This window comes from Micromonospora qiuiae (assembly GCF_016863555.1).
GTDB classification, from domain to species: domain Bacteria; phylum Actinomycetota; class Actinomycetes; order Mycobacteriales; family Micromonosporaceae; genus Micromonospora; species Micromonospora qiuiae.
Window position 1 is genome coordinate 1 of record NZ_BOPC01000052.1, and the last position, 55,866, is coordinate 55,866.

A 55,866-nucleotide genomic window follows, 5' to 3' on the forward strand; every position below is an offset into this window, starting at 1 on the left:
GTAACACCTACTGCCGGTCGCTCTTAAGATCGCCGCAGAGACGCTAACCCCGTCGCGGCGGTACACCCGCCACCGTCACAGGATGCCGTAACTCGCGGTCTGCGCGCGAGATGCCGCAACTCGCGGCCTCAGCAGGCCCGGACACCCCGACATACCGCAAGCCGTGCCGCTCACCAAGCGGGATACCCCGGCATGCCGCAACTCGCGCCCACCCGATCGGCCGGAACACCCCAATATGCTGCATCCCGTGCCACCCACCACCCGGGGCGCAGCGTCACCATGCCTGGACCCCGACCTCGCCTATTGCGGGTCTCTACTTACCAGGGCAATCAGTTCATGATCAACGGGGTAGGCGGATGGTGGTGGGGTCAAAGAGTGCAGTTGATGAGAACGGGTTCCGGGTGGAGGGTGACACCGAAGCGGGCATGGACGCCGTCACGGATCTCGCGGGCCAGTGCGATGAGAGCGGCTGTGCTGGCGGCGCCGGTGGGGTTGGTCAGGGCGAGGGTGTGCTTGCTGGAGATGGCGACCCCCTCGGGGCCAGGGTGACCCTTGCCGAAGCCGGCCTTGTCAATCAACCAGGCCGCGCTGACCTTCACCACATCTCCGGCACCCGGCCAGGCCGGCGGCTCCCCGAGGTCGGTGGCGCGCTGGCGCAGCAGGTCGTAGCCGGTGCGGTCCAGCACCGGATTGGTGAAGAAGGAGCCGGCCGAGCGGGTGTCCGGGTCGGTCGGGTCGAGCACCATGCCCTTGCCGGCACGCAACCGCAGCACCGTGGCGCGCGCCTGGGCCAGCGGCACCCGGTCGCCGACGTCGACGCCGAGCGCCCGAGCCAGCTCCGCGTAGCGCACCGGACCGGACAGCGGCGAGCGCTCCAGCCGGAAGTCGACCGAGAGCACCACCCAGCGCTCGCTGTACTTGAAGATGCTGGTCCGATAGGCGAAGCCGCAGTCCGCGGCGGCGACCCGATCGACCGTCCCGGTGATCCGGTCGTACACCTGCACGCCGGTGATGGTCTCGGCGACCTCCTGCCCGTACGCCCCGACGTTCTGGATCGGGGTGGCACCGGTCGAGCCGGGGATGCCGGAGAGGCACTCCACTCCGGACCAGCCGTTCGTCACCGTTGCCGCGACCAACTCGTCCCACGGCTCGCCGGCCTCGACCCGTACCGTGACGGTCTGCTCGTCCTCGGCCAACACCCGCAGCCCGCGGGAGCGGACGAGCAGCACGGCGCCCGGGAAACCGATGTCGCCGATCACCACATTGCTACCGCCGGCGATCAGGAGCAGGTCCTCGCCCGCCTCGCGTACCCGGGCGACGATTTCCTCGGCGCTGCCGGCAGGGATGATCCGCCCCGCCGGCCCACCGAGGCACAATGTGGTGTATTGCGACAGATGACCCGGGGTGACAGGTTCAGCGGCCGCTGCCGGCTGGGCGTAGACGTCAGACACATCTTTCACCCTAGGCTGAGGGGTAGCCGTGGCACCCACAGGTGGCCCGGTCACCCCCGGGAGGATGGCGATGAGCAGAATGCACGGCACCAAGGACTTCTGGATCGGTGCGCTCCGGGCGGAGGGCCCGGCGTTCGCCGCCGCGGTGGCCGAGGCCCCGCCCGAGACACCGGTGCTGTCCTGCCCCGGCTGGACGGTGAGCGACCTGACCCTGCATCTCGCCGGCATCTACCAGTGGGTGCGCTCCATCGCCGGCTCGGGCAAGAGCACCGCGCCGGAGCAGCGCCGGTCGCAACGACCCGAGCCCGCACCGGGGGTCACCGCCGCGCAGCAGTGGCAGCAGGCGTACGACGAGCTGATGGCGCTCTTCGAGACTCTCGACCCGGAGGCACCGGCGTGGAACTGGGCGCCACAGCCGAAAAAGGCCAGCTTCTGGCCGCGCCGGATGGCGCACGAGACGGCGGTGCACCGGTGGGACGCTCAGCTGGCCATCGCCGCCGGTGAACCGATCGAGGCGAAGCTCGCGGCCGACGGCGTGAGCGAGGTGCTGGACACCTGGCTGCCGGCGGGCCGGCGGAAGGCGACCGGGCAATGGCGCGGGGTGGTCCGGCTGAGTTCGACCGACGCCGCTCAGGAATGGTTCCTGCGGCTGCGCGGCGAGGGCGTGGCCCTGCTGGACACCGGCACCATCCTCGATCACGACGAGCACCCCGCCCGAGTGCATGTCAGCGGCACGGCGAGCGACCTGCTGCTGGCGCTCTGGGGGCGGGTCAGCTTCGACACGCTGACCGTCGTCGGCGACCGTGCCCTGCTCGAGGGGGTACGCATCGGCTGATCCCAGGCCGGCCCGGCACCCGCGTCGCCGCTCACCGACCTGTTGCGCCGGCGCCTCGCTGATCAACACCGTTCCGGCGGAATGGCGGTTACCAGGCAAGTCGGTAACCGCCATTCCGCTGTAACGCCGGCCCCGCCCGACCGCTCCCCGCCGTAACGCCGGCCCCGCTTCACCGCTCCCCGCCGCGACGGGCGGCCTCGCCCCGGCGGTCGTCGACGGGCTCGTGGCCATTCTGTGACCCCTCCGAGAGAGCGCTCTCTTGACACCGGCCCGGCAGAGCCGCAGGCTACGCGAGAGCGCTCTCAGAGCTATCCCGCCACCACCCGACCTGAGAGGGGTCACCAGGACAATGGGCACATTTCCGCGCCACCGCCTCGCTGCGGTCGCCCTGGCCGCCGCCGGCGCGTTGCTCGTCACCAGCGGCTGCAGCAGCGACGATGCCGGGGACGGCAAGATAACGCTCACCGTCGACGTCTTCGGACAGTTCGGCTACGAGCAGCTCTACCAGGAGTACATGGACGCCAACCCCGACGTGAAGATCGTCGAACGGGGCACCGGCGGCAACCTCGACGAGTACTCGCCGAAGTTGACCCAGTGGCTCGCCGCAGGCAAGGGTGCCGGCGACGTGGTCGCCATCGAAGAGGGCCTGATGGTCGAGTACAAGGCCAACCCGGACAACTTCGTCAACCTGCTCGACCACGGCGCCGCCGAGCTCAAGGGCAACTTCCTGGAGTGGAAGTGGAACCAGGGGCTCACCGCCGACGGCCAGAAGCTGATCGGGCTCGGCACCGACGTCGGCGGCATGGCCATGTGCTACCGCACGGACCTGTTCGCCAAGGCCGGGCTCCCCACCGACCGCGAGGAGGTGTCCAAGCTCTGGCCGACCTGGGAGGACTACATCGCCGTCGGCGAGAAGTTCAAGGCGGCGAACACCGGCGCCTCGTTCCTGGACGCGGCCACCAACACGTTCAACACCATCGTGCTCCAGACCGCCGGCAACGCGCAGGGCTACCACTACTACGACACCAGCGACAACCTCGTGGTGGACAGCAACCCGGCCGTCAAGCAGGCCTGGGACATCACCATGAACATCATCGACGCCGGCCTGTCCGGCAAGTACGGCTCCTGGTCCGAGGAGTGGGTCTCCGCCTTCAAGCAGTCCAAGTTCGCCACCATCGCCTGCCCCGCCTGGATGACCGGGGTCATCGAGGGCAACGCCGGCCCGGAGGCCAAGGGCAAGTGGGACATCGCCCGGGTGCCGGGCGACGGCGGCAACTGGGGCGGCTCGCACCTGGCCGTACCGCGCCAGAGCAAGCACCAGGATGAGGCCATCAAGCTGGTCAAATTCCTGACCAGCCCGCAGGGGCACATCGGCGCCTTCAAGGCCAAGGGCCCGCTGCCGTCCTCGCCGCAGGCGCTGGACGACGCCGCCATCACCGACGCCACCAACGCGTACTTCTCCGACGCCCCGGTCGGCAAGATCTTCGGGGCCGGCGCCAAGACCCTGAAGCCGGTCTACATGGGCCCGAAGAACCAGGCCGTACGCACCGAGGTGGAGAACGCGGTCCGCACCGTCGAGTTGGGCCAGCGCAGCCCCGACCAGGGCTGGCAGGACGCTGTCGCCAACGCCAAAAAGGCCGCCGCCAAGTAACCGGCCCGACAGCCTCCACCCCCGCCGATCCCGACTTCGCCACGCCCGGTCGACGCGTGGTGGCCGCCGCTGGATCGGCGCGGGTGGGGGCGTGGAAAGGAGTCAACGGGTCATGGCGTTGCAGCTCGACGCGCGACCGCCGGCCGCGCCGGCATCGGGCCGGTCCCGTCCGACGCGGACCGGCCGGCTCAGCCGGATCGACACGAAGTACTCGCCCTACCTCTACATCGCCCCGTTCTTCGTGGTCTTCGCGATCTTCGGGGCCTGGCCGTTGGCGTACACCCTCTGGGTCTCGCTGCACGACTGGGACCTGCTCGGCAGCAACCCCACTTTCGTCGGTGCGGACAACTACACCCGGCTGCTCGCCGACGGCGACTTCTGGCACTCGGTGGTCAACACCCTCGGCATCTTCGTCATCAGCACGGTGCCGCAGTTGCTCCTGGCACTTTGGCTGGCCAACCTGCTCAACCGGCAGCTGCGGTTCCGCACCGGCTGGCGGATGGCGGTGCTGATCCCCAACGTCACCTCGACCGCGGCGGTGGCGATCGTGTTCGGGGTGCTGTTCGGCCGCGAGTTCGGCATGATCAACTGGGCGCTGGACCTGGTCGGCGTCGACCCGATCGGCTGGAAGTCGGACCGGTTCGCCTCCTGGGTGGCCATCTCGGCCATGGTCGACTGGCGGTGGACCGGCTACAACGCGCTGATCTTCCTCGCCGCCATGCAGGCCATCCCCCGCGACATGTACGAGGCAGCCGCGATCGACGGTGCGAACCGCGCCCGGCAGTTCTGGTCCGTCACCGTGCCGCTGCTCAAGCCGACGATCATCTTCTGCGTCATCATCTCCACCATCGGCGGGCTTCAGCTGTTCACCGAGCCCCGGCTGTTCCACTCCGGCACCAACGCGATCCGGGGCGGACCGCTGCGCGAATCACAGACATTGACCATGTACATGTTCGAGAACGCCTTCGCGCCCTACTACAACTTCGGCTACGGCTCGGCGGTGGCCTGGTTGCTCTTCGCCCTGATCGCCATCGTGGCGGCGATCAACGTGCTGATCATCCGCCGCCTCGGCGCCGGTGCCCGGCCACAGGTCGGCCAGCGGAAGGGAGGATCTCGATGAGCGAGCGCAGCGAGCGAATCATTCGGCTCAGTGCGGTGGTGCCTCGTCGCGGCGCCGAGCGAAGCGAGGTGGCGCGATGAGCAAGTTGTGGCGTGCCAGCCCCCTCACCTACGGCGCGCTGATCGCCGCCGCGGTCCTGTCCATCTTCCCGATCTACTGGATGTTCGTGGTGGCCAGCCGCTCCAGCGACGCGATGGGGCAGCTGCCACCGCCGGTGGCCCCGGGCGGCAACCTGGGCGCCAACATCGCCCGGCTGTTCGGCAACACCGACGCGTACTTCCTCACCGGGCTGATCAACTCGGCGATCGTGGCGATCACGGTCACCGTCTCCGTGGTCCTCTTCTCCAGCCTGGCCGGCTTCGCTTTCGCAAAGCTACGATTCCGGGGCAGCAACGCACTGCTGATGGTCATCATCGCGACCATGATGGTGCCCACCCAGCTCGGCATCATCCCGCTGTACATGCTGATGACGAAGTTCAACCTCAACGACCGGTTGCCCGCGGTGATCCTGCCCGCGCTGGTCACCGGATTCGGGGTGTTCATGATGCGGCAGTACGCTGGCCAGGCGGTCAGCACCGAGTTGATCGAGGCGGCCCGGGTGGACGGCTGCGGCACCGCCCGGATCTACTGGAACGTGGTCGTCCCAGCGCTGCGTCCGGCCGCCGCCGTACTCGGCCTGCTCACCTTCATGACCACGTGGAACGACTTCCTGTGGCCGTACGCGGTGCTCAACGACCCGGAGAATCCTACTGTGCAGCTGTCGTTGCGGGCGCTGTCCGACGGCTACTACCAGGACATGTCCCAGGTGTTCACCGGTACGGCCATCGCCACGCTGCCGCTGCTGCTGGTGTTCGTCCTGTTCGGCCGCCAGATCATCGGCGGCATCATGGAAGGTGCGGTCAAGGCGTGAGCCAAATCAGATTTCCCGACAACTTTCTCTGGGGTGCGGCCACCGCGGCGTACCAGATCGAGGGCGCGGCCCGCGACGACGGGCGCGGCGAGTCGATCTGGGACACTTTCAGCCGTACGCCCGGCAAGGTCCACGCCGGGCACACCGGTGACGTCGCCTGCGACCACTACCACCGGTACGCCGACGACGTGGCGCTGATGGCCGAGCTGGGGTTGCAGGCGTACCGCTTCTCGGTGTCCTGGCCCCGGATCCAGCCGGACGGCAGCGGCCCGGTCAACCCGCGCGGCCTGGATTTCTACGACCGGCTCACCGACTCGCTGCTGGGCCGGGGCATCGACCCGATCGTCACCCTCTACCACTGGGACCTGCCGCAGGCGTTGGAGGATCGCGGCGGTTGGACCGCCCGGGACACCGCCGAGCACTTCGCCACCTACGCCAGCGCCGTGTACGCCCGGCTCGGCGACCGGATCGGCACCTGGACGACGCTCAACGAGCCGTGGTGCTCGGCGTACCTCGGGTACGGCAACGGGGTGCACGCTCCCGGGGTGCAGGATCCGGGTTCGGCTTTCACCGCCGTACACCATCTGCTGCTCGCGCACGGCCTGGCGACTCAGGCGCTGCGCGCGGCCGGCGCCGGCCGGCTCGGCATCACTCTCAACCCCGCCGATGTGCGCCCCGCCGATCCGAACAGCGCAGCCGACGCGGCCGCGGTGCGCCTGGTCGACGGCCTGCACAACCGGATCTTCCTCGACCCGCTGCTGGTCGGCGGGTATCCGGACGATGTCCGCGAGCACGTCGCCCGGATCGTCGAGCCGGCATTCGTGCGGGACGGCGACGAGAAGATCATCGCAGCCCCGATCGACCTGCTGGGGATCAACTACTACGCGCCGACCTACGTGGCCGGGCGCCCGGACGGCGCCGGTGGCGGCGGGGCGTACCCGGGCACCGAGGGAGCGGTGCAGTTCCTGCCGCCGGTCGGTCCGCTGACCGACATGGGCTGGATGATCGAGCCGGCGGGGCTGACCCGGCTGCTGGAGCGGATCTCCACCGACTACCCCGCGGTGCCGCTGCTGATCACCGAGAACGGGGCGGCCTTCCCCGACAAGTCCGGCGCGGATGTGACCAGCCCCTTGCAGGACTCCGATCGGATCGCCTACCTCGACGGCCACCTGCGCGCGGCGCACGAGGCCATCTCCCGCGGCGTCGATCTGCGCGGCTATCTCGTATGGTCGTTGCTGGACAACTTCGAGTGGGCCGAGGGGTACCGAAAGCGATTCGGCATCGTGCACGTCGACTACCTCACCCAGCGGCGTACCCCGAAGTCCAGTGCCCGGTGGTACCAGGAGGTGATCTCCCGGAACGGGCTGTGACGACGAGGTGGTACTTCCTATGACGGGGGCACAACGGCCCACTCTGGAAGCGGTGGCACGGCGGGCCGGGGTTTCCCGGGCCACCGTCTCCCGAGTGGTGAACGGCTCGACCACGGTCGCCGAGCCGATCCAGGAGGCGGTCCGCCGGGCGGTGGCCGAGCTGGGGTACGTGCCGAACCTGGCCGCGCGCACCCTGGTCACCCAGCGGACCGACTCGATAGCGCTGGTCATGCCGGAGGAAGCGACCCGGGTCTTCTCCGACGACCAGGTGTTTCCCGGCATCATCCGGGGCGCGGCGCAGGAGCTGGAGGCCGCCGACAAGCAGCTCGTGCTGATGCTGGCCGGCTCGCCGGCCGGGCACGAACGGGTCGAGCGGTACACCACCGGCCGACACGTCGACGGCGTGCTGTTCGCCTCGCTGCACGGCGCCGACCCGCTGCCCGCCAAGCTCGCCGCGCTGGGCATCCCGGTGGTGTGCAGCGGCCGGCCGCTCGACGGGGCCGATGTGCCGTACATCGACGTCGACCAGGTCGGCGGGGTGACCCGGGCGGTACGGCACCTGATCGACAGCGGCCGGCGACGGATCGCCACCATCGCCGGCCCACAGGACATGGTCGCCGGGATCGAACGGCTGGCCGGCTACCGGGACACGGTGGCCGCCGCCGGGCTGCCGGAGATGGTGGCGGTCGGCGACTTCACCCGCGAGTCAGGGACGGCGGCGATGCGTGAACTGCTCGCCGCCCACCCCGACCTGGACGCCGTCTTCGCCGCCTCGGACCTGATGGCGCACGCCGCCCTGCGTACGCTGCGCGAGGCGGGACGACGGGTGCCGGACGACGTCGCGGTGATCGGCTTCGACGACATCGAGACCGCCGCCTACACCGATCCGCCACTGACCACCGTCCGGCAACCGATCGTGGAACTCGGCCGGCAGGGCACCCGGCTCCTGCTCCGCCTGGCCGCCGGCGAGGCGGTCGAGCCCGCCCTCATCCTCCCCACCGAATTGATCATCCGCGACTCCGCCTGAGGTGTAAGGAAGGGCCCCTTATTAACGCCTGCGGTAGAGGAAGGGCCCCCTATTAACAAATCGCCGAGGGCCATCCGAGGCGGCTAGCCTGCCGCGCATGTCCCATCCGGTACGACTGCCGCTCTCCGACGTCGCCGAGTACGCCTACCTGGCGACCGTCGATCCGTCCGCCCGCCTGGTCTTCACCGCTGGTGCCTGCCCGCTGGCCCCCGACGGGCGGACCGTCGCCCCGGGCGATCACGCCGCCCAGGCCCAGCAGGTGATGGCCAACCTGGAGAGCGCCCTCGCCGCTGGCGGCGCGACTCTCAGCGACGTGGTCAAAACCACGGTGTACGTGGCCTCGTCCCGGCGGGACGACCTGGTCACGGTCTGGAAAGTGGTCCGGGACGCGTTCGGTGACCACGATCCGCCGAGCACCCTGCTCGGGGTGGCCGTGCTGGGCTACACCGACCAACTCGTCGAGGTCGAGGCGATCGCCGCCGTGCCGGCCTCCTGACCCGCCGCCGGGCCGGGTGCGCTGCTCGCCAGTGCCGCAGAGGCGGCTGCACGTGGAGGTCGACGGCGCGCCCCACATGGATGCCCGGCACTGGGGCGGCGGACCTCCGCCGGCAGAAGACGACAAGAAATGCACCCACCGCATGTGCGGAGAGGGAGGAAAGGCGTGGCGGGGCTTGCGGCGGGTCGGATAGCGTGCGGCGCATGTCGAGTCCGGCCAGGTTGCCATCGGTGCTCGTCCGCGCCGCACACCCCAATGACGCACCGGCGGTGGTGGCGCTGCGTACCCTCGTGTTTCCGTTCCTGGTGCGCGGCGTCGCCTCCACCCGGCAGCTGATCGAGACACCGCCGGCGGGCCAGCACTGGGCCGGCTTCGTGGCGGAGGTCGACGGGAACATCGTCGGTTGGGTGTCGGTGTCGCGCAACAACCAGACGACCGAGGCTGTTGGCGAAGTCTCGCTGCTGCACGTGCATCCCGATTGCCGGCACCGCGGAATCGGTGCCGCGCTGCTGGCCAGGGCGCTGGCGCAGCTCGCCCCGCTCGCCCCTGCCTGGGTGCGCGGGCGGGCGCTGCCGGAAGCGCTGCCGTTCGCCCGGCGGCACGGCTTCGCGCCCAGTCGTGAGGAGCGCTTCTCGGCCCTGGAACTGCATGTGCTGCCGCCGCTCGCGGAGGCGCCCGAAGGGGTCCGGCTGCTCTCGCTGGCCGAGGTCGACCCGCGCCGCGTGCACCGGGTGGAACTGCTGGCCAGCGCCGACGAGCCGGGCGACGTGACCGGCGGCGCGATCGGGTACGAAGAATGGCGCGCCGACACCTGGGACAACGTTGGGCTGGATCGGGCGGCCAGCACGGGTGCCGAGGTCGACGGCGAGCTGGTGGCGATCAGCCTGGTGAAGCGGGACGGTACGCGGATGTGGTCGGACTACACCGCCACAGTGCCGGCGTTCCGGGGGCGCGGGCTGGCCGGGCTGGTGAAGCTGGCCGCGCTGCACCGGGCGGCGGCGCGCGGGGTGACCGTCGCGTACACCGGGAACGACGCGGCGAACGCGCCGATGCTGGCGATCAACAACCGGCTCGGCTACCGGCAGGTGGCCAGCCAGTGGTCCTGCGTACGCACACTGCGGCAGGCCAACTGAGCCCGAGCATGCGCCGGCTACAGTGCGCGGCATGGGTGCACTCCGGCCGTGGCACGTCACGACGCTGCTCTGTGTCATCGCGTCCGTCGCGCTTGTCGCCGGCCTGGTCCGGTTCTTCGTGACCAGGTCCAATCGCGACCGGTAGCCGCGGCCCGCAGGCATCCGCGCGACGGTCGGAGTGGGCCGGCCGCCTGCACCCGTTCGTCGGTGTCGACGCCGAAAGCAGCGGCCGAGCCTCGGAGGTCAGTCCTTCGTGATCGGTTGGCCGAGCGAGCGGCGGGCCAGCAGGGCGGCGCCGGCCACCGCGGCCGGCATGAGCAGTACGGCCCCGAGCGGGATCAGGAAGCAGACGAAGACCGCCACCCCGAAGCCGAGCGCGGTGGGGCGGTCGGCTTTCAGTGCGGCCCGACGGTCCGGCAGCCGCTTGCCCCGCCGGTAGAAGGGTGCGCCCACCAGCTCCACGGCGAGCAGCCAGCCGCCCACCGCCGCGCCGATCACCGGGACCACGGTCTGCCCGACCAGCGGGATGAAGCCGGCGGCGAAGAGCGGGATGCCGACCAGCACCGCCAGCGCCATCAGACGGAGCGAGTCGACGATGCTGTGCCGCAGCGAGGGCCAGAACGGCACCTCGACGGGGTCGGGTGTGCCGCCGTACCGCTCCTCCACCCGCTCGGAGATCTTCTCGTAGAACGGGTCACCGATGACCAGGGTGACGGCGGTGAAGGTGAGCACCGTGAGCAGCCCGCCGAGGCCGAGGAAGGCCAGCGCCGCGATCACCCGGACCACGCTTCGGGCGGCCGCCGACCAGTCGTCGGCGAAGGGGGTCACCGCGGCCGCCAGGTCACCGACGAAGAACACCAGGGTGGCGTACGCGGTGAGGAAGATCGCCCCGGAGATCAGCGCCGGCACCACGCCGAGCAGCATCAGGCCGGGACTGCGTGCGTACAGACCGATGCCTCGCAGCAGCAGCGCGGCGCCGCCGGCGAACCGACGTGCCGCGCCCACGGCGGTGCCGGAGATCGCATTCACGCCGAGAAGCCTAAGGCCTGACCGCCGCATCAACCGGTTGACGGATCCAGGGGATCAACCGGAGCCGACCAAGATCGCCTACAGCTGGTCGATTCGCCGCCGGCGGCGTCTCGCGATCCTTGGGAGGTACGCGGAACGCAACGGCGAAAGGCGGGGCCATGCCGGTGATCGAGGTGACCAACCTGCACAAGCGGTACGGCGGGACCGTGGCGGTCCAGGACGTGTCGTTCGACGTCGCGGCCGGCGAGATCTTCGGCGTGCTCGGCCCGAACGGCGCGGGCAAGACCACCACGGTGGAGTGCGTCGCCGGGCTGCGCGTCCCTGACGGGGGCGAGGTGTCGGTCCTCGGGCTCGACCCTCGCCGGGACGCCGCCCGGCTACGCCAGTTGGTGGGGGTGCAACTCCAGGAGAGCCAGTTGCCCGACCGGCTCCGGGTCGCCGAGGCGCTGGAGATGTACGCCTCGTTCTACCGCGACCCGGCCGATCCGGCCCGGCTGATCGACGAGCTGGGCCTCGGCGAGAAGCGGAACACCCCGTACCAGAAGCTCTCCGGCGGCCAGAAGCAGCGGCTCTCCATCGCGCTGGCGCTGGTCGGCAACCCGAAGATCGCCATCCTGGACGAATTGACCACCGGGCTGGACCCGCAGGCCCGCCGGGACACCTGGGGCCTGATCGAGCGGGTCCGCGAGCGCAGGGTGACCATCCTGCTGGTCACCCACTTCATGGAGGAGGCCGAGCGGCTCTGCGACCGCCTCGCCGTGATCGACAAGGGGCGGGTGGTGGCCCTGGACAGCCCCTCCGGGCTGGTCTCGGCCGTGGCACCGGAGCAGCGGATCCGGTTCCGGCCGTCCGCACCGGTGGACGACCGGCTCCTCACCGACCTGCCGCAGGTGACCGCGGTGACCCGCAGCGGCAGCCAGGTGGTGGTGACCGGCACCGGTGACGTGCTGCACGCGGTCACCTCGGTCCTCGCCCGTAACCAGATCATCGCCGCCGACCTACGACTGGAGCAGGCCACGCTCGACGACGCGTTCGTCGAGCTGACCGGGCACCGGCCCGCCGAGTGAGAGGGAGCGACATGCGCGCCTTCGGGCAGATCCTCAAGATCGAGACGAGACTGTACCTGCGGGACCTCGCCGCCCCGCTGATCACCATCGCGTTGCCGCTCCTGCTGCTCGCGGTGTTCGGGCTGATCCCGGCGATGCGGGCGTCCAATCCGGACTTCGGCGACCGATCCTTCATCCAGTACTTCACACCGTCGCTGCTGGTCATCACGCTCGCCATGACGGCGGTGAACGTCCTGCCCACGGTGCTGGCCACCTACCGGGAACGCGGCGTGCTGCGTCGCCTGGCCACCACGCCCGCGAGTCCCGCCGCGCTGCTCGCCGCCCAGCTGATCATCTCGCTCGCCACCATCCTGATCAGTGCCGTCCTGCTCATCGTGGTCGGCCGGCTGGCCTTCGACGTGCCGCTGCCCCGGCACCCGCTCGGCTTCGCGCTGGCCCTCGCCCTCGGTACGGCAGCGCTGCTCGCGCTGGGACTGCTGGTGGCGGCGGTGGCCCCCACGAACAAGGCGGCGCAGGCGATCGCGGTCCCGCTGTTCATGCTGGTCCTGTTCTTCGGCGGGGTCTACGTGCCCCGGTTCCTCCTGCCGGACTTCCTGGTCCGGATCGGCAGCTACACACCACCAGGTGTGCAGGCGCTGCTCGACGCCTGGACCGCGGATGCGCCGCAGCCGCTGCACCTGGCGATAATGGCGGTCATCGCCGTGCTCGCTGGCACCGTCGCGGCGAAGCTGTTTCGCTGGGAGTGAGCGGGGGTCCGATGACCAGCACCGCCGAGCAGGTCGACCGGCTGGCCGCCTGGGAAAACCGGGAGTCACTCCTGTACCGGCTGCTGCCGTACGCCGGACTGGCCGTCGGAATGCTGGTCACCGCCGTCGCTCCGGCCCCCGCCGGCTACTCGCTGGTGCCCGATCCGGTGCTGGCCGTGCTCGCCGCGGCCTGGATCGCCTGGTTCGTGAACCTGCACCCCGCCTGGGTGAAGCGGCGCAAGCTGATGGCGATCTACTACATCGGGCTGATCGGGTTGGCCGCTTTGCTGGTGTTGGACAGCCCCTGGTACGCCTTCTTCGCCTGGGTCGGGTTCGTGCACGCGTTCGTCGCGCTGCACGGGCGGTGGCGATTCGTCGGGGTGGCGGCCACCGGCGTCCTGGTCGGCACCGCGCAGAGTGGCGGGCTGCCGTCGTCGCTGGGGCACTGGCTCCTCTGGTCGGTGCTCGCCCTCTTCAACGCGGGCCTGGCCGGCGTGATCAGTTGGTTCAGCACGGTCACCGAGCGGCAGAACGCCAACCGAAAGCTGCTGGTCGAGGAGCTGGCCGAGACGAACCGCCGGCTCGCCGAGACGATGCGGGAGAACGAAGGGCTGCACGCCCAGTTGCTCACCCAGGCTCGGGAGGCCGGGGTGACCGACGAGCGGCAGCGGATGGCGCGGGAGATCCACGACACCCTCGCCCAGGGCCTCATCGGCATCATCACCCAGTTGGAGGCCGCCGAGCAGGCCCGGGACCGGCACGCCGACTGGCAACGCCACGTCGACACGGCGGTCGCACTGGCCCGGGAGAGCCTCACCGAGGCCCGCCGCTCGGTGCGGGCGGTCCGGCCCGAGGCGCTGGAGACGGCCCGGCTGCCCGAGGCGCTCGCCGAGCTGGCGCGACGCTGGTCGACGATCAACGAGGTACGCGCCGACGTCAACGTGACCGGCGACGCCCACCCGCTGCACCCGGAGGTCGAGGTGACCCTGCTGCGCGCCGCCCAGGAGGCGCTGGCCAACGTGGCCCGGCACGCCGAGGCGTCCCGGGTCGGCCTGACCCTGTCGTACATGGGGGACGTGGTGACCCTGGACGTCCGGGACGACGGCGTGGGTTTCTCCGTCACCGACGTGCCCGCCATCCGCCGTGCCGACGGCGGGTACGGGCTGACCGCGATGCGGCAGCGGGTGGCCCGGGTCGGCGGCGAGCTGGCCGTGGAGAGTGAGCCGGGCAGCGGCACCGCCGTGTCGGCGTCCGTGCCGGCGCTCGCCGGAGGTGCCCGTTGACCAGCCCGATCCGGTTGCTGATCGTGGACGACCACCCGGTGGTACGCGACGGCCTGCGCGGCATGTTCACCGGCGACCCCGGGTTCGAGGTGGTCGGCGAGGCCGGGGACGGAGCCGAGGCGCTGGCGGTGGCCGCCCACCACAGCCCCGACGTGGTGCTGATGGACCTGCGGATGCCGGGGATGGACGGGGTGACCGCGATCGGCCGGCTGGTCCGCTCGGGCAGTTCGGCGAAGGTGCTGGTGCTGACCACGTACGACACGGACGCGGACGTCCTGCCGGCGATCGAGGCCGGTGCCACCGGCTACCTGCTCAAGGACGCGCCCCGCGACGAACTGGTCCGGGCGGTGCGGGCCGCCGCCCGGGGCGACTCGGTGCTCTCGCCCAGGGTGGCGGGCCGGCTGATGGGACGGCTGCGATCACCCGGCCCGGCCGAGGAGCCGCTGAGCCAGCGCGAGTTGGAGGTGCTCACGCTGGTCGCGAAAGGCGCCTCGAACCGGGAGGCCGCCGCCCGGCTGTTCATCAGCGAGGCCACCGTGAAGACCCACCTGCTGCACGTGTACGCCAAGCTCGGCGTCAACGACCGGGCCGCCGCCGTCGCGGTGGCGTACGACCGTGGCCTGCTCACGCCCGGCGGATCCCCCTTCTGTTAATAGGGGGCCCTTCCTATACCGAAGGCGTTAACAGGGGGCCCTTCCTTGCACAATGGTGGGGTGCGGGCGTCGCGGTTGATCTCGTTGCTGCTGCTGTTGCAGGCGCGGGAGGTGATGACCGCCGCCGAACTGGCGCGCGAGCTGGAGGTCTCCGAGCGTACGGTCTACCGGGACGTCGTGGCGCTCTCCGCCGCCGGGGTGCCGGTCTACGCCGACCGGGGACGGGCCGGCGGCTACCGACTGCTCGGGGGTTACCGGACCCGGCTGACCGGAATGACCCGGGACGAGGCGGAGGCGCTCTTCCTCGCCGGGCTGCCCGGCCCGGCCGGCGACATGGGGCTGGCCGACGCAGTCGCGGCGGCGGAACTGAAGCTCCTCGCGGCGTTGCCGCCGAGCCTGCGCGACGCCCCCGTCCGCACCGGCCAACGATTTCATTTGGACGTGCCAGGCTGGTATCACCAGAGCGCACCGCCGCCGTGGCTGGCCGAGCTGGCCGGCGCGGTCTGGCAGGACCGGACGGTGACGCTGCGGTACCGGCGCGGCGACCGGGAGGTGACCCGGCGGGTCGACCCGTACGGCCTGGTCCTCAAAAGCGGAATCTGGTATCTCGTCGGCCGAATCGGCGAGGATCTGCGGACCTACCGGGTGGACCGGGTCACCACGGTCGAGCAGCACGAGGAGACCTTCGACCGGGAGTCCGGCTTCGACCTCGCCGGGTACTGGCAGGAGCAGGCCGAGGCGTTCCTGCGGGGCATGCTGCAGGCCAAGGTGACACTCCGGCTGAGCCCCGTCGGCCTGCGCCGACTGAAGCACCTGACCGACATCCCCTTCGGGTACGCCGAAGCAGTCGCCGCCGCCGGCGAACCCGACGGGCAGGGCTGGGTGACCACCCAGCTGCCCGTCGAATCCGTCGACGTGGCGTACACCCAACTGCTCGGGCTGGGCCCCGACGTGGAGGTGCTCGACCCACCCGAGCTGCGGACCCGCATGACCGAGGCGGCAGCCCGGATCGCCGCGCTCTATCTGGACGATCAGCGGTAGCCGGTGACGTCGGCGGGCTTGCCGACGTCCACCACCTCCGTGAGGTAGCGGTACGCGTCCGGCTGGCTGCCGTCGACGTCGGTGAAGCCGTACACCTTGGCCAGTTCGCCGGCGGAGACCGACCGCCCGCTCCACCGGGCCCGGTCGGCGTCGGCCGCCAGGGCGGCGACCGCCGGGGTCTCCGAGATGAGAAAGTGTGGATCCTTCGCCGCGCCGTCGCGCCAGTTGGCCTCGGTCACCCCGAAGTGTTCCAGCATCGCCTCGGAGCGCAGCCAGCCGGGCGTGAGCGCGACAGCCGTGCAGTCGTACGGCTTCAGCTCGTGCGCCCAGCCGAAGGCGAGCCGGTTGACCGACGTCTTGGCCAGGTCGTAGAAGACCGAGAGCCGGTAGTTCTCCTCGTTGTACGCCTTCGTGCCGTCACCGACCTCCACCACCAGGCCGCCGGGCCGACGGATCAGCAGTGGAAGCGCGAAGTGGCTGGTGATCACATGGGTGTCGACCGCCAGCTCGGACCTCGTCCGGGATCAGGTGGTCCACCCGGACCGCGATGCCGGTGCCGCCAGCCTCGGTCACCAGCTCGGCGGTCTCCTCGATGGTCTCCGGCCGGTCCAGCTCCGAGCGGCCGGCCCGGCTGCTACGCCCGGTGGCGTAGACGGTGGCGCCTGCGGCGCCGAGTTGCACGGCGATCTGCCGGCCGGCGCCCCGGGTCGCCCCGGCGACCAGCGCCACCTTTCCGATGGGCGGTTTTGTCGTGGGAGGCAGGTTGCCAGGGATACCTGACAACTGAAGTCAGCTTTTATCGGCGGAAGTGCGCGCCGCTGTTCCGACGGCTCAGCGGGTGGGTGGGACGAACTCTGGCTGGTCGAGCAGGCGGAGCCAACTCCCGTCGGGCTGACGCCGCACGACCTGCGCCCGGGCGCCGGATCCGTCGCGCGGCGGGGTCGAGGTGAGGGCGATGTCGCCGCTGATCAGTGTCGGCAACGGCTGCTCCGGCTCGAAATGCGGACGGTTGGTCAGCACCTTCTCCCAGAGCGCGCGAATCGCTTCCCGGCCCACCGTCTGGCTGCCCGGCGGGTACGCCAGTACGGCGTCCACCTCGTACAGCGCGGCGACCCCGGCGGCATCGCCGGCATTGGAGCGCGCCACGAAGAGGCGGGTGATGTCCTCGGGCCGCATCGCCTTCTCGTACTCCGGCATGGCTTCCTCCTCGAAGTCGTTCGGATGTCCCAGCTTCTCCCGGCACCATCCACAAGTCCAACAGATGGTTCTGCTAGTAACTAGAATCTGTGGTCATGGAACTGCGGCAGCTGGAATACTTCGTCGCGGTCGCCGAGGAGCAGAACTTCACCCGGGCGGCCGAACGCGTACGCATCAGCCAGTCCGGCGTCAGCGCGCAGATCCGGCAACTGGAACGTGAACTCGGTGCCGAGTTGTTCGACCGCTCCGCCCGCACCACCACCCTCACCGTGGCGGGCAAGGCGGCGCTCGAACCCGCGCGTGCCGCGCTCGCCGCCGCCCGGGCGGTCAGGCAGGCGGTGGGCGAGGTGACCGACCTCATCCGTGGTCGGCTCACCGTCGGCATGGTGATCGGCTGCACGATCACCCCGCTGTTCGACGCCCTCGCCGCCTTCCACCGGGCACATCCGGGCGTCGAGATCTCGCTGCTGGAGGAGAACTCGGACCGGCTCATCGAGGCGGTACGGGCCGGCACCCTGGACCTGGCCCTCGTCGGGACCGCCACGGCCGAGCTCGACGGGCTGCACGCGCTCACGATCATCAGCGAACCACTGGTGGTGGCGGTGCCGGCCGGGCACGCCTTGGCCGCTCGCCACCAGGTCAAGCTGCGCGACCTGGCCGAGCACCCGATCGCCTGCCTGCCGTCCGGCACCGGCCTGCGGACGGTCTTCGACCGGGCCTGCGCTGCGCGGGGTCTCCGGCCGGCGATCACATTGCAGGCCAGCGCCGCCGACGCCATCGCCGACCTGGCCGCCCGGGGCCTCGCCGTCGCCGTACTCAGCGAGTCGATGGCCGCCGCCTACCGCGACCGGCTCACCCCACTCGTCATCGAGGACCTCGATGCGCCCGCTCTGCTCGCCCTGGTCTGGAAGAGCACGTCCAGCCCTGCGGTGCGGGAACTGCTCGTACACAGTCGACGCGCGTTCATCGAGCCCGTCGGCGTGGGCGGGGCAGCGCCGGCTACCGGTTGAAGAACTCGGAGATCCGCTCGCGCAGGTCGGCGCGTTCCGTCCAGAGCACGCCGGGGCGGTCGTACCGGTGCAGGGTCGCCCGGGGCAGCACGGCGGCGAGTTGCTCGGCGACCTCCACCGGGTGCAGTTCGTCGCCCTCGCACGCGATGACCAGAGCCGGCGCGGTGACCGCCGCGAGCGCCCCGGCGTCGGGCAGTGGTATCTGTCCGGGCAGGTCGGCCAGCCCGGGGGCGAGCCCGTCGCGCAGCAGGTAGTCCAGGCGCTGCCGCAGGTATGCCCACCCCGCCGGAGTGTTGCGTACGGCCGGCGGCAGCTCGGCCGCGACGACCTCGGCCACCGCCGAGGCGTCTCCGCTCTCCACCGCCGACAGCAACTCGATCAGCCGCGTCCGGGCGATCGGGCACCGGGGCTGATCGAGGGCGGCGGGCAGGAAGAAGACGAGCCGCTCGAAGCGCTCCGGGCTCTCGACGAGCAGGCGGCACAGTGCGCCGGCGCCAAGGCTGGCCCCGAAGGCGCGGGTGGCGCCGCTGAGGTCAGCGACCGCCCGCAGGTCCCGCGCGAGGTCGAGATAGCTCCACAGGCCCTCGGGCGCCTCGGACCGGCCATGCCCCCGGAACTGGAAAAAGACCTTCCGGCCGGTGACGCCGCTGCCGAAGGGTCGGGTGGTGGCTATCCCGTTGCCCAACCCGTGGGCGAACACGGTGACCGGCTCGCCGGTGCCGGTGACCAGCCGCTCCAGCCGTACGCCGTGCGGCGTGGCGACCAGCTCAGTCTCCGGCTCGGGTAGCGCGGGCCGCCCGTTGCGCGGACCGCCCGGCCCGGGACCCCAGGTCCGCGGGCCGCCGTCAGGTGGTGGGGGCCAGCGGAAGGACCTCACCAGGTTCCTCTGCCGTCACCGAGTTCGCGCAGCCCGACCCGGACGTCGAGCAGGTAGATGAGGGCCGCGGCAATGCCGATCAGACCGAAGATGCTGAGCGTGGTCTGGGTGAGCAGAGTCAACAGGAGGGTGACCGCGAGGATCGCGATCCACCCGCCCTTCGGCAGGGTGCCGATGGCGGGGAAGGCGTCGGAGCGCTGCGTGATGGCGTGCACGAGGGCGACCCCCTGCACGACCAGCGCGAAGACGAACAGAATCAGGTCGATCACGTAGCGGACGTCGAAAGCGAAGATCGGCGCGGCGTTGGCCATGGGGGCAAGCTTATGCCGGCGACCCCGGATCCGTCCGACAGGACGGTCACCGGGGGTCGCCGGCAGCTCAGCGAGATCGTCCGGCCACGTCACTCGGCGGCCGGGCGGCTCCGCTTGGTGGCCGGGGGCAGCTTCGCCGACGGCGTGGCGGTCCGCTCGGCAGCCTGCTGCCGAGTGCTCGCCTTGGCCCTGGCGGCCTTCTTGGCGGCTGCCGGCTTGGCCTCGGCGATCTCGGCCACCTCGGCCGGGCTCGGTACCTCAGCCGGGCTCGGTACCTCAGCCGGGCTCGCCGCCTCAGCCACCGGCTTGGCCGCCCCCTCGGTGGTCGACTCGGCGGTCGGCTCAGCGGTCGCAGCCGGCTTGGCGGTCGGCTCAGCGGTCGCAGCCGGCTTGGCGGTCTGCTCAGCGGTCGCAGCCGGCTTGGCGGTCGGCTCAGCGGTCGCAGCCGGCTTGGCGGTCGACTCAGCGGTCGCAGCCGGCTTGGCGGCTTCGATATCGGCATTCACCGTCTCGGCGGCCTCGAGCACGCCCGTGCCGACCACCCGCTCGCCCCGCGCGACCAGCGCGCTGTACGCGGCCAGCGCTCGCTCCTGGGCGGCGTGGGCGCCAGCGGCCACCACGGCCGCGTTGCGGGTAGCCAGCCCCCGCAACCGGTCCAGGTCAGCCGCCTCACGCAGCTTCGACAGATCAGCAGCCTCACGCAGCTTCGACAGGTCGGCAGCCTCACGCAGCCGGTTGAGATCGGCCGCCGGGGCAGCCTTCTGGCGCAGCGACTCGGTGGTCAGATTGGCGTTGCGCAGCGCCTCGTTGGCCTTCTGGCGCAGCTCAAAGCCAGTGACCACGGCCTTGCCGCCGAGGTCGCTGACGACCCGGCCGCCGTCGGCGACGACCCGGTCACGTAGCTCGCTGACCACGGCGGGTAGCTTGCGCAGCTGCTCGAATGCCAGCTCACCGGCACCGGCGGCAGCGTAGAGAGGGGCGGGAATACGGTTGGTCTTCGGCTGAGTCATCACTTCTCCTCCTGGGCCGGCGCAGCGGCCTTGCGGACCACCTTGCGGGCGGCCTTCCGAACAGGGGTGGGGGCCGGCGCTGGGGCCGCACCCGCCTCGGTCACGGCAACCGACTCCAGCACAGCTTCGGTCGGGGTGCCGTCCACGTTGATGGGCCCGGTCGCAGCCAGGTTGGCCACGTCGGGTGCGGTGTGGTCGGGGCTGGTGAGGTCATTCCCGCCGGTCGGGGTGCCCTCGGGGTCGGCGGCACCGCCGGTGGCGACGCCGCCCTCGCGGCCAGCGGCACCCTCGCGGCCAGCGGCACCCTCGCGGCCAGCGGCACCCTCGCGGGCGGCGGCACCCTCGGGGGCGGCGGCACCCTCGCGGGCGGCGTCAGCAGCGGCGGCGGTCGCCTCGGCGAGCCGGGCATTCTCCCGGCGGAACGTCTCGTAGATCTGGGTGAGGGACTGCTTCTGGGCCATGGTCAGGTCCTGGTCGACCGCGATGGCCGCCAGCACGCCCTGGCCCTCCTTGTCGTCGAGCAACCCGGCCCGCAGGTACATCGCCGGGGTCGAGACCCGCAGGGCGCTGGCTAGCTGCTGGAGGACCTCCGCGCTGGGCCGGCGCAGGCCACGCTCGATCTGGCTGAGATAGGGGTTGCTGACCCCCGCCTGCTCGGCGAGCTGCCGCAGCGAAATCTTCGCGTTCCGCCGCAGGTCACGGATGAACCCGCCGACGTCGGGAAGGTCCTTGGGAGTAGCCATGACTCAACGCTAACTCGCCCCGCTAACAGCTGCAAGCGAAACGCTTGCCGGAGTTAGCAGGGTCTCATTGTCCAGTTGCGCGCCACTCGTCCCCGATCGTATGGTCCTCCGATGCCCAAGATCGAAGTGAATGGCGCAATGCTGGCGTACGACGACACCGGCAGCGGATCCCCCGTCGTACTGCTGCATGCCGGCATCGCCGACCGGCGGATGTGGCGGAAGCAGATCGACGCGCTGGCCACCCGGCACCGCGTGATCGCCCTGGATCTGCGCGGCTACGGCGAGTCCGAGCTGCCGCCCGCGTCGTTCGCCCACCACGACGACGTGGCCGGTCTGCTCGACGCGCTCGGCCTGGCTCACGCCGCCCTGGTCGGCTGCTCCTTCGGCGGGGCGGTGGCGATCGACACCGCCCTGGCTCATCCCGACCGGGTGAGCGCACTCGCCCTGCTCGGCACCGCAGTGTCCGGACACGAATGGTCGGAGGAGACCAACGACCTGTGGGAGGCCCTGATCGGCGACGTCGACCCGGAGGACTTCGCCGCCGCCGCCGCAGGCGAGGTGCGGTTCTGGGTGGTCGGCCCAGAGCGCGCCCCGGAGCAGGTCGACCCGGAGCTGATCGACTTCGCGGCCGCAATGGACGAACGTGCGCTCGCCGCCGAACTGGCGCTCGGCGCGGTGGACGTCGCCGAACTGGACCCGCCCGCCATCGGACGGCTCGGGGAACTGCGCGTACCGGTGCTGGTCGGCGCGGGCGCGGCGGACGTTCCCGAAATCCGGCAGCTGGCCGACCGCATCGCGGCCGAATCCCCGCAGGCGGTCCGCCTGCCCGACGTCCCCGACGCCGCCCACCTACTCCCCCTGGAACGCCCCGCCCCCGTCAACGCCGCCCTGCTCGACTTCCTCCCCTGACCCCCACCCCCACCCCCACCCCGCCGATCATGGACTTTCCGTCGGGACAAATGACAGCGGAAGGGATATCTCGGCGACCGAAAGTGCAAGATCGGCGAGGCGGGGCTTGCTACCGAGGCGGGGCTTGCTACCGAGGCGGGCCTTGCTACCGAGGCGGGCCTTGCTACCGAGGCGGGGCTTGCTACCAGAGCGGACGTACGGCACCGACCGGGAGGCCGCCGCCGAAGATCGGCACCTCCGCGAACTCCTCCAGCACCGGCGCGTCAACGCCGAGCCGACGCAGCGCGGAGACCAGCACCGGCATCCGGGCCCGGCCGCCGCCGTCGTCGATCTTGAGAGCCACGGCACCGACGCCCGGCAGCGCGGTGGCGATGACACCCTCCGCGCCCACCTTCGCCAGCAGTCCCGGTACGCCACGCATCAGCCGGGTGTCCTCAGCCCAGGTCCCACCGACGATCTCCGGGTAGGCCCGCATCGCATCGGCCACCCTCCCGGGTGCCGTGCCGGACTCGGCCCCGACGAGCCGGAGATACGCCCCGGCCAGCCCGGTCAGCGACACGGCCAGCACCGGAGCCCCGCACCCGTCGACCCCGATCGCCGCCGCCTCCTCGCCGGTGAACTCCTCGATCACGCCCCGCAGCCGCTGCTGGAGGGGATGCCCTGGCCGCCAGTACCCGTCCACCGGCCAACCGGCGGCTCGGCAAGTCAGCAGCATCCCGGCATGCTTGCCGGAACAGTTCATCTGGATCCGGGTGGGTCCGCCCCCGGCCCGCAACACCGCCGCGCGGGCCTGCTCCCCGACCGGCAGCTCCGGCGGGCAGTGCAGAGCCGCCTCGTCCAACCCGGCGTCGGCGAGCAGCCCGGCGACCCGGGCCAGGTGGAACTCCTCCCCCGCGTGGCTGGCCGCCACCAGGGCCAGGTCGGCGGGTTCGGTCAACGGCAACCCGGCGTCGAGCATCCCGACCGCCTGCATCGGCTTGTTCGACGAGCGGGGAAAGATCGGCGACACCACGTCACCCACGCCGGCCAGCACCGTACCCGCGGCGTCGAGGACCACCACCGAGCCACGGTGCACACCCTCCACGAAGCCGGACCGGACCACCTCGGCGAGCGGCACGCCACCCCGGTACGTCATTCCCACAAGGTGGACGGTACCGGGGGGAGTGGCCGGGCGGACGCCGGGGTGAGCAGGGAGTCCACCTCCGGACGTAACCGGCTGCCGACCAGACCGGGCTTACATACCGAGCAGCTGACGGGCCGCGGTGGGGTGCAACGGCGGACGCTGGGCGAGCTGGGCGAAGCCGACGGCCCGGGCGACCAGTTGCATGTTCGATTCCACCGGGCGGCCCTTGGCGTACGTCACCGTGTCCTCCATGCCGACCCGCAGGTGGCCACCGGCGGAGAGCGCGGCCAGCATCACCGGAATGGTGGTACGCCCGATGCCGGTCGCCGAGAAAGTGGTGCCCTCCGGCAGGTCGCGGAGCATCTGCTGGGCCGCGACGAGGGTCGCCGTGCTGCCCGGCATGCCACCGGGCACGCCCATCACGAAGTCGACGTGCACGTGGCCGCCGTGCGGCAGGCCGTACCGGCCGAGCAGGCGCTGCAACGCGGTCAGGTGGCCGAGGTCGAAGATTTCGTACTCCGGCACGATGCCCCGCTCCTGCATCCGGGTGTGCAGGTCGACGATGAACTCCCAGCGGTTGAGGAAGACATCGTCGCCGAAGTTGACCGTACCCATGGTGCACGAGGCCATGTCCGGCCCGGCGTCCAGTACGGCGAGCCGGTCGGCCTCCGGGTCGGTGACCGCTCCGCCGGTGGAGAGCTGCACGATCAGGTCGGTGTTCTCGCGCAGCGCTGCCACGGTCTCCCGCAACCGGCCCTGGTCGAGGGTGGGGCGCGCCTCGTCGTCGCGAATATGTACGTGGATCACGGCGGCGCCCAGCGCCGCGCACTCCTTCGCGGTGAGCAGCAGCTCGTCAAGGGTCACCGGCAGCGCCGGCACCTCGGTCTTGGCCGACTCCGCGCCGGTGGGGGCAACCGTGATCAACGTCCCTGTTGTCATGCCGGCGATCCTAGAACGGCTGCCCCGGGCACCGGTGTTAAGAAGGGGCCCTTTCTCTACCGCAGGCGTTAAAAGGGGGCCCTTCCTTGCAACACGTCCTTACGTCGGGTCGATGGCGGCGGCGCTGTCGCCGACGCGCAGTGCGGCGTCGTCGGCGGTGGAGCGCCTGAGCACCGCGAGAGCGATCTGACCCAGTTCGTAGTGGTGTACGGCGGTGCCGACGAAGCCGACGGTCCGGCCGTCGAGGGTGACCGGGGTGCCAGCGGCCGGCAATTGGTCGGTGGTCACCCCGTCCAGGTGCAGCAGCACCAGTCGGCGCGGTGGGCGGCCCAGGTTGTGCACCCGGGCGACCGTCTCCTGACCCCGGTAGCACCCCTTGTCCAGGTGCACGGCCGGAGCGATCAGGTTCACCTCGGCGGGAATCGTCCGGTGGTCGGTGTCGACGCCGACCCGGGCCCGCCGGGCGGCCACCCGCACCGCCTCGTACGCCCACAGCCCGACCGCGGGCACTCCGTTGCCGCGTAGCTGCGCGACCGTCTGGTCCATGCCCGCCCGCGGCACCAGGAGGTCGATCCCGAGCGGCCCACGCCTGGCCCACCCGCCCATCGGCAGCGGCTTGACGTCGTAGCGGGCGGTCGGCCGGGGCGGCAGCTCACCGGCACGGAACTTGGCGCCGGGGATCGCCACCACGTCCGGTTCGGCCAGTGCGGGCACGTCCAGCGTCGCCAGCGCCTCGGTCGCCTTCGGCCCGACCAGCGACAGCACCGCGTACTCGGCGGTGACGTCGCGGGGCTCCACCTGGCTGAAGAACCGCATCTTCTCCAGGTAGCCCAGCAGGCCCTCGGTCGAGCCCGGCTCGGTGTCCAGCCAGGTGGTGACGCCGTCCTCGGTGACCATCGCGTGCTGTTCCACGTGACCGTGCGGCGAGAGCACCAGCAGCTCGGTGCCCTGCCAGGGGCTCAGCTCGGCCAGGTGCTGGGTGGTGAGGGTGTGCAGCCAGGAGGTCCGCTCCGCGCCCGACACCGCGATCACTCCCCGGTGGGACCGGTCCACCAGACCCACCTCGGTGTCCAGCAGGCGTTGCTCGCGCATCGGGTCGCCGTAGTGCGCGGCCACACCCCGAACTCCGGCCGCCGCGTGGGCCGGCTCCGGCTGGTCGCGGCTGGCCTCGTCGATGCTTTCCACGGCCACCGCACCCGCGATGTCGATCATTGCTGCTCCCCGTTTCCGCAACGTCCGCACAGCCCGAAGAAGGAGACGTGGCCGATGTCCACCCGGAAGCCCTGCTCGCGCGCCAACCGGTCGGCCAGCGGGCGCAGCAACTCGGGCTCCATCTCGTCGATCGCGCCGCACTCCCGGCACACCAGGTGGACGTGCTGGTCCTCACCGGCGGCGTGGTACGTCGGCGAACCGTGCGACAGATGGGTGTGGGTGACCAGGCCGAGCCGCTCCAACAGCTCCAACGTGCGGTAGATGGTGGTGATGTTGACGCCGGCGGCCACCTCGCGTACCGCCGTGTGCACCTGCTCAGGGGTGGCGTGCCCCAGGTCCAGCACCGCCTGGAGGATCAGCTGTCGCTGCGCCGTCAGCCGCAGCCCACGGGCGCGGAGCAGTTCCGCGAGGGAGGATTCGGACACCCTCCGATCATAGTTCGGCCGCACGCGCTCCTCCCGGCACGACCGGTACGCCCACTATGCTCGGCCCCCATGGGGCCGTCACGGATCGGCGTGCTCGGCCGGGGACTGGTGCCGGCCGACGAACCGGTGCTACGCGGGGACGACCTCGGTGTGCTGCGCGGCGACGGACTCTTCGAGACCATGCATCTGCGCGGCGGGCGTCCCTGGCTGCGCGAGGCTCACCTGGCCCGGCTGCGGGCCGGCGCCGCGGCCGTGGAGCTGGCCCTGCCCGACGACGCGGCCCTGGTCGAACTGCTGGACACCGTCGCCGCCGGCTGGCCGGCGGAGGTGGAGGGCGCGCTGCGGCTGGTCTGCACCCGCGGGCCGGAGGGCGGCGGCCCGCCGACCGTCTACGCCACCCTGTCGGCGGTCCCCGAGGCGGCCCGGCAGGCGCGGCGCGACGGGGTGCGGGTGGCCACCCTCTCGCTGGGGGTGCCCGCCGAGGCGCGTCCCGACCTGGACTGGCTCCCGACCGGCATCAAGTCGACGTCGTACGGGGCGAGCACGGCGGCCCGCCGCTGGGCCGCCCGCACCGGCGTCGACGACGTGATCTGGATCTCCTCCGACGGCTATCTGCTGGAGGGTCCGACCTCCAACCTGGTCTGGCTGGCCGGCGACACGCTCTGCGCGGTGCCGGCCGGACGCACCGGCATCCTGCCCGGCACCACCGTCGCCTGGCTGCTCGATCAGGCCGGCCGGGTGGGCTGCGACGCTGCCGAGCGCATGGTCACCCCGACGGGGCTGCGCGACGCGGACGGCGTCTGGCTCACCTCGTCCGTACGCGGCCTGGTGGCGGTGCTCAGCCTCGACGGTGAGCCGCTGCCACACAGCCCGCGTACCCGGTCACTTCAGGACCTGCTCGGGTTCCCGTTGAGCGCGACGGTCAGCCGGCCACCCGGATGAGCCGGGCCGACAGGTGCGGCGAGAGCGGCTGCCCGACGGCGGCCATGTCCTGGGCGTAGAGCAGGGCGCCCTCGACGATGCCGAAGAGCCGGTGCCCGGCGGTGACCTCCTTCGCGGTGGAGGTACGCACCACGGCGTCGGTGACGAACTCGACCTGGGTGCCCTTGCGCCGGCCGATGTGCAGCTCCATCACGCCGGTGGGGGTGGTGAGCAGGGCCTCCAACTCGTCGGTGGCCCGGTCACCGTCCAGCACCGGCCGCCACCAGCCCACCTCTCGGCCCGCCGGACGCACCGGGCGGCTCTGCTCGTCGAGGATCCAAGCCCTCGACTCGTAGTGCAGGAACGGCCGGCCGTCGTGGCTGATCCGGATCTCCTGCGCGAAGTCGAAGTCCTCGATGGTGGGGAAGCCACCCCGGCCCCGGCCCCGCCACACCCCGATGTACGGCAGCAGGCCGTCCAGCGTGGGGTGCAGTTTGGGGCCGACGCGCAGATCGTGACTCTCCTCGAAGGGATACGGGTCGACCGGCGGCGCGTTCAGCCACGGCGGCGGTGCCAACGGATTGTCGTTCGACGGGCTGCTCACCATGCCACCTTCGTTCGCGACTGCGGGGCTCGCAAAACCGGCTCACTCCTCGCGCTCACCATTTACCTCTCGAGATGCGTACCGCCAGGTAGACCAGGCCACCGGCGAGCGCGCCCAGGCCGGCGACCAGCAGGCTGACGAACCCGATCTCGGTGACCATCCGGGCCATCCTATGCTGGTGGCATGGCCCGCACTCTCGTCGTCAAGGCCACCGCCGGCTCGGACTCGCCCGAGCGTTGCGCCCAGGCATTCACGGTGGCCGCGACCGCAGCCGCCGCCGGGGTGCCGGTCTCGCTCTGGCTGACCGGCGAGTCGACCTGGTTCGCCCTGCCCGGCCGGGCACAGGAGTTCGAGTTGCCGCACTCGCCGCCGCTGGCCGAACTGCTGCACGTGATCCTCACCACCGGCACGGTGACGGCGTGCACCCAGTGCGCGGCCCGCCGCGACATCGGCGCCGGTGACGTGCTGCCTGGCATCCGGATCGCTGGAGCCGCGGTGTTCGTCGAGGAGACGATGGCCGAGGGCGCGCAGGCGTTGGTCTACTGAGTCAGCGGGCGCAGCCGCTGGTCGCGCCGACCCGTACGCCGTCCGGGTGCAGGTCGGCCAGCACCGCCACGCCGTCGCGCCGGTAGGCGTACAGCTCCGGGGTCTGGACCACCGGTGCGCCGCCGGCCAGCGACGCGAGCGCGGCCTGCGGTGACGTCGCCGGCTCGCCCACGCCGGACCAGGCGGTACGGACGATCCCGCCGCCGGGACAGGGCGCGGTCACCGCCGCCTCGGTGCCCGCCGCCGAGCCACCGAGCGCGCGCAGCGCCTCGGCCAGCACGCCGACCTCGGCTCCGGCGGCGCCCGGTCCGGGCCGGACGTATCCGTCGCCGACCAGCCGGCAGCCGGTGTCGACGATCAACCGGATCCGGCCGTCCGCGACCGGCCGCCCCCGCACGACGACGAATTCACCCGCGTCGGCACGCAGCCGGGGGCCGTCGGTGGTGACCCGGACGCCGGCTCGCCAGGTCGTGGGCAAACGCTCGGCGATCCTCTCCAGCAGGGCTCGTTCCTCGCCGCCGGGCACCGCCAGCTCGACCTCGCGGCTCAGCGTCGCCCCGTCGGCGAACGGGGTGACCCGGCAGCCCCGGTGGATCTCGGGCGGCATCAGCACCGGCACCGCGTCGAACGCCGCCGCGACCAGTTCGCCGATCGCGCCGTCGACGACCGGACCGGCCTCGGCCAGGGTGCGCTGCTCGCGGACGGTCGGCGGGTCGTTGCGGGTCGAGAACCAGGTGAGGCCGGCGAGCAGCACCGCCCAGGCCACGGTCAGCGCGATCAGCCAGCGCGGCCAACGGGGACCGCTCGCCGGTGGCCGGGGGTCTGCGGATGGGGGATACCCGGTGGAAACTGCACCGCTCACCAGGCCATCGTGTCACGGGCGGCAGGATGCTCCGCCGCCAGCGCCCACGGTCAGCCTTGGTCCACGGCCGACGGCCCGGTGTCGGGAACACGGCCGTCGACCGTCTCGGGCGGCGCGCTGAGCCGGTAGCCGACGCCACGGACGGTCTGCACCTGCGGCCCGTCGGGCAGGGGACGCAGCTTGCGCCGGAGTCGCTTCACCGCCGAGTGCAGGATCGCCGTGTCGCCGAGGTAGGCGCCGCCCCAGACGGAGGCGAACAGCCGCTCGTAGCTCCACAGGGTGGGGGGTGGGCCGGCCAGCCGGGCCAGCAGCTCCCGCTCGGTGCGCGTCAGTCCCAGCGGTACGCCCCGCCAGGTGACCAGGTGCCCGGCCCGGTCGATCACGAGGTCGCGCCAGCTGCCCGAAGGTTGCGCCGACGCCTCGTGTCCGCCACCGCCCGGTGTGACGGTCTCCGCAGGCGGAGCGGGAAACATCGCCCGGAGCTGGGCCAGGTCCGCGCAGATCACCAACGGCCCCACCCCGTCGAGCCGCTGCACGACGCGCTGTCGGACGGTGGCGTCGGAGCTGACACAGACCAGGATCGGAATCTCCCCACCGGACACGCTGCCTCCCCGAGAGCGCCGCGCTGACCTGCGACTTCTCACCCATCGACAACGACGATCACCGATGGCACCCTCTCCCTCAGCTTAACGGTCATGATTGCGACCCGTCACTGACCGAGTACTGACCGACGCCGCCCATTGATCACCGGCTGTCCTGGCAAGAGCATGACTCTCAGCGGGCGGGCATCACCACCAGCCACCCACATCGCCCCGGCCGCGCCGCGATGCCGCAGCCGGGCGCGCGGATGTGCGGAACCCGACAGATCGGGACCGAAACGTGGGGAGGAAGCTTGTTCACACGATCATCCACCCGGTGGCGGGCGGTGGCGCTGCTGACCGCCGCCGTGCTGGGCGTCACCACCCAGCCCGCGCTCGCCGCGCCGGCCCCGGAACCGGGGCAGCCCAGAGCCACCGTCGACCAGGAGTTGCTCGACCGGCTCGATGCCACACCGACCGCGACGTTCATGGTGTACCTGCGGGAGACCGCCCCGCTGACCCAGACGGCCGGGCTGCGTGACCCCGACGGCCGGGCCCGTGCGGTGCACCAGTTGCTCACCAGCACGGCCACTCGTACCCAGCGCGACCTGCGCGCGGTGCTCGACGGGCGGAAGGTACCGCACACCGCGTACTGGATCGCCAACGCGCTGCGGGTCGAGGGCGACAAGGCGCTGCTCGACGAGATCGCGCGCCGGCCCGAGGTTGCCCGAATCACCCCGAGCCGCAGCTACCCGTTGGTGCGGCCCACCCCGGACGCCACGCGGGCCCGCACCACCGCGATCGAGTGGGGGCTGACCAACATCGGTGCGCCCCGGGTGTGGGACGAGTTCGGTGACCGGGGCGAGGGCGTCGTGGTGGCGAACATCGACACCGGGGTCCGCTACGACCACCCCGCGCTGGTCGGCTCCTACCGCGGCAACACCGGAGGCGGCTTCGACCACGCCTACAACTGGTTCGATCCGGCCGGTGTCTGCCCCAGCACCGCGCCCTGCGACAACGACGACCACGGCACGCACACCATGGGCACGATGGTCGGCGACGACGGTGCCGGCAACCAGATCGGCGTCGCGCCGGGTGCCCGCTGGATCGCCGCCAAGGGCTGCGAGTCGGACGACTGCTCCGACGCCTCCCTGCTCGCCGCCGGCCAGTGGGTGCTCGCCCCGACGGACGCGAGCGGCCGGAATCCGCGGCCGGACCTGCGCCCCGACATCGTCAACAACTCCTGGGGCGGCGACGGCGGCGACCCCTGGTACCAGCAGACCGTCACCGCCTGGCGGGCGGCCGGCATCTTCCCGGTCTTCTCCGCCGGCAACGACGGCCCGGCCTGCGGCAGTGCCGGCTCGCCCGGCGACTACCCGAACGCGTACGCGGTCGGGGCGTACGACGTCAACGGCAACATCGCCGGCTTCTCCGGCCGTGGCTCCGGCACCGACCCGCTGAAGCCGAACATCGCCGCGCCCGGCAGCGGCATCCGTTCCAGCGTCCGCAACGGCGGATACGCCTCGATGAGCGGCACCTCGATGGCCGCACCGCACGTCGCCGGCACGGTGGCGCTGCTCTGGTCGGCGGCACCGGGCCTGCGCGGCGACCTCGCTGCCACCGAGGAGTTGCTGGACCGGACCGCCCGCGACGTCGATGCCACCACCTGCGGCGGCACCGCGGCCGACAACAACGTCTTCGGGGAGGGGCGCCTCGACGCGTACGCGGCGGTGCTCCAGGCACCCCGGAGTTCGGTCGGCCGGATCACCGGCGTGGTCAGCGACAAGCACGCCGGTGACCCGATCGCCGGCGCGACGGTGACCGACGGTACCCGCAGCACCACCACCGGACCCGACGGCCGGTACGCGCTCAACGCGCCGACCGGGGATATCACCCTCGCGGTACGCGCATATGGCTACGCCGGTCAGTCGGCGATCGTCACCCTGCCCGAGGGTGGCGCCGTCACCCGGCACTTCGCCCTGGTCGCGGCCCCCACGGTCACGGTGAGCGGAAGGGTCACCGACGGTTCCGGCCACGGCTGGCCGCTGTACGCCAAGATCGAGGTGGCCGGGCGGCCCGGCACCGTCTCTACCGACCCGGTCACCGGTCGCTACTCCTTCACCGTGCCGAGCGACTCCTCGTACCGGCTCACCGTCACCGCCCGGTACCCCGGCTATCGCACCGTCAGCCGGGAGGTGCCGGTGGGCGACGACGGCGCCCGGGTCGACGTGAGCCTGCCGGTCGATGCCGCCTGCACCGCCGCCGGCTACGCCGGCCGGTTCGGCGAGCCGCTGCTGCGCGAGCCGTTCGACGGCACCAGCGCCCCGGCGGGCTGGACGGTGGCCAACCGCACCGCCTCCGGCGGCTGGGGCTTCACCGATGCACGCTCGCGGGGCAACCTCACCGGTGGATCCGGCGGGTTCGCCATCGTCGACAGCGACGCGCTCGGCAGCGGCAACACCCAGGACACCGACCTGATCACCCCGCCGCTGGACCTGGCCGGCGTCGGCGCGCCGGTGCTGCGTTTCCGCAGCGACTGGCGGGCCGTCGGGGTCAGCGACACGGCCGACATCGACGTCTCCACCGACGACGGCGCCACCTGGGCCAACGTGTGGCACCAGACGGCCAGTCGGCGGGGCCCCCGGGTCGAGGAGGTGCCGCTGACCGTGGCGGCGAACGCCTCCGCCGTGCGGGTCCGCTTCCGGTACAAGGGCACCTTCGCCTGGTGGTGGCAGGTGGACGACGTGGAGGTGGTCAACCGGAACTGCTCACCGGTGCCCGGCGGGCTGGTGGTCGGCACCACCACCGACCGCACCACCGGTGCCGCCCTCAACGGAGTGACCGTGATCAGCGACGACCGGCCGCAGGACCGCGCGGTATCGGCCGCCATCGGCGAGGACACGGGCGAACCGGACGGCTTCTACTGGATCTTCTCCGGCCTGACCGGTACCCACCCGTTCACCGCCAGCCGGACGCCGTACACGCCGGTGACCAGGGACGTCGCGGTGGTCGCCGACAACGTGCGGCGGGCTGATCTCGCGCTCGCCGCCGGCCGGTTGACCGTCAGCCCGATCACCATCGAATCGCATCAGCCGTACGGCAGCACCCGCACCACCCGGGTGACCGTACGCAACACCGGAACCGCACCGGCCAGCGTGGAGTTGCTGGACCGATCCGGCCGGTTCGAACTGCTCAACCAGGGCGGCGCACCGCTGCGCGAGCAGAAGGTGAAGGGCATCAGCAAGGCCCGGACCGGCACCGCGTACGGCGGGGCGGCGCCCGAGGCGGGGCCGACCGCCGCGGAGGCGTGGGACGAGATCGCCAAGCTGCCGGCGGCGACCTACGACAACGCCGCGGCGTGGTTGAACGGCAAGGTCTATTCGATCGGTGGTGGCGATGGCACCGGCACCGAGCGCAAGGCATGGGCGTACGACCCGGCGGCCAACGCCTGGATCGCCCTGCCCGACCTGCCGACCGCACGCTCCAAGCCGGCGGTGGCGGCGATCGACGGCAAGCTCTACGTGATCGGCGGTTGGGCGAGCAGCGGCGTCAACGCCACGGTCGATGTCTTCGACCCGGTCGCCGGCACGTGGAGCACGCTGCCGGGGGTGACCAACCCGGCGCCGACAGCGGCGGCCGGTAAGGCCGTACTCGGCGGGAAGGTGTACCTGGTGGGCGGTTGCGCCGACGCCACCTGCACTGATTCCGACCAACTGGTGGTCTTCGACCCGGCGACCGGGTCGTTCGCCACCCGCGCCGCCTACCCGCACCCGGTGTCCTGGCTGTCCTGCGGCGGGATCGGCGCTGCGGTCTACTGCGCCGGTGGCACCGGCAGCACCGAGTACACCGACGCCTACCGGTACGACCCGGCGAGCGACGGGTGGAGTCCGCTGCCGGCGCTGCCGCTGGAGTTGTGGGGTTCGCAGTACGCGGCGGCCGGCGGGATGCTCGTGCTGGCCGGCGGCGTGACGGCGGCGTCGACCACGGTCACCAACCGCACTGTCGGCTTCGATCCGGCCACCGGGGCCTGGCGTGACCTGCCGAACGCCCGATTCGGCCGGTACCGGGGCGCGGCCGCCTGCGGTACGTACAAGATCGGCGGCTCGCCCAGCTCCTTTGTGGGCAGCGCGGACAGCGAACGGCTCGGCGGCCTGGAAACGTGCGCGGCCGACGCGGACGTACCCTGGATCAGCGGCGCACCGGCCACCTTCACCCTGGCCCCGGGCGCCTCGCGGACGGTGACCGTCGCGCTCACCGCCACCGCCGAGGCCGGCGTCGCCCAGCCGGGCCGGTACGCCGGCGAACTGGCCGTCGTCTCGGACACCCCGTACGCGGTCACCCCGGTGTCAGTGGAGATGAACGTGTCGCCGCCGGCCAACTGGGGCAAGATCCAGGGCACTGTCACCGGCACCACCTGTGGTGGCGTGACGGTCGGCATCCCGGCGACCGTCCGGGTGAACCTCCTCTCGGCCGGCACCGGCACCACGCTGACCGCGGACGGCACCGGCCGGTACGCCTGGTGGCTGGCGAAGGGCCGGTACGAGGTGATCGTGGCCAAGGACGGCTGGGTGCCGCAGGTGCGCCGCCACCAGATCGGAGCGGGCATTGTCGGCACCCTCGACTTCGCCCTTGATCCGGCCTCCACCTGTACCAGAGCCACCGGCATCTGAGGATCAACACCATATCGACGGAATGGCGGTATCCGGCGGGGGCGGTCACCACAATTCCGCCGGAACGGAGCCCTCCTGAGACAACCCAGTGGCCCGCACCCCGCAGCGGGGGCACGGGCCACTGGGCCGATCAGAGCGTGGGTCAGTCGGTGACCGTGACGGTCACCTCGTGGATGCCTCGATCCGCGGTCACGGCGGCGTCGCCGTTGCCGTGGCGGGAGAGCGCCCGCAGGGTCCAGTTGCCCGGCGCGGCGAAGAACCGGAACTGACCGGCCGGTGAGGTCACCACCTCGGCAGTGAACTCACCGGTCGAGTCGAGCAGGCGGACGTACGCACCTGGTACCGCCTCGCCCTGCGTGGAGCGGACGACACCGGTGATGACGGTCTCCTTCTCCAGGTCGATGCTGGCGGGCAGCGGGGCGGCCTGGTCCGGGGCCGCGCAACCGGCGGCCGTGGGTGCGGTCATCACGCCTCCCCGGGCTCGTCGCCGAGCGCGATCGGCACGCCGATCAGCGAGCCGTACTCGGTCCAGGAGCCGTCGTAGTTCTTCACGTTGCGGTGACCGAGCAGTTCCTGGAGCACGAACCAGCTGTGCGAGGAACGCTCGCCGATCCGGCAGTAGGCGATGGTCTCCTTGCTGTCGTCCAGCCCGGCCTCGCCGTAGATCTTGCGCAGCTCGTCGTCGGACTTGAAGGTGCCGTCCTCGTTGGCCGCCTTCGACCACGGCACGCTGATCGCGGTCGGGATGTGGCCGCCGCGCTGGGCCTGCTCCTGCGGCAGGTGGGCGGGGGCGAGCAGCCGGCCAGCGTACTCGTCGGGGCTGCGCACGTCGACCAGGTTCTTGGTGCCGATGGCGGCGACGACCTCGTCCCGGAAGGCCCGGATGGAGTTGTCCGGCTCGCTCGCGACGTACTGGGTGGCCGGGCGGGTCACCGGATCGGTGACCAGCGGCCGGGCGTCCAGCTCCCACTTCTTGCGGCCGCCGTCGAGCAGCTTGACCTCACGGTGGCCGTAGAGCTTGAAGTACCAGTACGCGTACGCGGCGAACCAGTTGTTGTTGCCGCCGTACAGGATGACGGTGTCGTCGTTGCTGATGCCCCGCTCGGAGAGCAGCGCCTCGAACTGGGCCTTGTTGACGAAGTCCCGGCGGACCGGGTCCTGGAGGTCGGTCCTCCAGTCGAGCTTGATGGCGCCGGGCAGGTGGCCCGTCTCGTAGGCCGAGGTGTCCTCATCGACCTCGACGAAGACGACGCCCGGGGCGTCGAGGTTCTTCTCGGCCCAGTCGGCCGAGACGAGTGCGGTGTCGCGACTCATCAGATCACTCCCTGGTGAGGATGGATGGTGAGCCAGCGCGCGGAGGTCGTTGGATGTGGATGTGTCGCACCACGCGCGGGACCCATAGCTAGGAACGGATCACGGGTTTGTGCGACGGCGCCGCTGCCGGGCGTCCGGTGGGGTACACCGGGATGCAGGTTCGCATACCCCAAGTGCCGATGGCCGCTAGGCGGCCCGAAGCAGCCCCGCCGTCAGATGACGGGGCGACACAGGCAGGTGGCCACGCGGCACAGGTCGACCGCGCGCCGTTTGGTGAGGAGCGTCCCCATGAGCAGCGAGCCTACCAGCCATCCCAGGAATCTCCACCGGGCCGACCATCATCCGGGACGCCGCTTTGGCGGGTCAGCCAGCGGCGTTGATGGGTACGTCCCGAGCGTCGGCGGTGACCGTGAGCCCCTCCGGTCGTGGGAGAACCTCGCGGACGGAGAGCCCGAACGGCAGATCCGGCAGGGGCACGTCCACCGAGATGCTGCGGGCGAAGTTGTTGACCAGGGTGCGGGCCAGCGGCGCGTCGGGCAGCCCTTCGGCGTTGAGGTTGTTGAACTTCAGCGCGATGCGCCCCTGCTCGCCGACGACGATGTCGGCGGTGCCGGTGACCGTCAGTCGCTGGCCGAGGATGTCCACCGGCGCGGTGACGGCGAGCTTCCCGTCCCGCTCACCGAGCACCAGACCCTCCCGATTCAGCAGGTCGGCCACGCTCTGGTAGCTGATCGTGCCGGTGCCCTTGACGGTCTCGGCCACCACGTCGCCCTGGCCGGAACGGAGCGTGTCCAGCGAGGCCCGCACGTTCCGGGCGTCCACGTTCAGGCTGGGCAGCGCGACCGCCTCACCCTGCACCGAGCCCTGCACGTCACGCAGCTTGATCGAGATGCGTTCGTAGCGGCCGTCGAGAACCTGGGTGAGGAAGGGGAAACCGCCCACCTCGACCTCCGGCGGCGCGGACTGCGCGCCCTGCTGGGTCACCTGCTGGCTGACCTCGTCAGCGATGGCACGCTCGGCCACGCTGACCGCCACCCGGTCGGCGACGACGACCAGGCAGACGAACACGAGCAACAGGACGCCGAACCCGATCAGAATCTTGCGCCCCCGCCGCCGCGGTCGCCGTCCGTACGTCTGCTCGTGCTCCACGCCGTCTCCCCTTCTGCCGTACGTCTCTATCGATGTCACGGTGCGGCGCACCGGTGGTACCCGCCGCCCTGACTTCTCAACCGTCGCGCCGTTTACAGCAGCAACCGGCACATCAGGTACGCGACCGGCGCCACCATCGCGACGGCACCGAGCGGACCCTGCACGTGTCGGGCCGCCCACCCGGTCTGCAACTCGCCGGCCATCTGTCGGCCCGCCTCGGCGTACCCAGCGGCAAGGTCAGCCAGGACGGCGACGACCGCCGCGACCAGGCCGAGAATCGCGGCCCTGGGCGGCGTGAACGGGGTGACCAGGTAGCTGCCGAATACGGCGCTGACCAGCGTGCCGACCATGGCGCCGCCGACCACGCCCGCCGCTCCCCTGGGCACCTGAGGGGCGAGTAGCGGCCAGGCTGCGACGGCGTCGGCCATCCGGGCGACGGCCAGCGCGACCGCGACCGCGGTGAGACAGACGGTGATCGCCTGGGTGCCGGCGGGGATCCGACTGAGCACGATGAGCGTGGCGAGGGCCACCGCCCCGAGCGTGATGGTGGCGGTGGTCCGAAGCGAGTCGGTCACCCGGGCCCGGTCCACCCGGCGAATCAGTTGGCCGAGCACCGCGACGAGAAACCCGCCGATCGCGACGTACCAGAGCGGGCCCAGTCGGGCCTCGGCGCTGCGCACGGCCACGACGTCGGCCGTCACCGCGACCACCACGTTCACCCCGAGTACCACCGCCAGCGCCGGCGGCCGGGTGACCATCGTCCAGGCCAGCACGAACAACAGCTGCACGGTGAGCACCACGACGGTGAAGGGCACCCGGTGCCCGGGGCCGGAACTCTGGGCCCCGATGACCAGACCGATGCCGAGCAGCGCGGCGAACCCACCGATGGCGAGCGAGAGCTGCTTGCGTACCTCGACCGGTGGCTGCTCCTCCTCGTCCTCGCCGGTGTCGAGCGTCTCGTCGGCCCGGCGGGGCGAGCCGCCCCGCCGCAGGCGCCGCGGGCCACCGGAGCGTCGCCGCTCCTCCGGCTCCACCGGGGTCCGTGACTCCGGGCCGCCCGCTGGCGGCGGGTCGTCGGCCCAGGGATCGCGGCCGGTCTCGGGCGAACTGGAGGGAAGCACCCACCGATCGTGCCAGACCCACCGCAAATCGCGAGTGCCACGGTTTCCGCGACGTTAAAACCCGCGTCGAGATAGCGGACAGAAAGGGCAAACAGAAAATTGCGTCCAGGATCGGCCTGGGGGATCAGTTACGCTCAGGGCGAAAACCCGCCCGTCAGCGACGCCGGGACCACGCAAGTTCCCAGCGCCACACTCGGCTGAGTGCCGCTGGTCGCGCGCGGCCGCACGGGCCGCCGGGACGGAGGTGATCGTGGAGATCCTGTTGCTGGTGACCGCACGGGCCGGCGAACCATCCGCAGTGCTGCCGGCACTGGACCTGCTGCCGCACTCGGTCCGCACGGCACCTCGCGACGTACGCACCCTGGTCGCCGGCCCGAGCCCGGACGCCGTGCTGGTCGACGCCCGCTCCGAGCTGAGCGAGGCGCGGGCCACCTGCCGGATGCTGCACGCCACCGGGCTCGGCGTACCGCTGGTGGCGGTGGTCACCGAGGCCGGCCTGATCGCCCTGAACGTCGACTGGGGGGTCGACGACGTCATCCTCGCCTCCGCCGGTCCGGCCGAGGTGGAAGCGCGGCTGCGGCTCGCCGTCGGCCGGCTGAGCAACGCGGCGGCCGGTGCCGGCGGGTCCATCCGGGCCGGCGAGCTGATGATCGACCCGGACACGTACGCCGCGAAACTCAAGGGCAGCCCCCTCGACCTGACCTACAAGGAGTTCGAGCTGCTGAAGTTCCTCGCCCAGCATCCGGGTCGGGTGTTCACCCGTGACCAGCTGCTCCGCGAGGTCTGGGGTTACGACTACTTCGGCGGCACCCGGACGGTCGACGTGCATGTGCGCCGGCTGCGGGCCAAGCTTGGCTCGGAGTACGAGTCGATGATCGGTACGGTGCGCCAGGTGGGCTACAAGTTCGTCGTACCATCCTCGCGCGCGGCGCTGCCCGAGGCCCCGTCGCGGTCAGCCCGACCCCTCACGATCGAGGGCTAAAATCCTAGACGCCCCTTTTGGCCAACTTGTGCGCCTTATCGTGACTGTCAAGTTGGCCAGCGGGAGGGGCTGCAGTGGGCGGATACCAGCCCGGCGCGGGACGCGCGATCGGAATCATCACGCTCGTGGTGTCGGCAGTGCTCGGCTCGGCGTACCTGCTCGGTCGAAACCTGTCCCTCGGCCCGGCCCGGAACGACTCCACGGTCGCCGCGACCGGCACCGACCATCCCGAGTACGCCGATCAGTCCGCCCTCTCCCCGACCAAGCCCGGTGCCGCCCCCACCGGTACGCCCGGTAACAGATCGAACCCGCCGGACCACTCCGCCGCCCCGGCGCACGACGACGACCCGAACTTCGGCCCGATGGGCACCCGGATAAGCACCGGTACCGACACAGTGGCCCTCACCTTCGACGACGGGCCGCACCCGGAGTACACCCCGCAGGTCCTCGCGATCCTGCGGGAGTACCACGTCACGGCCACCTTCTGCGTGGTCGGCGAGAACGTCGCCGCGTACCCGTGGCTGATCCAGCAGATCGTCGCCGAGGGCCACACGCTGTGCAACCACAGCTGGAACCACGATGTGACGCTGGGCTCACGCTCGCCGGAACGGATCCGCTCGGATCTGCTGCGGACCAGTGCCGCGATCCGGGCGGCGGTCCCGGACGCGCCGATCTCCTGGTACCGGCAGCCCGGCGGAGCGTGGACCTACTCCATCGTCTCCGTCGCCCGTGATCTGGGCATGATGCCCCTGCACTGGACACTGGACCCATCCGACTGGCGCGCCCCCGGCGAGACCAAGATCGCCGCGTTCGTGGTCGACGGGGTGCGGCCCGGGTCGATCGTCCTGCTGCATGACGCGGGCGGCGACCGGCAGGGCACCGTGAACGCGCTGTACCGCATCCTGCCGGCGCTGATCGCCCGGTACGACGTACATGCGCTGCCGGTGCGGGGGATCTGATGCCCGCGCCACCGGCGTGGTCCGATCTGCGGCCCGGCACGCCATGGCCACCGGCCGCCTGCACCGCCGGCCCCTGCGGCCCGATACCGTGGCCGGAATGAGCGAGCGAATCATCAGGATCAGCGGCTCGAACCGGCTCGAACCGGCCGAGGTCACCGAGGTGCTGGCGCTGGCCCGGGCGGCCGGCGACGCGGACGGCGCGGACCCACTGGACGAGCAGGTTCTGCTCCGGCTGCGCGACGACCGGGCACCGGCGGTCCACCTGACCGCCCGCACGGACGACGGGACACTCACCGGGTACGCCCACCTGGACACAAGCGACCCGGCGGCCGGCGTCGGGGTCGGGTTGGTGGTGCACCCGGCGTACCGGCGGCGCGGCACCGGCCGGGCACTGGCCCAGGAGACGCTGGCCCGGCAGGTGCCGACCCGGGGTGGGTCGCCTCAGGACGTGCCGACCCGGGAGGTGAATGTCTCCGCTGCCGGGCCGCTGCGGGCCTGGGCACACGGCGATCATCCCTCGGCTGCCGCGCTCGCCGTGGACCTCGGCTTCCGTCGCGCACGCGTGCTCTGGCAACTACGTCGGCCGCTCACCGAGCCGCTGACCGTGCCGCGGCTGCCCGACGGGCTGACCCTGCGCGCCTTCCGCCCCGGTGCCGACGACGAGGCGTGGCTGGCGCTGAACGCGCGCGCCTTCGCCGACCATCCGGAGCAGGGCCGGTGGACCGCCGAGGATCTGCGGCTACGCCTCGCCGAGCCGTGGTTCGATCCGGCCGGCTTCCTGCTCGCCGTGGAGTCGGCGAGCGGCCGGTTGGTCGGTTTCCACTGGACCAAGGTGCACGAGCGGCCCGGCTCGGCGCGCATCGGCGAGGTGTACGTGCTCGGGGTGGACCCCTCCGCGCACGGCGGCGGCCTCGGCCGGGCGCTGACCACGGCGGGGTTGACGTACCTGCGCGAGCAGCGCGGGCTGGACCGGGTGATGCTCTACGTGGACGAGTCGAACACCGGCGCGGTGGCGCTCTACGAGCGGCTCGGCTTCGCCCGCTGGTCCGCCCACGTCAACTACGAGCGGCCGTAGGATCAGGGCAGGTAGAACCGCTCGTCGGTGAGGTCCAGGTGCGGGGTGATCGGGGTGGCCGCGTCCCGGGTCGCCGCCGCCCGTAGCACCGCGGCGAGGTTGTCGCAGGCAGCGACCTCGCCGAGGGTGATCAGAGTGGGCGGCAGCATGGTCAACTCGCCGGCCGTGGCCCGGTCACAGGCGTCGGCGGGCCGCACCCAGAGGGTGTGGTCGGCCTCGCCGGAGACGTCGCGGGTGCGCTGTCCCTCGGGCAGCAGTGCCACGAAGAAGTACGTGTCGAACCGGCGCGGCTCGAACTCCGGGGTGATCCAACGGCTCCATGGCAGCAGCAGGTCCGACCGCAGGGTGAGCCCACGCCCGGCGAGCAACTCGGCGAAGCCCCTGCGTCGCTGCTCCAACTCCACCCGGGCGGCCTCCCAGCCGTCGTCACTCACATCGCCGACGACGCGGTTCGGGTCGGGGCCGGCGAGCAGCACCCCCGCCTCCTCGAAGACCTCGCGGGCCGCCGCGCAGACGACCGCCTGGGCGGCCTCCGGCGACAGCCCGAGCCGGGCACCCCAGCCCGTCGGATCCGGCCCGGCCCAGTCCAGGTGGGCGGCCGAGTCCGAGGGGTCGACCCCGCCGCCGGGGAAGGCGTACACGCCGCCGAAGGCCATCGCCGCGACCCGGCGGATCAGGTACACCTCGAAGCCCTCGCCGACCGGGCGCAGCAGCAGCACGGTGGCCGCCACCCGGGGCACGACCGGCGCGGCGCCGGAGGCGTGGAACTGGCGGGCGTGCTCGACCACCGCGGGTGGGGCCGGATAGCCGCGGTCGACCTTCATGCGCGCAGCCTAGTTCCCGACCCGTGGATCGCCGGTACAGCCCTCAAGTGATCTTCGGTAGCGTCGCCGTCATGACTCGATGGGGCATCCTCGCCACCGGCCACATCGCCGCCCGCTTCGCCGAGGACCTTCGGCTGGTGCCGGGGGCCGAACTGGTCGCGGTCGGCTCACGGACGGCCGAGAGCGCGCAGCGCTTCGCGCAGCGGCACGGCGTACCCCGGGCGTACGCCTCCTGGTCGGAACTGGCCGCGGACGCCGATGTGGAGGTCATCTACGTCGCCACCCCGCACGCCGCGCACTACGAGGCGGCCCGGGCCTGCCTCACCGCGGGTAAACCGGTGCTGTTGGAGAAGCCGTTCACCCTCGACCTGGCCACCAGCACCGAGCTGATCGACACCGCCCGCGCCGCCGGGGTCTTCCTCATGGAGGCCATGTGGATGCGCTGCAACCCGCTCGTCCTTCGGGTCTGCGAGTTGATCGCCGACGGTGCGATCGGCACGGTGACCAGCGTACGGGCCGATTTCGGCATCCCCGGGCCGTTCCCGCCCGAGCACCGGATGCGGGCTCGCGCGCTGGGCGGCGGCGCGCTGCTGGACCTCGGCATCTACCCGGTGAGCCTGGCCCACCTGCTGCTCGGCGTGCCACAGCACGTGCGGTCGTGGGCGAAGCTGGGTCCGGAGGGCACGGACGAGAACACCGGTCTGGTCTTCGGGTACGACTCGGGAGCCGTGGCCACGCTGAGCTGCGGCATGGTGGGTGCGACCGAGCTCACCGCGTCGATCACCGGCACGGCCGGACGGATCGACCTGCCCGAGCCGTTCTTTCGACCCGGCGGGTTCACCCTGCACCGGGCCGGCGTCCAACCGGAGACGATCACGGCCGAGTTGGCCGGCTCGGGTTACCAGCACGAGGCCATCGAGGTGCAGCGCTGCCTGGCCGAGGGGCTGACCGAGAGCCCGCTCGTGCCGCACTCCGCGACCCTGGAGGTCATGGCCCTGCTCGACGACATCCGCGCGCAGATCGGCGTCTCGTACCTCTGAGTGTTAGAAAGGGCCCCTTTTGATACGCCAGGCGTTAAAAGGGGGCCCTTCCTTACAAGCTCAGCTGAAGAGGGGGCGGACCAGGAAGTACATCAGGGCGCCGATCGAGCCGGCGGCCGGGAAGGTCAGGATCCAGGCGCCGACGATGTTGCCGGCCACGCCCCAGCGCACGGCGGAGAGCCGCTTGGTCGCGCCGACCCCCATGATCGCCGAGGTGATCGTGTGGGTGGTCGAGATCGGGGCGCCGAGCACCAGCGCGTTGAAGTAGAGCACGCCGCTGGCCACGGTCTCGGCCGCGAAGCCCTCCGGCGGGCGCAGGTCGATGATCTTCCGGCCCAGGGTCCGGATGATCCGCCAGCCACCCGCGTACGTACCGGCGGCCAGCACGGCGGCCGAGGTCCAGAACGCCCACTCCGGGATGTGCGTCGGATCGTTCTGGTAGCCGCCGACGAAGAGGGCGAGCACCACGATGCCGATGGTCTTGGCCGCGTCCTGCATGCCGTGGCCGACCGACATGGCCGCCGCCGAGGCGGTCTGGGCCCAGCGGAAGCCCCGGTTCAGCTTACCCGGCTGCCCATTTCGGAAGATCCACTGCACGGCGACCATCACGATGTAGCCGAGCAGGAAGCCGACCAGCGGCGACAGGATCATCGGGATCACGACGCTCTCGCCGATGCCCGTCCAGAGCACCGTGCCGGAGGCGGCGACGGTCGAGCCGACCAGGCCGCCGATCAGGGCGTGCGAGGACGACGAGGGCAACCCGAAGTACCAGGTGATGATGTTCCAGGTGATCGCGCCGATCACCCCGGCGAACACGATACCGAGGCTGGACACGCCGGTGGGCAGCTCGACCAGGCCGCTGCCGACGGTCTTGGCGACCTCGGCGCCGAAGTGGGCGCCGACGAAGTTGCCGATCGCCGCCATGCCGAGGGCGATCCGGGGGGTGAGCGCCCGGGTGGAGATGCTGGTCGCGATCGCGTTGGCGGCATCGTGGAAGCCGTTGGTGTAGTCGAACACCAGGGCTACCCCGATCACCGCCAGCACGGCGATGAGCTCGGGACTCACGGGATCAGGACTCCTTGACCGCGATGGCCTCGACGGTGTTGGCCACGTGTTCGAAGGAGTCGCAGGCGGCCTCCAGCTCGTCGGCGACCTCCTTCATCTTGAGCACGGTCAACGCGTCGTACTCACCGGAGAAGAGCCGGACCAGCAGCATCCGGTACGCCTGGTCGCCGTCGTTCTCCAGCCGATTGATCTCGATCCAGTAGTCCTCGAGGTCCTTCATCGACTTCAGCCGAGGCATCGCGTCGGCGGTCAGCTTCGCCTGCTGGTCCAGCACGTGCACCAGCTCGTGCATCTCCCGTGGCAGCGACGGCAGCTTGGTCAGCCCATAGAGATAGAGCAGGTTGCCCGCCTCCTCCAGGTGATCCATCACGTCATCCAGCAGGGAACCGAGGCGGTAGATGTCCTCGCGGTCGAAGGGGGTGACGAAGGTCGAGTTGATTTTCTTGAACAGCTCGTGGGTGATCTGGTCGCTGTCGTGCTCGACCTCGGTGAGCCGCTCGCTGACCGACTGCACCTCGACATCGGGCAGGCCAAGCTCGTTCAGCAGCTCGGTACCCCGAACCAGGTTTCGCGCGGCCCTGGTGAAGAGCTCGTAGAAGGCGCCCTCGTTGGGGCGGAATGAAAACCTCACAGCACGGACCTCGTCGGTGTCGGTGGTAGGGGTGGCAGCCGCCGGCCGGCGCCCTGCTGAGGGAATGCTAGGGAAACTCTCCGAGCGGCAATTCGGCGGCCCACCCCTGGCCAAACGCCATTCACCGCCTGTTTAACTGCTGTTCACCTTCATCCGGCCCCGCCGTTCCCGGTAGCCGCTCTGGTTTCCGTTCCATGTCGAAATCGGTGCCGAGCACGGAGCGCGAGAGTGTCGAACATCTCACGCACGGGCCGAACCAGCAGGTGTTCAGACCACCAGGGCCAGCCACTTGCGGTACGCGGTGGCGAAGGGCTCCGTGCCGTCGCCGAGAGCACCGAACAGCCAACGCGCCGCCGCCTCGGCCTCCCCGACCAACTCGTCCGGGTAGCCGAACCGGACCCGGTGCTCGGCGAACTCGTCCTCGTCGCGCAGCTCGACCAGGCCGGTCGCCCGGCGACGGACCACGTCCAGGTCGAGGTCGATCAGGTGCACCGTGTCCTCGCCCTCCCACCGGCCCGGGCTGGCGATGTCGCAGTAGACCTCGCTGGTCCGCGGTGGTGGGTTGAACATGCAGGTCCACCAGGCGCGGTGCGGCACCAGCAGCACGAAAGGAATCTGCTCGACGGAGGGCCGGCCGTGGTAGACCGAGCTGGTGCCGGCCGCCACCCCGAGCCATACGCCGAGGTCGTCCTCGGCCAGGCGACGGGCCGGGTAGTCGCGATGGGCGCTGCCGTCGTACTTGCGGTAGATCACGCGGACCACGTCGCTCGGCATGTTTCGCACCCTAGCCGATTCCACCCAGGCGTCGCCGTCAGGAAATTACCGGACGGCAGGGACATATTCCATCCCGTGATGCCACAACACGGACGGTGGGTACCCCGCCCCGTCAGCCAAGCCGGGTACCGTGCCACGGTGTTCTCGCCCCGTACCGCCACCGCACCCGGCTCGATTCGCGACAAGGCCCGCCGTCGGGGTGACCGGCCGGGCGGCGCGGAGCTGCTGGCCGCCGCGGTCGGCGCGGTACCCGGCGGCGCGGCCCGCCCCGGGCAGCAGCAGATGGCGACCGCGATCGAGGAATGCGTGGCCACCGGCGAGCATCTGCTGGTGCAGGCCGGCACCGGCACCGGCAAGTCCCTGGCGTACCTCGCTCCGGCGCTCACGGTCGACGGGCCGGTGGTGGTCTCCACCGCCACCCTGGCGTTGCAGTCCCAGCTCGTCGAGCACGACCTGCCCCGGCTGGCCGACGCCGTCGAACCGCTGCTCGGGCGGCGCCCGACCTTCGCGGTGCTCAAGGGTCGGCACCACTACCTCTGCCTGGCCCGGTTGGAGAACTCGTCGGAGGACGAGCCGACGGACACCCTCTTCGACGCCCCGGCCGAGCGGCCGGGCGGCGGCGCCCGCTGGCTCGGCGAGGCGGGCCGGCTCGGCAAGCAGATCCAGCGCCTGCGGGACTGGGCCCTGGAGACCGACACCGGCGACCGCGACGAGCTGGATCCCGGCGTCGACGACCAGGCGTGGCGGCTGGTCTCCATGCCCGCCCGGGAGTGCGTCGGCGCGGCCCGCTGCCCGTACGGCGCGGAGTGCTTCGCGGAGGCGTCCCGGGCCCGGGCGCGGGAGGCCGACATCGTGGTCACCAACCACAGCCTGCTCGCGGTGGACATGCTCGCCGGACGGCACATCGTCCCGCCGCACAAACTGCTCGTCGTCGACGAGGCCCACGAGCTGGCGGACCGGGTCTCCTCGGCGGCCCAGGCGGAGCTGACCCCGGAGCTGATCGACCGGTCCGCCCGCCGGGCCCGCCCGTTGCTGCGGCCGGAGACGGCCGAGGCGCTGATCGCCTCCGGCGACGCCCTCGCGGTCGGGCTGGCCGAGGCACCGGCCGGGCGGATCACCACCGGCCTGCCGGACCTGCTGCGCGAGGCATGCACGCTGCTGGATGCCTCGACCCGCGCGGCCCTGGACAGCATCGGCGACATCAAGGCCGACGATCCCGACCCGGTACGCAAGCAGCAGGCCAAGGCCGTCCTCGACGAGCTCTCCAGCACCGCCCAGCGGCTGCTGGAGGAGGCGGAGCACGACGTGGCCTGGGTGGAACGCAACGACGCCACCGGCCGACGGGCGCTGGTGGTGGCACCGCTCTCGGTCGCCGGCACCCTCGCCACCCACCTCTACGACGAGCGGACCGTGGTGGCCACCTCGGCCACGCTGACGCTGGGCGGCCGGTTCGACACGGTGGCCCGCGCTCTGGGCCTCGAAGCACCCCCACCCGATCCGCCGTCACCGGCCGCCGCCGCCCTCGCCGCGACTTCACGCCTCAAGGGCGGGACGGCTCCGGGGGACGGCCGCGCGGACACCGCGACGGCAACGGGTGACGATCGGGCCGACGCCGGTGGCGGAGCCGCCGACTCCGGGCCCGGGTGGCGATCGCTGGACGTCGGCTCCCCGTTCGATTACGCCCGCCAGGGCATCCTCTACGTGGCGGCGCACCTGCCCCGTCCCGGTGTCTCCGGGTTGCCCGACGCAGCCGGTGCGGAGTTGCTCGCGCTGGTCACCGCGCTGGGTGGTCGTACGCTCGGGCTGTTCTCCTCGCGGCGGGCCGCTCAGCAGGCGGCGGAGCTGTTGCGGGCACGGACCGACCTGCCCGTGCTGTTGCAGGGTGAGGAGGCACTGCCGCTGCTGGTCCGCCGGTTCCGGGAGGAACGGTCCAGCTGCCTGTTCGGGGTGATGTCGCTCTGGCAGGGGGTGGACGTGCCGGGTGACTCGTGCCAGCTGGTGGTGATCGATCGGCTGCCCTTCCCCCGGCCCGACGAGCCGTTGGCCGCCGCGCGGGCGGCGGCGGTGGACGCCCAGGGCGGCTCCGGCTTCGCCGCGGTCAGCGTCCCGATCGCGGCGATCCGGCTGGCTCAGGGCGTGGGGCGGTTGATCCGGGCCACCGGCGACCGGGGTGTCGTGGCCGTGCTCGACTCCCGGCTGGAGACCGCCCGCGGCTACGGGGCGTTCCTGCGCCGCTCGCTACCCCCGTTCTGGTACACCACCCGGCCAGAGGTGGTGCGGGGCGCCCTGGACCGGCTCGCCGCCGGTTGAGCCGCTGACGGCGGCCGGCAGGTCAGGGAGCGCGGGAGGCGACGACCACCGCGTCGGGCGGGGTGTCGGGGACGGTACGCGCGGCCAGTCGACGCACCGCAGTGTTGAGCACCGCGATCACCGGTACCGCGACCACCGCGCCGGTGATCCCGGCGAGCACCACGCCGGCGGCCAAACCGATGATCACCGCGAGCGGATGGATGGCGACCGCCCTTCCCATGATCAGCGGCTGGAGGATGTGCCCTTCCACCTGCTGCACTCCGATCACCACGCCAAGGATGATCAACGCGGTCACCGGTCCGCTGTCGACCAGCGCCACCAGCACCGCCACGCCGCCGGAGAGGGTGGCACCGACGATCGGGACGAACGCGCCGAGGAAGACCAGGGCGGCCAGCGGGAAGGCGAACGGAACGTCGAAGATGACCAGGAAGATGCCGATGCCGACGGCGTCGATGAAGGCGACCAGCACAGTCGCCCGGACGTAGGCGACCAGGGTCGCCCAGGAGGCGCGTCCCGCGTCGTCGACCTTCCACCGCGCGGCCACCGGCAGCAGCCGGACCAGGAAGCGCCAGATCAGGTTGCCGTCGCGCAGGAAGAAGAAGGTGGCGAAGAGCACCAGCACCGTGCCGGTCAGCACCTCGGCCAGGGTCGTGGCGGTGGAGAGGGCACCACTGGTGAACCGTTCGGTGTTGTTGTTGACCCACTGCTGGAGTTCGGTGAGGTACCGGTCGAGGTCGTTGTCCGACAGGTGCAACGGCCCGGTCTTGAGCCAGTTCTGAATCTGCTGGAGGCCCTGGGTCGACTTCGCAGCCAGTTCCGGGACGCCCTTGATGAACTCGTTCACCACCAGCGTGAGGGTGGCGATCACCGCGGCGAGGCCGGCGACCAGCACCACGGCGGTCGCCAGCGACCTCGGCAGTCGCGCTCGCAGGAGCCAGCCGACCGCGGGAGCGAGCAGCGCAGACAGCAGCATCGCCACGGCCAACGGGATGATCACGATGCTGATGGTGCTGACCAGTTTGAGTAGCGCCCAGAACACGACGCCGACCACGATCAGCCGCCACGACCACGCGGCGGCGATTCGCAACGCGTGTGGCACGTCTGCGTCGTCCCGGCTGGCCGTAGAGCCGTGCAGGTCGGCCCGCGGCTCCGCGCCGACCACGGTGGCGGCCGGTGGCGCCGCCGGCCCCGGGCTCGACGGCGAGGCCGTCCTGGCCGGCTCGGGTGCGTCGGTCGTCGTACGCCTCCCGGCGCGAACCGATTCCCGCCCCGATTCGTACGCGCGGCGCAGGCGCTCGCGTATCCGCTCGAATCGGCTCAAGCGAACCTCCCGGCATGGTTGGGCCCGGCGCACAGCGTCAGGTCGGACAGGATACGCCCGAGCGTTCCACGGTAGGTCAGTTCCGCCATACCTTGCTCGCACCGGACGCTGGCGAAACCGGGTGACCACCGGCGGCGCGCCGGGGACGACACGGTAGCGTCTGCGACGTGACAGCCGACCAGAACCTCGACTCCGGCCTGCCCATCCGGCTGCTGCACGACCGTGTGCTGGTGCGCATGGAGGGGGGCGACGGCGAGCGGCGCTCCACCGCCGGCATCGTGATCCCGGCCACCGCCGCGGTGGGCAAGCGCCTGGCCTGGGCCACGGCGGTGGGAGTCGGGCCCAACGTCCGCTCCATCGTCTCCGGCGACCGGGTGCTCTTCGACCCCGACGACCGCTCTGAGGTCGAGCTGCACGGCCGTGGCTACGTGCTGCTCCGCGAGCGCGATGTGCACGCGGTGGCCGCCGAACGGGTCGAGGAGGACGGCACCGGGCTCTACCTGTGAGCCCATCGGCACCGTAGCGGGTTCGGCCCGCGTACCCCGCGGCCGGCGTCTGCGTCGTTTGCCGCGCTCCCCGGCGGGAAGCCAGCCGCACCACCGGCCCTGGGGAGGGACGATGCCGGTATTCGTGAAGAAGGTGCTGGCCTGGGGAAGTCTCGCATTCCTGATCTACTTCATTGCGTTCCGGCCCGAGGGCGCGGCAGAGATGTTCCGAACGATCGGTGGCGCACTGCTGATGATGGCTCAGGGGTTCGGCGACTTCCTCACCAGGCTGATGGCCTGAATCCTGGACCGGGCGGCCGGCCGTAGTCGTACCAGCCGGGCGGGCCGTGGCCGGCAGCGAAGGCCGGTGGTGGCGGTGGCGCGGCGAGCACCACCGGGATCGGGACCACCGGCTCCTCGGGGGCCGGGACCGACCGTTGCGAACCGTCCGGGAACCGCAGGTGGTACTGACGCCCGTCCCAGACACCGACCGGCGACTGCGGGTCCCGACCGACGAAGTACGACCGGTAGCTGCTGATCAGGCTCAGCAACTCCTGTTCCTCCCGCGCCGTGCGCTCGCGGTCGACGGGCCGGCGATCCAGGCCCCGTAGTGCGCCGTCGCGCAGCAGCGCCAGCCGGGTCGCCGCGAACTGGTAACCGCGCATCGCCCGCAGGCCGGCGTCGCCGGCCACCCGCCGGGCCCACGCCCGGGCCGCGTGCCGGCGGCCGAGGCTGCTCAGCGCCGCGACCTCGGGCGGGGTGAGCCAGCCGGCCCGGACGTAGTCCGGCAGGATCCGCTCGGTCAGCCGCCCCTCCCAGGCCCGCAGCCACACCGCCAGGCCGACCATCCCGAAGAAGATCGGCACCATCACACCGACCAGACCGACGATTGTGATCAACACCTCGCCGGTGGCCTCGGTCAGGGTCGGCAGCAGGTTCCACGCCCCGTGCAGCATCATCGCCAGCAGCAGGCCGGCGAGCGGGGCGAGCACCCGGACCCGGCGGTCCGCCGTACGCGCGGCGATGCCGAGGCCGACACCGGTCATCGAGGTGAACAGCGGATGGGCGAACCCGAACAGCAGGATCCGGCCGATGAAGATGGCGATCACCTGTTGGGCGCCCGTTGCCGGGCCGTACTGCTCGACGCCTGAGGCGTACCCGTGCCCGCCCAGGTAGAGAATGTTCTCCACCATCGCGAAGCCGATCGCGGAGAGCCCGCAATACACCAGCCCGTCGGTGATGCCCGACCACTCCCGACGCCGGAACAGAAGCAGCAGAATCGGGCCGAGCGCCTTGGTCAACTCCTCGATGAACGGTGCGACCAGCACCGCGGTGAGTGCGATGGGCAGTCCACGGTCCTCGAACCAGGTGGCGGATGCCTCGTTGACCAGCAATGACGCTGCGGTGGAGACGAAGGCGCCCCAGGCGAAGCAGAAGATCAGGTACTTGAGCGGCTCGGGTTCGTACCGGTCCAACCAGAGAAAACAGGCCACCAGGACCGGAACCGGGAGGATCGCGGCGGCCGTTCCGATCAGCAGCGCCTCGCCGCCGAGGTTGGTGCCGAGGGTGACCAGCATGAAGATCGCGCCGGCGGCGATCAGCAGGATGACCCCGGCCAACACCAGGGCCCGTCGCCAGCTGAGCCGACGACGTGGCATACCGGGTACGCCGGCGCCCGTCGACGGAGCGGCGGGCACGGACGGCGACGGCGGCGCAGCTCCGCCGGACGGGGTGTCGGCCATGCCGCCAGCGTAGTCATCTCCGGCCCGCCGGTCCGGGCGCATCGAGGGCACCCACCGTGAACAGCGACTCAGCCCACGGGCGGCGCGGTGGGTGGCTTTGCGGCCGGTTCCGGCCCGGCCGGCGCACCGGGCCGCTCCAGTTCGCCGAAGCACTGCCGCACCAGCCGGTTCGCCTCCTCCTGGCTGATGCCCGAGGCGACCATCAGGTCGCTGGCGGTGGTACGCACCTGGGCGACCACGACGCTGCCGGAGAATCCGACCCCCTCGGCGTACGCCCGGCCCGCCTCACTGACGGCGCGCATCGACCGCTCCCGGGCCTGCACCGGCTCCTCGCCCTGGGCGAACTCCTGCTTCATCAGGCGAACCGCCTCGGCGAGGTGGGCCACCGCGTCCGGCATCGGCTCCGGAACCGGTTCGGCGTCCTCGATCAGGGTCACCGAGCGCCGGATCAGGGTGCCCGTGTTGCGCATCGCCCGCTCGATCGGATCGGCCGCCTCCGCGTAGTGGGTGAGTTCGCCGCGCCGGTGCCAGCGTGCCGGGGAGAGCAGTGCCGTCTCCTTGGCTCCCTCGATCGCCTCACCCAAGGTGGCCAGTTCCTGCTTGTTGTTCCGCAGCCGGTCCAGCGCCCGCTGGATCTTCTCTGCGTCGCCCTCGCGTAGTCCGTCGGCGGTGTGGTCGAGTTGCTCGGCGAGCAGGTCCAGGGCTGGCCGAGCGGCCCGGTTGAGCACCCGCAACGGGTTGAGCGGGAGCAGGATCGCGGTGACCAGCAGCGCTATGCTGCCGCCGACGAGCGCGTCGACGAACCGGGGTATCTCCAGGTGCTCGACCGACGGGCTGAGCGTCACGATCAGCACCGCGGTCGCGGCGGCCTGGATGACGACCGCGACACTGCCCCCGGCGAAGATGGTCAGCACGATGGCTGCGGTGACGACCAGCCCGAGTTGCCAGGGGCCGGTGCCGAGGAAGTAGATCAGCAGGTCACCGACGGCCACCCCGACTCCGACTCCGATGATCAACTCTGCGGTGCGGCGGAACCGCTGGCCCACGGAGACGGCGAGGGTGCCGACGGCGGAGATCGGGGCGAAGACCGGTTCCGGGTTGCCCAGCAGGTTGTGCGCAGCCACCCAGGAGAGCCCGGCCGCGAGGCCCGCCTGCCCGGCCAGGCCGAGCGCCAGACGTACCCGGTGCAGGCGGTCGTGCAGGGTTGCCTTGCCCCGATGCTGCAACCGCATCATCGTCTCGGCGATCCGGGCTGTGTCCACGTCAGACAGGCTCTCCCGCACCCGGTTGCGGCGCAGCAGCGAAAGTGCTCGGTCCCGGGCCACCGCCATGCGCGCGACTACCCACCCCACGCCCCGAAATTCCTCCCGGAAGTAAGGAAGGGCACCTTTTTAACGCCTCCGGTAGAGGAAGGGCCCCCTGTTAACAACCGGGCACAGCCACTTGGTGATCATCAGCGACCGGTCGTAGCCTCGGCGACATGCCCGCCTCTCCGCTCCTCGACGACCTGCGCGCCGCCCTCGGACCGGGTGCGGTGATCACCGATCCGGACCTGCTTCGGGGATACGAGCGGGACGAGGCCGATCTGTGCACCGCAGGCACGCCGCTGGTCGTCACCCGGCCGCGCAGCACCGAAGAGGTGACCGCCGTGGTGCGGGTGGCCGGGCGGTACGGCGTACCCGTGGTGCCGCAAGGGGCGCGGACCGGACTGGCCGGCGCGGCCAACGCCATCGACGGCGCGGTCGTGATCAGCACCACCGCGATGGACGCCATCCTGGAGATCGACCCGGTGAGCCGGATCGCGGTGGTTCAGCCCGGCGTGATCAACGCGACGCTCAGCGCGGCAGTGGCCAAGCAGGGCCTGTGGTATCCGCCGGACCCCGGTTCCTGGGAGACCTCCACCATCGGCGGTAACGCCGCCACCAACGCAGGTGGCATGTGCTGCGTCAAGTACGGCGTCACCAGCGAGTACGTACTCGGCCTGGAGGTGGTGCTCGCCTCCGGCGAGGTGCTGCGCACCGGCCGGCGTACGGCCAAGGGGGTTGCCGGGTACGACCTCACCCGGCTCTTCGTCGGCTCCGAGGGCACCCTCGGCGTGATCACCGAGGTGACCGTGGCGCTGCGTCCCGCCCCGGCGGAGTCGCTGACCCTGGTGGCCGTCTTCAACTCCACCGCCGCAGCGGGCGAGGCGGTGGCCCGGATCGCCGCCCAGGGCCTCTCTCCGAGCCTGCTCGAACTGCTCGATCGCACCCACCTGGTGGCCATCGAGGCGTACCGGCCTATGGGGTTGCGCACCGACGCCGAAGCGCTGCTGCTCGCCGCCGTGGACACCGGTCCCCGGGCCGCCGCCGACCTCGCCGACCTGGCCGCCGTCTGCGAAGCCGCCGGCGCCGAGGAGGTCTACGCGGCCACCGACGCGGTCGAGGCCGCGGCCCTGTTGCAGGCCCGCCGGCTGGCGCACCCGGCGATGGAGAGGTACGCCGCTGAGACGTACCCGGGCGGGAACGGCAGCTTGATCATCGACGACCTGGCGGTGCCCCGGGGCGCGCTGGCCGCGCTGCTCGACGGGGTGGCCCGGATCGCCACCGAGTGCGAGGTGCCGATCGGTGTGGTCGGTCACGCCGGTGACGGCAACATGCACCCCAACATCGTGGTCGACCGGGCCGACCCGGTCAGTCTGGAGCGCGGTCGCCGGGCCTTCGACGAGATCATGCGGCTCGGTCTGGACCTCGGCGGAACCTGCACCGGCGAGCACGGCGTCGGGCTGCTCAAGCGGGACTGGCTCGCCCGCGAGATCGGCCCGGTGGGCGTACGCGTGCACCAGGCGATCAAGGCGGCGCTCGACCCGGCCGGCCTGCTCAACCCCGGCAAGGTGCTCTGAGCCGCTCCGCCCACCCGCCGTCTGTTAAAAAGGGGCCCTTTCTCTACACGAGGCGTTAAGAAGGGGCCCTTCCTTACCGCGAGGTCAGCTCGGCGGGGGTGTTCTGGGTGAGCAGGAGCAGGATCTCCTCGGCCGCTGGCGGGCGTATCTCGCCCGGGCAGTCCTGAGAGGTGATCAGGCCGGCCGAGGTCAGCAGACTGGAGGTCAGGGCACCGATGCAGGCGACCTTGTAACCGCGCGCCTCGTCGGTCTCGTTCGCCAACGACGGGTTGGCGAGCATTTTCTGCAACCGCTCCCGGTGTTCCTCGCTGAGCGCACCGGTCGAGGTGACCCCGTCACCCGCACAGTTGATGCACTCCCACCGGCCGTCCGGCTCCACGGTCAGCGTGCGCAGCGGCCCGTCCGTGCCCTCGTTCTGCAACAGGCTGACCCGGTTCTTCCCGGTGATCGCGGCACCGTTGGCGCCAGGCTCGGCGACCGCCGAGCCCGGTTGCGTCCCCGATCCGCCCTCGCCGCCGAACGGGGCGCACCCGCTCAGGACGACCGCCAACAGTGCGGCAGCGGACAGGGAAGCAAGCCGTGACCAGGGTAGAGCCATCACGCGCGGAACTTACCCCACCGTAGGTAGCGAGCGTAACCCGCGGAAGGAAATCCGTTGCTGACGATCTCCGGTGGATCGTTCAACGGGCTAGCCCGGCGTCGTCGACACCCCGGTCGGAGGGGTAGCCCCGCACGTCGGGCGCGCCCAACCGGGCCGCGTCGGCGGTCGCGTCGTCCGGCATCAGCTGGGACTGCCGTTCGGCCTCCACCCGGGCCTGGTAGTGCGTCACCTCGCGGGCCCGCCGCGCGGCGTCCCACCCCAGCACCGCGCCCATCAGCTCGGCCGCGTGCTCGGCCGACTCCAGGCCCCGGTGCGTCGTCTCAAAGGAGATTCGGGTGCGTCGGGTGAGCACGTCCTCCAGGTGCAACGCTCCTTCGGCCCGGGCCGCGTACGTCACCTCGGCGGCAAGGTACTCCGGCGCGCCGGCCAGCGGGGACGCCTGCAGCGGATCAGCGTCGATCAGGGCCAACAGGTCGAGCGTCAGGCTGCCGTAGCGCTCCAGCAGGTGCTCCACCACCCCGACCGGCATCCCGTGCCGGCGGGCCAGGTCGGCCCGGTCCCGCCACATCGCGGCGTAGCCGTCCGCGCCGAGCAACGGCAGGTCCGCGGTACGCGACGGCCGCTGCCCGCCGAGCCGGTGGGCGGCCCGGTCGACCACGTCGGCGGCCATCACCCGGTACGTCGTGTACTTGCCGCCGGCGACCAGCAGCAGCCCGAGCATCGGCTCGATGACGGCGTGCTCCCGGGAGAGTTTGGAGGTGGAGTCCGCCTCGCCGGCCAGCAGCGGACGCAGCCCGGCGTAGACACCCTCGATGTCGGCGGTGGACAGCGGCCGGTCCAGCACCGTGTTGACCTGCCGGAGAAGGTAATCGATGTCGCTGGCGGAGGCCGCCGGGTGCGAGCGGTCCAGCCGCCAGTCGGTGTCCGTGGTGCCGATGATCCAGTGCCCGCCCCATGGGATCACGAACAGCACACTGGTGGCGGTACGCAGAATCAGCCCGGCCTCGCCGGTGATCGCCGAGCGGGGCACCACCAGGTGCACACCCTTGGAGGCCCGGACCCGGATCCCGGGGCGCAGCCCGACGTCGTTGAGCATCCGGGACATGTCGTCGGTCCACACGCCGGTGGCGGCGATCACGGTGCGGGCGCGTACCTCGAACTCGGCCTCCGGGGAACCGGCGGGTGCCTCCAGGTCGCGGACCCGGACCCCGGTGACCTCCCGGGCCTCCCGGATCAGCCCCACCGCGCGGGTGCTGCTCACCACGGCCGCGCCCAGGCTGGCGGCGGTACGCGCCAGCGTGACCACCAGCCGGGCGTCGTCCACCTGCCCGTCGTAGTAGCGGATGGCGCCGGCCAGCGCGTCGGCCCGCAGGCTCGGGAAGACCCGACGGGCACCCTCCCGGCTCAGGTGCCGGTGCAGCGGCATCCCCCGCCCGCCGCCGAAGAGGCCGGCGAAGGCGTCGTACGCGGCCACCCCGGCGCCGTAGTAGGCGCGCCGAGCCAGCCGGGCGGGCAGGTCGCGGATGCCCCGCCCGGCGGGCAGCGGCACCAGGAACGGCACCGGACGCACCAGGTGCGGGGCCAACCGGGTGGCCAGCAGGCCCCGCTCGGTCAGCGCCTCGTGCACCAGGCCGAATTCGAGCTGTTCGAGATAGCGCAGGCCGCCGTGGATCAGCTTGCTGGACCGGCTGGAGGTGCCGGCCGCGAGGTCACGCGCCTCCACCAGGGCCACCTTCAGCCCGCGCGAGGCCGCGTCGACGGCCGCACCGGCACCGGTCACGCCACCACCGATGACCAGCACGTCGAAGCGTTCAGCCCGCAGCCGTCGCAGGTCGGCGGCGCG

At 71.6% G+C, this 55,866-nt stretch carries 55 protein-coding genes and 1 pseudogene (1 of these 56 only partly in view); 26 read left to right on the forward strand and 30 right to left on the reverse strand.

What is annotated here, in order from left to right; translation table 11 throughout:
* Positions 1 to 368 precede the first annotated feature (368 nt).
* Positions 369 to 1,451, reverse strand: coding sequence for a UDP-N-acetylmuramate dehydrogenase (locus tag Vqi01_RS18930; protein WP_204036146.1), 1,083 nt, complete (start codon positions 1,449 to 1,451; stop codon positions 369 to 371).
* Between the two features lie 70 nt (positions 1,452 to 1,521).
* Here Vqi01_RS18930 and Vqi01_RS18935 point away from each other — a divergent pair, with 70 nt between their 5' ends.
* The 8 genes from Vqi01_RS18935 (at position 1,522) to Vqi01_RS18970 (ending at position 9,993) form a co-directional block, all read left to right on the forward strand.
* On the forward strand, positions 1,522 to 2,286 hold the full coding sequence (locus Vqi01_RS18935; protein ID WP_204036147.1) for a maleylpyruvate isomerase family mycothiol-dependent enzyme: 765 nt from the start codon (positions 1,522 to 1,524) through the stop codon (positions 2,284 to 2,286).
* A gap of 349 nt (positions 2,287 to 2,635) precedes the next feature.
* Positions 2,636 to 3,937 (forward strand): ABC transporter substrate-binding protein, encoded by a 1,302-nt coding sequence (locus Vqi01_RS18940; protein ID WP_204036148.1) that lies wholly within the window; start codon positions 2,636 to 2,638, stop codon positions 3,935 to 3,937.
* 112 nt (positions 3,938 to 4,049) lie between these two features.
* Positions 4,050 to 5,057 (forward strand): carbohydrate ABC transporter permease, encoded by a 1,008-nt coding sequence (locus Vqi01_RS18945; protein WP_204036149.1) that lies wholly within the window; start codon positions 4,050 to 4,052, stop codon positions 5,055 to 5,057.
* 76 nt (positions 5,058 to 5,133) lie between these two features.
* Complete coding sequence (locus Vqi01_RS18950) at positions 5,134 to 5,967, forward strand: carbohydrate ABC transporter permease (RefSeq protein ID WP_204036150.1); 834 nt, start codon at positions 5,134 to 5,136, stop codon at positions 5,965 to 5,967.
* Positions 5,964 to 7,337: a GH1 family beta-glucosidase gene (locus tag Vqi01_RS18955; RefSeq protein WP_204036151.1), complete on the forward strand. Its 1,374-nt coding sequence runs from the start codon at positions 5,964 to 5,966 to the stop codon at positions 7,335 to 7,337. The genes Vqi01_RS18950 and Vqi01_RS18955 overlap by 4 nt, the downstream gene beginning before the upstream one ends.
* Before the next feature lie 19 nt (positions 7,338 to 7,356).
* Entirely contained in the window at positions 7,357 to 8,364 is a 1,008-nt protein-coding gene (locus Vqi01_RS18960; RefSeq protein ID WP_204036152.1) for a LacI family DNA-binding transcriptional regulator, read from the forward strand.
* A 97-nt stretch (positions 8,365 to 8,461) separates the two neighbouring features.
* Positions 8,462 to 8,860, forward strand: a complete 399-nt coding sequence (locus tag Vqi01_RS18965) for a RidA family protein (protein WP_204036153.1) — start codon at positions 8,462 to 8,464, stop codon at positions 8,858 to 8,860.
* Between the two features lie 203 nt (positions 8,861 to 9,063).
* Positions 9,064 to 9,993, forward strand: a complete 930-nt coding sequence (locus Vqi01_RS18970; protein ID WP_372444381.1) for a GNAT family N-acetyltransferase — start codon at positions 9,064 to 9,066, stop codon at positions 9,991 to 9,993.
* Positions 9,994 to 10,236: 243 nt separating this feature from the next.
* Here Vqi01_RS18970 and Vqi01_RS18975 read toward each other — a convergent pair whose 3' ends face one another.
* A complete protein-coding gene (locus Vqi01_RS18975) occupies positions 10,237 to 11,013 on the reverse strand; it encodes an EI24 domain-containing protein (RefSeq protein WP_239098497.1) in 777 nt (258 codons plus the stop codon).
* 167 nt (positions 11,014 to 11,180) lie between these two features.
* Here Vqi01_RS18975 and Vqi01_RS18980 point away from each other — a divergent pair, with 167 nt between their 5' ends.
* The 5 genes from Vqi01_RS18980 to Vqi01_RS19000 are packed head-to-tail and all read left to right on the forward strand — an operon-like array spanning position 11,181 to position 15,812.
* Positions 11,181 to 12,089 (forward strand): ABC transporter ATP-binding protein, encoded by a 909-nt coding sequence (locus Vqi01_RS18980; protein ID WP_204036155.1) that lies wholly within the window; start codon positions 11,181 to 11,183, stop codon positions 12,087 to 12,089.
* A gap of 11 nt (positions 12,090 to 12,100) precedes the next feature.
* A complete protein-coding gene (locus tag Vqi01_RS18985) occupies positions 12,101 to 12,835 on the forward strand; it encodes an ABC transporter permease (protein WP_204036156.1) in 735 nt (244 codons plus the stop codon).
* A gap of 11 nt (positions 12,836 to 12,846) precedes the next feature.
* A complete protein-coding gene (locus tag Vqi01_RS18990; RefSeq protein WP_239098490.1) occupies positions 12,847 to 14,118 on the forward strand; it encodes a sensor histidine kinase in 1,272 nt (423 codons plus the stop codon).
* The gene (locus Vqi01_RS18995; RefSeq protein ID WP_204036158.1) at positions 14,115 to 14,771 is read left to right on the forward strand and encodes a response regulator; all 657 of its coding nucleotides are present in this window, start codon (positions 14,115 to 14,117) and stop codon (positions 14,769 to 14,771) included. The genes Vqi01_RS18990 and Vqi01_RS18995 overlap by 4 nt, the downstream gene beginning before the upstream one ends.
* A 60-nt stretch (positions 14,772 to 14,831) precedes the next feature.
* Positions 14,832 to 15,812 carry a helix-turn-helix transcriptional regulator gene (locus Vqi01_RS19000; protein WP_204036159.1) on the forward strand — a complete coding sequence of 327 codons (981 nt, stop codon included), beginning with the start codon at positions 14,832 to 14,834 and terminating at the stop codon, positions 15,810 to 15,812.
* Here the strand turns inward: Vqi01_RS19000 and Vqi01_RS19005 are convergent.
* Together Vqi01_RS19005 and Vqi01_RS19010 are read right to left on the reverse strand one after the other, a co-directional pair.
* Positions 15,803 to 16,574, reverse strand: a pseudogene (locus tag Vqi01_RS19005) (SDR family oxidoreductase). The gene Vqi01_RS19000 and the pseudogene Vqi01_RS19005 overlap by 10 nt on opposite strands.
* Positions 16,575 to 16,643: 69 nt before the next feature.
* Positions 16,644 to 16,988, reverse strand: a complete 345-nt coding sequence (locus Vqi01_RS19010; RefSeq protein ID WP_204036201.1) for a YybH family protein — start codon at positions 16,986 to 16,988, stop codon at positions 16,644 to 16,646.
* Positions 16,989 to 17,104: 116 nt separating this feature from the next.
* On the opposite strand from Vqi01_RS19010, the gene Vqi01_RS19015 reads away from it, so the two are divergent.
* Complete coding sequence (locus tag Vqi01_RS19015) at positions 17,105 to 18,019, forward strand: LysR family transcriptional regulator (protein ID WP_204036160.1); 915 nt, start codon at positions 17,105 to 17,107, stop codon at positions 18,017 to 18,019.
* Here the strand turns inward: Vqi01_RS19015 and Vqi01_RS19020 are convergent.
* From Vqi01_RS19020 to Vqi01_RS19035, 4 genes are all read right to left on the reverse strand, one after another.
* Positions 18,009 to 18,896 carry an alpha/beta fold hydrolase gene (locus tag Vqi01_RS19020; RefSeq protein ID WP_204036161.1) on the reverse strand — a complete coding sequence of 296 codons (888 nt, stop codon included), beginning with the start codon at positions 18,894 to 18,896 and terminating at the stop codon, positions 18,009 to 18,011. The genes Vqi01_RS19015 and Vqi01_RS19020 overlap by 11 nt on opposite strands.
* A complete protein-coding gene (locus Vqi01_RS19025) occupies positions 18,893 to 19,207 on the reverse strand; it encodes a DUF2516 family protein (protein ID WP_204036162.1) in 315 nt (104 codons plus the stop codon). Before Vqi01_RS19025 ends, Vqi01_RS19020 begins: the two co-directional genes overlap by 4 nt.
* Before the next feature lie 89 nt (positions 19,208 to 19,296).
* Complete coding sequence (locus Vqi01_RS19030; protein ID WP_239098491.1) at positions 19,297 to 20,217, reverse strand: hypothetical protein; 921 nt, start codon at positions 20,215 to 20,217, stop codon at positions 19,297 to 19,299.
* Positions 20,217 to 20,960 carry a helix-turn-helix domain-containing protein gene (locus Vqi01_RS19035; RefSeq protein WP_204036164.1) on the reverse strand — a complete coding sequence of 248 codons (744 nt, stop codon included), beginning with the start codon at positions 20,958 to 20,960 and terminating at the stop codon, positions 20,217 to 20,219. The genes Vqi01_RS19030 and Vqi01_RS19035 overlap by 1 nt, the downstream gene beginning before the upstream one ends.
* 111 nt (positions 20,961 to 21,071) lie before the next feature.
* Between Vqi01_RS19035 and Vqi01_RS19040 the strand changes: the two genes are divergently transcribed.
* The gene (locus Vqi01_RS19040) at positions 21,072 to 21,869 is read left to right on the forward strand and encodes an alpha/beta fold hydrolase (RefSeq protein ID WP_204036165.1); all 798 of its coding nucleotides are present in this window, start codon (positions 21,072 to 21,074) and stop codon (positions 21,867 to 21,869) included.
* Positions 21,870 to 22,050: 181 nt separating this feature from the next.
* Here the strand turns inward: Vqi01_RS19040 and Vqi01_RS19045 are convergent, their stop codons facing one another.
* From Vqi01_RS19045 to Vqi01_RS19060, 4 genes are all read right to left on the reverse strand, one after another.
* Positions 22,051 to 23,004, reverse strand: a complete 954-nt coding sequence (locus tag Vqi01_RS19045) for an asparaginase (RefSeq protein WP_204036202.1) — start codon at positions 23,002 to 23,004, stop codon at positions 22,051 to 22,053.
* A gap of 99 nt (positions 23,005 to 23,103) precedes the next feature.
* A complete protein-coding gene (locus Vqi01_RS19050) occupies positions 23,104 to 23,931 on the reverse strand; it encodes a beta-keto acid cleavage family enzyme (RefSeq protein ID WP_204036166.1) in 828 nt (275 codons plus the stop codon).
* 99 nt (positions 23,932 to 24,030) lie between these two features.
* On the reverse strand, positions 24,031 to 25,143 hold the full coding sequence (gene ygfZ / locus Vqi01_RS19055; RefSeq protein WP_204036167.1) for a CAF17-like 4Fe-4S cluster assembly/insertion protein YgfZ: 1,113 nt from the start codon (positions 25,141 to 25,143) through the stop codon (positions 24,031 to 24,033).
* A complete protein-coding gene (locus Vqi01_RS19060) occupies positions 25,140 to 25,568 on the reverse strand; it encodes a Fur family transcriptional regulator (protein ID WP_204036168.1) in 429 nt (142 codons plus the stop codon). Before Vqi01_RS19060 ends, ygfZ begins: the two co-directional genes overlap by 4 nt.
* Positions 25,569 to 25,637: 69 nt before the next feature.
* Between Vqi01_RS19060 and Vqi01_RS19065 the strand changes: the two genes are divergently transcribed.
* Positions 25,638 to 26,510, forward strand: coding sequence for an aminotransferase class IV (locus tag Vqi01_RS19065; protein ID WP_204036169.1), 873 nt, complete (start codon positions 25,638 to 25,640; stop codon positions 26,508 to 26,510).
* On the opposite strand, the gene Vqi01_RS19070 is transcribed toward Vqi01_RS19065, so the two are convergent.
* Entirely contained in the window at positions 26,491 to 27,096 is a 606-nt protein-coding gene (locus tag Vqi01_RS19070) for a heme-binding beta-barrel domain-containing protein (protein WP_204036170.1), read from the reverse strand. The genes Vqi01_RS19065 and Vqi01_RS19070 overlap by 20 nt on opposite strands.
* 52 nt (positions 27,097 to 27,148) lie before the next feature.
* On the reverse strand, positions 27,149 to 27,253 hold the full coding sequence (mtfM, locus tag Vqi01_RS31340; RefSeq protein ID WP_046570768.1) for a small membrane protein MtfM: 105 nt from the start codon (positions 27,251 to 27,253) through the stop codon (positions 27,149 to 27,151).
* Positions 27,254 to 27,276: 23 nt separating this feature from the next.
* Between mtfM and Vqi01_RS19075 the strand changes: the two genes are divergently transcribed.
* Positions 27,277 to 27,639, forward strand: a complete 363-nt coding sequence (locus Vqi01_RS19075) for a DsrE family protein (RefSeq protein WP_204036171.1) — start codon at positions 27,277 to 27,279, stop codon at positions 27,637 to 27,639.
* 1 nt (position 27,640) lies between these two features.
* Here the strand turns inward: Vqi01_RS19075 and Vqi01_RS19080 are convergent, their stop codons facing one another.
* Both Vqi01_RS19080 and Vqi01_RS19085 read right to left on the reverse strand, forming a co-directional pair.
* Entirely contained in the window at positions 27,641 to 28,501 is an 861-nt protein-coding gene (locus tag Vqi01_RS19080; protein WP_239098492.1) for a hypothetical protein, read from the reverse strand.
* A gap of 50 nt (positions 28,502 to 28,551) precedes the next feature.
* Positions 28,552 to 29,103 carry a winged helix-turn-helix domain-containing protein gene (locus Vqi01_RS19085; RefSeq protein ID WP_204036172.1) on the reverse strand — a complete coding sequence of 184 codons (552 nt, stop codon included), beginning with the start codon at positions 29,101 to 29,103 and terminating at the stop codon, positions 28,552 to 28,554.
* A 290-nt stretch (positions 29,104 to 29,393) separates the two neighbouring features.
* Here Vqi01_RS19085 and Vqi01_RS19090 point away from each other — a divergent pair, with 290 nt between their 5' ends.
* Positions 29,394 to 33,749 carry a S8 family serine peptidase gene (locus Vqi01_RS19090; protein ID WP_239098493.1) on the forward strand — a complete coding sequence of 1,452 codons (4,356 nt, stop codon included), beginning with the start codon at positions 29,394 to 29,396 and terminating at the stop codon, positions 33,747 to 33,749.
* A gap of 142 nt (positions 33,750 to 33,891) precedes the next feature.
* Here Vqi01_RS19090 and Vqi01_RS19095 read toward each other — a convergent pair whose 3' ends face one another.
* From Vqi01_RS19095 to Vqi01_RS19110, 5 genes are all read right to left on the reverse strand, one after another.
* Entirely contained in the window at positions 33,892 to 34,215 is a 324-nt protein-coding gene (locus Vqi01_RS19095; protein WP_204036174.1) for a DUF1416 domain-containing protein, read from the reverse strand.
* Positions 34,215 to 35,063, reverse strand: coding sequence for a sulfurtransferase (locus Vqi01_RS19100; protein WP_204036175.1), 849 nt, complete (start codon positions 35,061 to 35,063; stop codon positions 34,215 to 34,217). The genes Vqi01_RS19095 and Vqi01_RS19100 overlap by 1 nt, the downstream gene beginning before the upstream one ends.
* Positions 35,064 to 35,275: 212 nt before the next feature.
* Complete coding sequence (locus tag Vqi01_RS31630) at positions 35,276 to 35,353, reverse strand: Ms5788A family Cys-rich leader peptide (protein WP_311202345.1); 78 nt, start codon at positions 35,351 to 35,353, stop codon at positions 35,276 to 35,278.
* Positions 35,354 to 35,426: 73 nt separating this feature from the next.
* On the reverse strand, positions 35,427 to 36,212 hold the full coding sequence (locus tag Vqi01_RS19105) for an LmeA family phospholipid-binding protein (protein WP_204036176.1): 786 nt from the start codon (positions 36,210 to 36,212) through the stop codon (positions 35,427 to 35,429).
* A 92-nt stretch (positions 36,213 to 36,304) separates the two neighbouring features.
* Positions 36,305 to 37,333, reverse strand: a complete 1,029-nt coding sequence (locus Vqi01_RS19110) for a hypothetical protein (RefSeq protein WP_204036177.1) — start codon at positions 37,331 to 37,333, stop codon at positions 36,305 to 36,307.
* Between the two features lie 250 nt (positions 37,334 to 37,583).
* Here Vqi01_RS19110 and Vqi01_RS19115 point away from each other — a divergent pair, with 250 nt between their 5' ends.
* The 3 genes from Vqi01_RS19115 to mshD all read left to right on the forward strand — a co-directional run bounded on the left by Vqi01_RS19115 (position 37,584) and on the right by mshD (position 40,349).
* Entirely contained in the window at positions 37,584 to 38,315 is a 732-nt protein-coding gene (locus Vqi01_RS19115; RefSeq protein WP_204036178.1) for a winged helix-turn-helix transcriptional regulator, read from the forward strand.
* 74 nt (positions 38,316 to 38,389) lie between these two features.
* Complete coding sequence (locus Vqi01_RS19120) at positions 38,390 to 39,274, forward strand: polysaccharide deacetylase family protein (protein WP_239098494.1); 885 nt, start codon at positions 38,390 to 38,392, stop codon at positions 39,272 to 39,274.
* A gap of 97 nt (positions 39,275 to 39,371) precedes the next feature.
* Positions 39,372 to 40,349: a mycothiol synthase gene (gene mshD, locus Vqi01_RS19125; protein WP_204036179.1), complete on the forward strand. Its 978-nt coding sequence runs from the start codon at positions 39,372 to 39,374 to the stop codon at positions 40,347 to 40,349.
* Between the two features lie 2 nt (positions 40,350 to 40,351).
* Here the strand turns inward: mshD and Vqi01_RS19130 are convergent, their stop codons facing one another.
* Positions 40,352 to 41,173 (reverse strand): NUDIX hydrolase, encoded by an 822-nt coding sequence (locus Vqi01_RS19130; RefSeq protein WP_204036180.1) that lies wholly within the window; start codon positions 41,171 to 41,173, stop codon positions 40,352 to 40,354.
* A 71-nt stretch (positions 41,174 to 41,244) separates the two neighbouring features.
* Between Vqi01_RS19130 and Vqi01_RS19135 the strand changes: the two genes are divergently transcribed.
* Positions 41,245 to 42,213: a Gfo/Idh/MocA family protein gene (locus tag Vqi01_RS19135; RefSeq protein WP_204036181.1), complete on the forward strand. Its 969-nt coding sequence runs from the start codon at positions 41,245 to 41,247 to the stop codon at positions 42,211 to 42,213.
* Positions 42,214 to 42,273: 60 nt separating this feature from the next.
* Here Vqi01_RS19135 and Vqi01_RS19140 read toward each other — a convergent pair whose 3' ends face one another.
* From Vqi01_RS19140 to Vqi01_RS19150, 3 genes are all read right to left on the reverse strand, one after another.
* The gene (locus Vqi01_RS19140) at positions 42,274 to 43,278 is read right to left on the reverse strand and encodes an inorganic phosphate transporter (protein ID WP_204036182.1); all 1,005 of its coding nucleotides are present in this window, start codon (positions 43,276 to 43,278) and stop codon (positions 42,274 to 42,276) included.
* Positions 43,279 to 43,282: 4 nt separating this feature from the next.
* The gene (locus tag Vqi01_RS19145; protein WP_204036183.1) at positions 43,283 to 43,909 is read right to left on the reverse strand and encodes a DUF47 domain-containing protein; all 627 of its coding nucleotides are present in this window, start codon (positions 43,907 to 43,909) and stop codon (positions 43,283 to 43,285) included.
* 267 nt (positions 43,910 to 44,176) lie between these two features.
* Positions 44,177 to 44,683 (reverse strand): DUF402 domain-containing protein, encoded by a 507-nt coding sequence (locus tag Vqi01_RS19150; RefSeq protein WP_204036184.1) that lies wholly within the window; start codon positions 44,681 to 44,683, stop codon positions 44,177 to 44,179.
* A gap of 78 nt (positions 44,684 to 44,761) precedes the next feature.
* On the opposite strand from Vqi01_RS19150, the gene Vqi01_RS19155 reads away from it, so the two are divergent.
* Positions 44,762 to 46,993 (forward strand): ATP-dependent DNA helicase, encoded by a 2,232-nt coding sequence (locus Vqi01_RS19155; RefSeq protein ID WP_307825140.1) that lies wholly within the window; start codon positions 44,762 to 44,764, stop codon positions 46,991 to 46,993.
* A gap of 22 nt (positions 46,994 to 47,015) precedes the next feature.
* Here Vqi01_RS19155 and Vqi01_RS19160 read toward each other — a convergent pair whose 3' ends face one another.
* On the reverse strand, positions 47,016 to 48,314 hold the full coding sequence (locus tag Vqi01_RS19160) for an AI-2E family transporter (protein ID WP_204036186.1): 1,299 nt from the start codon (positions 48,312 to 48,314) through the stop codon (positions 47,016 to 47,018).
* A gap of 167 nt (positions 48,315 to 48,481) precedes the next feature.
* Between Vqi01_RS19160 and Vqi01_RS19165 the strand changes: the two genes are divergently transcribed.
* Positions 48,482 to 48,820: a GroES family chaperonin gene (locus tag Vqi01_RS19165; RefSeq protein WP_204036187.1), complete on the forward strand. Its 339-nt coding sequence runs from the start codon at positions 48,482 to 48,484 to the stop codon at positions 48,818 to 48,820.
* Between the two features lie 112 nt (positions 48,821 to 48,932).
* Positions 48,933 to 49,100, forward strand: coding sequence for a hypothetical protein (locus tag Vqi01_RS19170; RefSeq protein WP_204036188.1), 168 nt, complete (start codon positions 48,933 to 48,935; stop codon positions 49,098 to 49,100).
* Here the strand turns inward: Vqi01_RS19170 and Vqi01_RS19175 are convergent.
* Both Vqi01_RS19175 and Vqi01_RS19180 read right to left on the reverse strand, forming a co-directional pair.
* On the reverse strand, positions 49,081 to 50,583 hold the full coding sequence (locus Vqi01_RS19175) for a PrsW family intramembrane metalloprotease (RefSeq protein WP_204036189.1): 1,503 nt from the start codon (positions 50,581 to 50,583) through the stop codon (positions 49,081 to 49,083). The genes Vqi01_RS19170 and Vqi01_RS19175 overlap by 20 nt on opposite strands.
* A 26-nt stretch (positions 50,584 to 50,609) precedes the next feature.
* A complete protein-coding gene (locus Vqi01_RS19180; protein ID WP_239098499.1) occupies positions 50,610 to 51,866 on the reverse strand; it encodes an FUSC family protein in 1,257 nt (418 codons plus the stop codon).
* Positions 51,867 to 52,021: 155 nt separating this feature from the next.
* On the opposite strand from Vqi01_RS19180, the gene Vqi01_RS19185 reads away from it, so the two are divergent.
* Entirely contained in the window at positions 52,022 to 53,422 is a 1,401-nt protein-coding gene (locus tag Vqi01_RS19185; protein ID WP_204036190.1) for an FAD-binding oxidoreductase, read from the forward strand.
* Between the two features lie 73 nt (positions 53,423 to 53,495).
* On the opposite strand, the gene Vqi01_RS19190 is transcribed toward Vqi01_RS19185, so the two are convergent.
* Positions 53,496 to 54,020 carry a hypothetical protein gene (locus tag Vqi01_RS19190; protein ID WP_204036206.1) on the reverse strand — a complete coding sequence of 175 codons (525 nt, stop codon included), beginning with the start codon at positions 54,018 to 54,020 and terminating at the stop codon, positions 53,496 to 53,498.
* 82 nt (positions 54,021 to 54,102) lie between these two features.
* Positions 54,103 to 55,866: the 3' portion of a glycerol-3-phosphate dehydrogenase/oxidase gene (locus Vqi01_RS19195; RefSeq protein WP_204036191.1), read on the reverse strand. 57 nt of this gene lie beyond the right edge of the window; the window shows 1,764 of its 1,821 coding nt (coding positions 58–1,821); the start codon falls outside the window, past its right edge; it ends in the stop codon at positions 54,103 to 54,105.

Excerpts from the sequence above, each read along its gene's own strand:
- Vqi01_RS19150 (WP_204036184.1), bottom strand. The coding sequence starts at position 44,683 with ATGCCGAGCGACGTGGTCCGCGTGATCTACCGCAAGTACGACGGCAGC.
- mtfM (WP_046570768.1), bottom strand. The coding sequence starts at position 27,253 with ATGGTCACCGAGATCGGGTTCGTCAGCCTGCTGGTCGCCGGCCTGGGC.
- Vqi01_RS19015 (WP_204036160.1), top strand. The coding sequence starts at position 17,105 with ATGGAACTGCGGCAGCTGGAATACTTCGTCGCGGTCGCCGAGGAGCAG.
- Vqi01_RS19185 (WP_204036190.1), top strand. The coding sequence starts at position 52,022 with ATGCCCGCCTCTCCGCTCCTCGACGACCTGCGCGCCGCCCTCGGACCG.
- Vqi01_RS19045 (WP_204036202.1), bottom strand. The coding sequence starts at position 23,004 with ATGACGTACCGGGGTGGCGTGCCGCTCGCCGAGGTGGTCCGGTCCGGC.
- Vqi01_RS18960 (WP_204036152.1), top strand. The coding sequence starts at position 7,357 with ATGACGGGGGCACAACGGCCCACTCTGGAAGCGGTGGCACGGCGGGCC.
- Vqi01_RS19035 (WP_204036164.1), bottom strand. The coding sequence starts at position 20,960 with ATGGCTACTCCCAAGGACCTTCCCGACGTCGGCGGGTTCATCCGTGAC.
- Vqi01_RS19100 (WP_204036175.1), bottom strand. The coding sequence starts at position 35,063 with ATGAGTCGCGACACCGCACTCGTCTCGGCCGACTGGGCCGAGAAGAAC.
- Vqi01_RS19190 (WP_204036206.1), bottom strand. The coding sequence starts at position 54,020 with ATGGCTCTACCCTGGTCACGGCTTGCTTCCCTGTCCGCTGCCGCACTG.
- Vqi01_RS19155 (WP_307825140.1), top strand. The coding sequence starts at position 44,762 with ATGCCACAACACGGACGGTGGGTACCCCGCCCCGTCAGCCAAGCCGGG.
- Vqi01_RS18970 (WP_372444381.1), top strand. The coding sequence starts at position 9,064 with ATGTCGAGTCCGGCCAGGTTGCCATCGGTGCTCGTCCGCGCCGCACAC.
- Vqi01_RS19010 (WP_204036201.1), bottom strand. The coding sequence starts at position 16,988 with ATGCGGCCCGAGGACATCACCCGCCTCTTCGTGGCGCGCTCCAATGCC.
- Vqi01_RS18990 (WP_239098490.1), top strand. The coding sequence starts at position 12,847 with ATGACCAGCACCGCCGAGCAGGTCGACCGGCTGGCCGCCTGGGAAAAC.
- Vqi01_RS19070 (WP_204036170.1), bottom strand. The coding sequence starts at position 27,096 with ATGGTGAGCAGCCCGTCGAACGACAATCCGTTGGCACCGCCGCCGTGG.
- Vqi01_RS18980 (WP_204036155.1), top strand. The coding sequence starts at position 11,181 with ATGCCGGTGATCGAGGTGACCAACCTGCACAAGCGGTACGGCGGGACC.
- Vqi01_RS18935 (WP_204036147.1), top strand. The coding sequence starts at position 1,522 with ATGAGCAGAATGCACGGCACCAAGGACTTCTGGATCGGTGCGCTCCGG.
- Vqi01_RS18965 (WP_204036153.1), top strand. The coding sequence starts at position 8,462 with ATGTCCCATCCGGTACGACTGCCGCTCTCCGACGTCGCCGAGTACGCC.
- Vqi01_RS31630 (WP_311202345.1), bottom strand. The coding sequence starts at position 35,353 with ATGGGGACGCTCCTCACCAAACGGCGCGCGGTCGACCTGTGCCGCGTG.
- Vqi01_RS18940 (WP_204036148.1), top strand. The coding sequence starts at position 2,636 with ATGGGCACATTTCCGCGCCACCGCCTCGCTGCGGTCGCCCTGGCCGCC.
- Vqi01_RS18950 (WP_204036150.1), top strand. The coding sequence starts at position 5,134 with ATGAGCAAGTTGTGGCGTGCCAGCCCCCTCACCTACGGCGCGCTGATC.
- Vqi01_RS19175 (WP_204036189.1), bottom strand. The coding sequence starts at position 50,583 with ATGCGCCCGGACCGGCGGGCCGGAGATGACTACGCTGGCGGCATGGCC.
- Vqi01_RS19130 (WP_204036180.1), bottom strand. The coding sequence starts at position 41,173 with ATGAAGGTCGACCGCGGCTATCCGGCCCCACCCGCGGTGGTCGAGCAC.
- Vqi01_RS19065 (WP_204036169.1), top strand. The coding sequence starts at position 25,638 with ATGGGGCCGTCACGGATCGGCGTGCTCGGCCGGGGACTGGTGCCGGCC.
- Vqi01_RS19025 (WP_204036162.1), bottom strand. The coding sequence starts at position 19,207 with ATGGCCAACGCCGCGCCGATCTTCGCTTTCGACGTCCGCTACGTGATC.
- Vqi01_RS19050 (WP_204036166.1), bottom strand. The coding sequence starts at position 23,931 with ATGACAACAGGGACGTTGATCACGGTTGCCCCCACCGGCGCGGAGTCG.
- mshD (WP_204036179.1), top strand. The coding sequence starts at position 39,372 with ATGAGCGAGCGAATCATCAGGATCAGCGGCTCGAACCGGCTCGAACCG.
- Vqi01_RS19030 (WP_239098491.1), bottom strand. The coding sequence starts at position 20,217 with ATGACTCAGCCGAAGACCAACCGTATTCCCGCCCCTCTCTACGCTGCC.
- Vqi01_RS18945 (WP_204036149.1), top strand. The coding sequence starts at position 4,050 with ATGGCGTTGCAGCTCGACGCGCGACCGCCGGCCGCGCCGGCATCGGGC.
- Vqi01_RS18985 (WP_204036156.1), top strand. The coding sequence starts at position 12,101 with ATGCGCGCCTTCGGGCAGATCCTCAAGATCGAGACGAGACTGTACCTG.
- Vqi01_RS19135 (WP_204036181.1), top strand. The coding sequence starts at position 41,245 with ATGACTCGATGGGGCATCCTCGCCACCGGCCACATCGCCGCCCGCTTC.
- ygfZ (WP_204036167.1), bottom strand. The coding sequence starts at position 25,143 with ATGATCGACATCGCGGGTGCGGTGGCCGTGGAAAGCATCGACGAGGCC.
- Vqi01_RS19075 (WP_204036171.1), top strand. The coding sequence starts at position 27,277 with ATGGCCCGCACTCTCGTCGTCAAGGCCACCGCCGGCTCGGACTCGCCC.
- Vqi01_RS19170 (WP_204036188.1), top strand. The coding sequence starts at position 48,933 with ATGCCGGTATTCGTGAAGAAGGTGCTGGCCTGGGGAAGTCTCGCATTC.
- Vqi01_RS19095 (WP_204036174.1), bottom strand. The coding sequence starts at position 34,215 with ATGACCGCACCCACGGCCGCCGGTTGCGCGGCCCCGGACCAGGCCGCC.
- Vqi01_RS19040 (WP_204036165.1), top strand. The coding sequence starts at position 21,072 with ATGCCCAAGATCGAAGTGAATGGCGCAATGCTGGCGTACGACGACACC.